This window comes from Microbacterium sp. MMO-20 (genome assembly GCF_037147735.1).
Taxonomy (GTDB): Bacteria; Actinomycetota; Actinomycetes; order Actinomycetales; family Microbacteriaceae; genus Microbacterium.
In genome coordinates this window covers 617,807-674,354 of record NZ_JBBCUU010000001.1, presented here as the reverse complement: position 1 = coordinate 674,354, position 56,548 = coordinate 617,807, and the positions used below count along the sequence as shown (strand labels likewise).

The window sequence follows — 56,548 nt, the reverse complement described above, 5'->3', positions numbered from 1 at the left end:
CCGTCGAGGTCGGCGAACGCGCGCTTGACGGGTGCACCCGCCTCGTCTCGGCCGATGAGCTCGATGTCAAGGATCTCGATGATGCCCTGCTGCACCCGATTGAGGAGAGCGGCAAGACCCTCGCCGAGGTCTGCGTGCTCGTCGAAGACGAACACGAGGTAGTCGATGGGGCCCGCGAACTGTTCGGTTGCCATGGGTTAGGCCTTCTTCCCCGCGATCGCACGGATCACGTTCAACGCGCCGAGCACGATGAGAGCGATGGCGAGGAACCACCACAGGAACACGGCGCCCCAGAGCGGACTGCTCAAGAGCGTGAACCCGGCGATGACGGAGAGGATCGCGAACACGATCGTGAGGACCTTAGAACCAGACTGACCGAGAGTGAACAGCGCCGTGAAGCCCTCGATGACCCACATGACGCCGACCAGGATCGTCAAGAACAGCGCGAGAAACGCAGCAGACTGCTGCAGTGACGAGAAGGCATACACGCCAGCGATCACGTAGAGGACACCGAGGAGCACATGGCCGATCCGGCCGCCCGCACCGAGGCCCTTGGAGAAGAGGCCGAGGGCTGCGTAGACAACGCCTGCGATGATCGCGTAGAGGGCGATGACGCCGGTCAATGCGACCGCTGCCTTGGTGGGCCAGGCGAGCACGGCGATGCCGAAGCCGACGGCCGCAAGCCCGCCGATCAGCAGTGCGAGACGCGCTCCCTTCGCAGGTGCGGTGGCTGGTGTGGTGGTTGTGGTCATCGGGTTCCTCGGGCTCTTGCTTGTAAGCGTGTACGGCGGGTTCGTCTATTAGTGATCTTATCGGCGGCAAGTTGCGCACCGAGGGTGCAGTTACCTGCAATGACGTAAGTACGCGCCGATATGATGGGCAGCGGACCCGGAACAATGAACACGCAGGAGTGCAGACGTGATTTCCACAAAGAGCCGCATCAAGGTCTTGGCGGTTGCCGGGATCGCCCTGTTCGCGCTCACCTCGTGCTCGACGCCATCTGCGGAGGTGACGGGAACCTGGGGAGAGGATGGTGACGGGCAGCCGCACCTCGTGCTCGAAGAGGGCGGGATGCTCTCCGGCACGGACGGCTGTAACCGTCTCAGCGGTAGCTGGGAACAGGACGGTGACGTGATCGACTTTGGGGAGGTCGCGACGACGATGATGGCCTGCCCAGACGTCGACACCTGGCTGATGGATCTCGACACTGCGCGCATCGACGGTGACACGCTGCACGTGAGCGATGCCTCCGGCACGGAGATTGGATCGCTCGCCAAGGCATCCCAGTAGTGTCGGCGTCCGGCCTCACAGAGCCTCCGAAGGGTCGCGGAGGCGCGCGCTTCATGGAGCTCGTTTCTTCGGCGGGTGGGATCTACGGGCTGATCGTGGTGTCCGGTGTCATCGTCGTGACACGCAACCTCACTGGCAGCTCCTGGGAGGCGCTGCTCGCAGTCGTAGGCACCTTGCTGGTGTTCTTTGCTGCGCACGCCTATGCGGCCACGCTGGCAGAGATGAGCCACCACCGTCTCTCATTCCCGGCCGCCCTGCGCGCCGGGATAGGGGAGTCGCTCGGCATGCTGGTGATCGGTTTCATCCCGGTGCTCGTGTTGCTTCTCGGCGTGCTCGGTGTGCTGCGACCCGTTGACGCCGTCTGGCTGGCGCTCCTGATTGATGTGCTGCTCCTCGGATTCCTCGGGTGGGCAGTCACCGCAGCCCGCCTCCGTAGCCCATGGGCACGTCTCGGCGGTGCGATGATCACGGCCGCATTCGGAGGTCTCATCATCGCCCTCAAGGCTCTCATCCATTGACCGGCACCGGTGTGCACCTCAGTGCCCCCCCACACACCTGAAGAAGAGACGGACTAGGCGATGGACCTGAACGAGCCCGGAGACGATCGCACTCGCCGTGCCTTGCGCCGCGCGCGATGGTGGACGCTCGACCCGATCGGGTCCATCATCGGGCTCACGTTCGCCATCCTCTCAGTGACGCCGTCGCTGCTGCCACGCCCCACAAACTTGCAGGGGGGCGTGAGGAACGAACTGGTGACAATTTCGGTTTAGGCCGCGAGTGTGAGCGGCTCGGCTAGCTTGGCTTCGAACTCGATGGGCGTCAAGCCGCCGAGGGTGTCCTGTGCTCGCTGGCGGTGGTACTTCCGCTCGATCCAGACGACGATCGCGAGTCGCAGCTCCTGCCGTGTGTCCCAGCGCTGCTGGTTGAGCACGTTCGTCTGGAGCAGCGACCAGAAGCTCTCCATCGCGGCGTTGTCCCCGGCGGCGCCGACGCGGCCCATCGATCCGACCATGTCGTGACGGCGCAGTTCCCGGGCCATCGCCCGGCTGCGGAACTGGCTGCCCCTGTCGGCGTGCAGGATGCAGCCAGCGACCTCACCGCGGCGCGCGACGGCGTTTCGGACGGCGTCGACGGCGAGTTTCGCGGTCATCCGGTTCGAGATCGAGTACCCGACGATCCGGTTGGAGAACACGTCCTTGATCGCGCAGCAGTACAGCTTGCCTTCGCTCGCTTGGATTCCAGCAGTCGTCGCAACATCAGCGGCGAGGAGCGGAGATGCCGGCGAGGGAGTACACGGAGCAGCAGAGGTTGGCGTTTCTGGCGTTGATCGATCGGGGCGGGTCGGTGCGGGCGGCTGCGCTGGCCGCGGGGGTGAGTCCGGATCGCGGGTATCGATGGATGAAGCAGGCGGGGTTGTCGACGCCGCGGGGCACGCAGCGTAAGCACACCGCGGAGGATAAGGCGGAGTTCTTCCGACGGCTCGCTGTGAGCGGCAACGTCTCGGCGGTCGCACGCGAACTCGGCTTCAACCGGGTCACGTGCTACGCCTGGGCGCATAGGGCGGGGATCTTCACGGGCGCTTACGCGGACGCGAGGCGGCAGGAGTTCCTCAAGCTTCGAGGTGAGGGCGTATCGCGCCGTGAGGCCGCCCAACGGCTGGGTGTCGAGTCGCATCAGGCGCTGGACTGGGACAAGGGTATCCGCGTGTTCTCGAAGGGCCGGGTCTACCCCGACGGCAGAGTGGTGCTCTACCGGCCCGAGGAGGTCCTGGCGAACGTGAAGAACCCGAGAACCGCATGGGTGCAAGGCGAACGCGTGCCCATTGCTCGCGTCGAGCAGGTCATCGACGCCCGCTACCTCAGCCTCCTCGAGCGAGAACGGCTGAAGGACCTGATGATGACGGGTCTGTCGATCCGGAAGATCGCGGCGGTGATGGGCCGGGCGCCTTCGACGATCAGCCGTGAAGTGAGACGCAACACAGTCAGCCGGGTGGGCTATCTGCCTCACACGGCGCACCGCGTCTCCGTGAAGCGGCGTGAGCGCCCGCGGGCAGCGAAGCTCACCGTCGACGGGCCGCTGCGGGACTATGTTGCCGCCAAGCTCAAGAAGCGATGGTCGCCGGAGCAGATCCGTCATCGGCTTCAGCGAGACTTTCCCCATGACCCGGGGATGCGCGTGAGTTGCGAGACGATCTACCAGGCCATCTACGTCCACGCGCATGGAGAGCTGAGACACGAGATGGCAGGCTCACTGCGTCGCGGCCGCTCGCGCCGCAAACCGCACCGTGACCCACAGACGCGCACGAGCAGGTTCGTCGACGAGATGACACCGATCTCCCAGCGCCCCGCCGACGTCGAGGGCCGCACGATCCCGGGGCATTGGGAAGGTGACCTGATCGTCGGCGCCGGCAGCGGGTCAGCTGTCGCGACACTCGTTGAAAGGACCACGCGCTACGTGGTCCTTGGCCATCTCCCGATCGAGCGCACTGCCGATGCTGTTCGCGACAGCCTCGTCACCGCCCTGCAGGCAATGCCGGTCGCGCTGAAGAAGACCCTCACCTGGGATCAGGGCGCCGAGATGAGCGAGCACCGGGCCTTCTCCCTCGCGACGGACATGGCGGTCTACTTCTGCGAGCGTGCTTCACCCTGGCAGCGCGGCACGAACGAGAACACCAACGGGCTGCTCCGGCAATATCTCCCCAAAGGCACAAACCTCCGCACACACGACGCTGAGGCCCTCGCCGCGATTGCCGACGAACTGAACGACCGGCCGCGCAAAGCGCTCGGCTGGGACACACCGACGGAGCGGATGAGTGCTTTACTGAGCCCGGGATAATTCACACCGTTGCGACGACTGCTGGAATCCAAGTCGTCCAATGCTCCGTGATATCGGTGAGCCAGAGCCGGTTTGGGGCATCGGCGCGGAACACGCGCTCGATGTGATCGTCGAACACGGGCGGTCCGGCTTTCTTGCCCTTCCCGCGCCGGCGGCGTTGCGCGGACGAGAGGATCCCGGCCTGCGAGCACAGCTTCCACGCCGTCCGCCGACTCATCCGCCACCCCGCCCGGCGGGCTTCGTCGGCGAGGTATCGGTACCCGAACGTCGGATCGTCGTGGTGCGCGTCGTGGAGCGCGTTGATCCGATACGCGCGGAGCATGTCCGCGTCCCGGACCGGGTCGCCTCTCCACCGGTAGTAGGGCTGTCTTGCGAGCTTGAGGACCCGGCACGACACCGTCACGGGGATCCCCGCAGCGGCGAGCTCAGATACGAGCGGGTACGTCATTTTGGGGAGCCACCCAGGCGCAGATTCGCCTGCGACAGATACGCCGCCGCACGACGGAGGACCTCGTTCTCCTGCTCGAGCAACCGGATCCGCTTCTTCAACTCTCGCGCCTCGGCCGCGTCCGCGGCGGTCTGACCGGGCCGGTTGCCTTCTTCGACGTCGGCTTGGCGGAGCCAGTTCTGCAGGGTCGCTTCACTGATACCGAAATCAGTCGCGATCTGTTTGATGGTGACGCCGCTCTCACGGCGACGAGCGACCGCGACGACGTCCTCGCGGAACTCTTTGGGATAGGGACCGGGCATGATGACATCCTCCCCGCCAGCACCTCCCGGCACTAACGATCAGTTGTCACCGATCCGTTCCTCACGCCCAGATGAGGAAGGCGTCCCGCTTGGCGGGACGCCTTCTTTGCTTCCCCGAGAGTTGCTCTCCGCGCGCCGTCACTCCTCGAGCGCCGTTCCGACCCCGCTCAGAAACCTGATCACGGCACGCAGTTCATCGTCGTCGAAATCCTCCATGGCGTCGCGCATTCGGCGCATGCGTTGCCCGAAGTGCGCGAAGAACTCCTGTCGCGCGAGGTCGGTGAGCACGACGATCCGGGAGCGTCCGTCATGCGGATGCGGACGCCGCACGACGTGCCCCCGTTCGGAGAGACGGTCGAGCAGTTTGGTCGTGGACGCCGTCGAGATGGAGAGATGGCTCGCGATCTCATGCGGTGACACCCACTCACCGCGACGTTCTCTCACGACCAGCATGCGCAGAGCCGCGACGTCCGAGGCGTTCATGTCCATGTCGTCGCGGACCCCGCCGTACATGCGGTCCATGGAGTCGGTGAAGGCGCGCACCGCCTCCATCGCCTCAAGCACGAGCTCGTCCCTGGGCGTGCGTGGCATCCATCGCTCGCTCACCGTGTGGACACCTCCCTCTCTCCCCGGTAGTATCTCTGAAAATCGCTAGATAAACTAGCAATAGGAGAGATCGTGTCCCCCACCGACGCTGCAGGCGATCTGGTCGTCCTGCTCGACGACGACGGGAGCCCGATCGGGGCGGCTCCCAAGGCTACCGTCCACGGCACCGAGACCGCCTTGCACCTGGCCTTCTCTTGCCATGTGTTCGATGCAGACGGGCGGGTGCTCGTGACACGCCGCGCTCTCGTGAAGAGGACGTGGCCGGGCGTCTGGACGAACTCCTTCTGCGGGCACCCGCAGCCCGGCGAGAGCATCGAAGGCGCTATAGCCCGACATGCGGGCAACGAGCTCGGTCTGACGCTCCAGCGCGTCGAGGTGGTCCTTCCGCGTTTCCGGTACCGCGCGACGGATGCCGGCGGCACCGTCGAGAACGAGATCTGCCCGGTCTACACGGCGTTCGCGACCGACGAGCCGCGACCGAATCCGGCCGAGGTCGCCGAGTACGCGTGGGTCGACCCGACACGGCTCGGCGCGGCGCTGCAGGCGACACCCTGGGCGTTCAGCCCGTGGCTCGTCCTGCAGTCCGAACAGTTGAGCGCCTACACGCCCGTTCCCTCCGCAGTAGCCTCCGTGGGAGGCCCGTCGTGATCGAGATCGACGACGACGACCGCGCCCAAGTGGATGCCGCGATCCGCGACTCCTTGGAGCGCCTCGCCCGCCGCAGCGCAGCACTCGGAGACGGCGCTCGCGCCCTCGCCGACGCCGCCGCGGCCGCGGGCGTCGACGGTAAGCGACTGCGACCGGCGCTCGTCGTCGCCGCCTTCCGCGCCTTCGGCGGCGTCCCCGGTCCCGCACTCTGGCAGATCGCTGCCGCGTTCGAACTCCTCCACACGGGGTTCGTGGTCCACGACGATCTCATTGACCGCGACCTGGAGCGGCGCGGGTCGCCGAACGTGGCGGGACGCTTCCGCGCGCGTGCGCGGGCGCTCGGCGCTAGCGCAGACGACGCGGCGACCGTCGGTGACGCGGCCGCTGTCCTCGCAGGTGACCTCCTTCTCTTCGAGGCGACGCGCCTCATCGCCGTCGCGGAGATCCCCGTCGGCGTGCGGGCGCGACTTTTCTCGGTGCTCGACGACGCGATCCTCGTCTCCGCCGCCGGCGAGCTCGCCGACGTAGAGAACGCCGCGCGTATCGATGTCCCCGACACCGATGAGCTGCTCGGCGTGGCGCACGACAAGACCGCGGTCTACTCGTTCGAAGCACCGCTGGTGGCGGGCGCGATCCTCGCGGGCGCATCGCCCGATGCGCAGCGGGATCTCGCGTCATCCGCCGCCGACCTCGGCCTCGCCTTCCAGCTCGTCGACGATCTCATCGGCACCTTCGGATCACGTCGCCAGGCCGGCCGCGACCCGGGTGCCGACCTCCGTGAGGCGAAGCGGACACCCCTCATCGGCCTCGCCCGCCGCTCCGGCGCGTGGCCGGAGGTGAGCTCCGCCCTCGCCGTCGCGCACACGGGCCCGATCGCGGTCCGCCGCGCGCAGCGCGAGCTGGAGCGCAGCGGCGCGCGCGACGATCTCGTCGCCCTCATCCACGAGGGACTCCGCCGCGCCCGCGTCCGCGCCGCCTCACCCGAGGTCCCGGGCGACGCCGCCGCCCTTCTCGCCGACATCGCCACCGCGATCGAGCGGCGCATCCCATGACGACGCCGACGCCGTATGACCGGTGCGCGCAGGATGCCGCGGCAGCTGTCATCTCGTCGTACTCGACGTCCTTCGCGCTCGCGACGCGCCTCCTCGGCCCGCGCGTGCGCACACACGTCCGGAGCGTCTACGCGCTCGTGCGCGTCGCCGACGAGATCGTCGACGGGGCCGCCGCGGTCAAGGGCGTCTCAGCACAGGAGCAGCGGGATCTCCTCGACGCGTTCGAGGCCGAGACAAACGCCGCCGTCGAGCGGCGTTTCAGCACCGACCTCGTCATCCACGCATTCGCTCTCGCCGCGGTGGAGTGCGGCATCGGCGCCGATCTCACGCGCCCGTTCTTCGCCTCGATGCGCACCGATCTCGAGCGCTCGCGGCACGACGCGGCCTCACACGAAGAATACGTCTACGGGTCGGCGGAGGTCGTCGGCCTGATGTGCCTGCAGGTCTTCGTCAACGCGGGTCGCGCATTCCCGGTCGACCCGGACCCTGGGCTCGTCGAGGGTGCCCGTCGCCTCGGCGCGGCATTCCAGGATGTCAATTTCCTGCGCGACTTCGCCGACGACAGGGGACGCCTCGGCCGCGACTACCTCGGCCTCGACGGCGGCGGTGCGGGCGGTGACGAGACGCGCGCCGCGGTGCTCGACCGCATCGACGCCGACCTCGATGTTGCGGCGGCCGCGATCAGCGGGCTCCCCGCAGACTGCCGGCGCGCCGTCACGACGGCGCACGGCCTCTTCGCCGAGCTCGCCCACCGTCTGCGTGGGGACTCCGGCGACGCCCGCGTGTCGGTTCCGGCTCCGGTGAAGGCGACGATCGCCGCGAAGGCGTTCGCCGGCGTGCCTCCGCGGCGGAGCGGCGCGTGAGCGGCCGGCGGCGCGGTACCTCCGGCCGTGCGGGGCGCCGACCCGGCACCGCAGCGATCGTCGGCGGCGGGATCGCCGGGCTCGCGACGGCGGCACTCCTCGCCAGGGACGGCTGGTCTGTCACGCTGTTCGAAGCACGCGACGAGCTCGGCGGCCGTGCCGGCTCGTGGGAGTCCGGGGGCTTCCGCTTCGACACCGGACCCAGCTGGTACCTCATGCCCGAGGTGTTCGAGCACTTCTTCCGCCTGCTCGGCACGACCGCCGACGCCGAACTCGACCTCGTCACTCTCGACCCCGCGTACCGCGTGTATCCGCAGCCGGACGCCGAGGGCACGGACAGCGGGAGCACGCCCGTTGACGTGCGCAGCGGCCGCGCTCTTGCCCGGGCGCTGTTCGATGAGCGCGAACCCGGGGCCGGGGTGCGCCTGGACGAGTATCTCGACTCGGCGCGCAGCGCGTACGATCTCGCCGTCGACCGCTTCCTCTACGACACGTACGCCTCGTACGGCGGGCTCGCAGACCCGGCGGTGACGACGCAGCTGCCCCGGCTGGTGCCGCTGCTCACGCGCACCCTCGAGGACCACGTGGCGCGCTCGTTCTCCGACCCCGTCCTGCGCCAGATCCTGGGATACCCCGCGGTCTTCCTCGGCGCCTCCCCCGACACCGCTCCCGCGCTCTACCACCTCATGAGCCACCTCGACCTCGACGACGGCGTGCGCTACCCGCGCGGTGGTTTCACCGCCCTCATCGCCGCGATCGCGCGACTCGCCCGCGGGGAGGGCGCGACCGTGCGGACGGGCGCCCCGGTCGAACGCATCCTCGTCGCGGGGGGCCGCGCCCGTGGCGTCCGTCTCGCCGACGGCACCGAGCATCACGCCGATCTCGTCGTGTCGACCGCCGACCTGCACCACACCGAGCACGCTCTGCTGCCCGCGACCGAGCGCTCGTATTCGGAGCGCTGGTGGCAGCGCCGCAATCCGGGCCCGGGGGCCCTCCTCATCCTCCTCGGCGTCGAGGGCGAGCTCCCGCAGCTCGCTCACCACACCCTCCTGTTCGCGCGGGACTGGGACCGGAATTTCGCGGACGTCTTCGGGTCCCCGGGTCGCATTCCCGATCCGGCATCCATCTATATCTGCCGACCGTCCGCCACGGACGACACGGTTGCGCCCGGGGGGAGCGAGAACCTGTTCGTGCTCGTCCCGATGGCGGCTGCTCCCGAACTCGGCCACGGGGGCATCGACGGCGCCGGCGACGAGGCGATCGAACGCGCCGCCGACCGCGTCATCGCGCAGATCGCGCAGTGGTGCGGCATCGACGACCTCGCCGCGCGCGTGCGCGTGCGGCGCACCATCGCTCCGGCCGACTTCGAGCAAGATCTCGGGGCGTGGCGCGGGGGCGCGCTCGGGCTCGCCCACACGCTGGGGCAGAGTGCCGTGTTCCGTCCGCGCGGAGCCTCCGCGAAAGTCGACGACCTGCTCTACGCAGGCACCTCGGTGCTCCCCGGCATCGGACTGCCGATGTGTCTCATCTCCGCCGAGCTCGTCGTGAAGCGTCTGCGCGGCGAGCGCGGCGCGGCGCGGCTTCCCGAACCCGCGCGCGTCGGGAAGCAATGATGCCGGGGCTCTACCTGCTGTGCCTGATCGTCTCGATCGGCGGCATCGCCGTGCTCGACGCGCGGTTTCGCCTGGCTTTCTGGGCCGCTCCCGTCACGACCGCGCTCACGACGGTGTGCGGTACGGCGTTCTTTCTGGCGTGGGATGCCGCGGGAATCGCCGCCGGGGTCTTCGTGCGCGGCGAGAGCTCGCTGCTCCTCGGCGTCGACCTCGCGCCGCACCTCCCCGTCGAGGAGCCCGTCTTCCTCGCATTCCTCAGCTATCTCGCGCTCGTCGCGCACGCGGCGTTCCTGCGCCTGCGCGCGCGCCGACGCACATCCAGCGCTCCGAGGAGCGCCTCGTGACGTACGCCCTGATCGTGCTGCCGTTTCTCGTGGTCGCGGGCATCGTGACGGCGGCGAGCGCGATGCGCCCGGGATTCGCGCGCCGCATGCGCGCGTCGGCATTGACCGCGATCGTGCTCGTCGCGCTCACCGCGATCTTCGACAACGTCATGATCGCCGCCGACCTCTTCACCTATCCGGAGCACCTCATCAGTGGCATCCGCATCGGCCTCGCGCCCCTCGAGGACTTCGCCTACCCGGTCGCGGCGGCATTCCTCGTGCCCGCGGTGCGGACGCTCCTCGCCCCGCGTCCCGTGCCGCCGGTGCGATCCGCCGCCGAGGAGGGCGTCGCGTGATCCGTCAGCTCCTCCTCGCGTCGCGCCCGGTCAGCTGGATCAACACCGCCTATCCCTTCGCCGCGGCGTACCTGCTGACGACAGGACGCCTCGACGCGACCCTCATCGTCGGCACGCTCTTCTTCCTGGTGCCCTACAACCTCGCGATGTACGGCATCAACGATGTCTTCGACTACGAGTCCGATCTGCGCAATCCGCGCAAGGGAGGCGCGCACGGCGCCGTGCTCGACCGCCGCTTCCACCGGGTGACCCTGTGGGCGGCCGCCCTGTCGTGCCTGCCGTTCGTCGTCTTCCTCGTGGTGGTCGGCTCACCCGCATCATGGGTCGTGCTGACGCTGAGCCTCTTCTTCGTCGTCTTCTACTCGGCGCCGCCGCTGCGCCTGAAGGAGCGTCCCGTCGCCGACTCGGTGACCAGCAGCATCCACTTCTTCTCCCCCGCCGTCTACGGCCTCGTGCTCGCCGGCGCGACCTGGACGCCGTCCCTCGTCCTGCTCCTCGTCGCCTTCGGACTGTGGGGTGTCGCCTCGCACGCCTTCGGCGCCGTCCAGGATGTCGTCGCCGATCGCGAGGCAGACATCGCGTCGATCGCGACCGCCTTCGGCGCGCGCCGCACGGTGTGGTTCGCCCTCATCGCGTACGCCCTCGCGGGCGCAGCGATGCTCGCTGTGAGCTGGCCCGGACCGCTCGCGGCGCTCCTCGCGCTCCCCTACCTCGCGACCGTGTGGCCGTTCCGAGCCGTGACGGATGCCACGGCATCCACCGCCACCCGCGGCTGGGACCGCTTCTTGTGGCTCAACCAGTTCACGGGATTCGCGGTCACGCTGCTGCTGATCTGGTACGCCCTGATCCGCTGAGCTCGGGCCGGCTCACCGCGACCGAGGTCAGTTCCCGCCGCTGAGCGCCAGCAGCTTCTGCACGGCGGCGGTCAGCTGGGCGTCGGCGGCGGCGAACGCCGTGAGGTCGCCGGCCTTGAGCGCGGCATCCCGCGCGGTCATCGCCGCCTGCGCCTCCTTCAACGCCGCCTGGAACTGGACGTCCGTGCCCGTGCCGCCCGTCTCGCCCGATCCGTCGCCCGACTCCGAGGGGTTCGGCGTCGGCGTGACGTTGTTGTCGCCCGTCGAGGCGCCCGAGTCACCGCCGAACAGCGCGTCGAGGGCATCCTGCAGGGTGTCCTCGAACGCGACCTTGTCGCCGAACGCGACGAGGATCTTGCGGAGCGCGGGCAGCTGGGTCCCGCTGGATGCCTGGACGAACACGGGCTGCACGTACAGCAGACCGCCGCCGACAGGGAGGGTCAGCAGGTTGCCGTTGAGAACCTCCGACTGGCCCTGCTTGAGCAGGTTGATCTGCGAGGAGATCTGCTGATCGGAATTGAACGTGTTCTGCACCTGACCGGGCCCCGGAACGCTCACGTCCGCGGAGATCTCGAGCATCCGCAACTTGCCGTAGTCCGCCGCTTTCTGCCCCGCCGTGCTGCCGGCGTCGGAATCCACCGCGAGATAGCCCATCAGCACGTTGCGTGCGCCGTCGCCCTCGGCGGCGGGGATGAACGACGTGAACATCGAGAAGGTCGGCGCCTCCTGGCCCGGCATCTTCATCGACAGGTAGTACGGCGGCTGCAGCACGTCGGCCTGCGAGACCGGGTCGTTCGGCGTCTTCCACGCGTTGTCGCGCGCGTAGAAGGAAGCCGCGTCGTCGACGTGATACGTCCCGAGCATCGCGCGCTGGACCTTGAAGAGGTCCGTCGGGTAGCGCACGTGGCTCATGAGGTCGGCGGACATCTCCGACACCGGCTTGAGCGTCGAGGGGTAGACCTTCTGCCAGGCCTGCAGCAGGGGGTCGGTGTCGTCCCACGCGTAGAGCGTCACCTCGCCCGAGTACGCGTCCACCGTCGCCTTGACCGAGTTGCGGATGTAGTTGACATCGTCGAGCGCGACGCGCGGCGTCGTGTTCGTCGTGTCGCTGATCGCATCGCGCAGGCTCACGATCGACGAATACGGGTAGTTCGCGCTCAGGGTATAGCCGTCGACGATCCACACGATCTTGCCGTCGACGATCGACGGATAGGGGTCGTTGTCGAGTTCGAGGTACGGTGCCACCTTCTGCACGCGCGTCAGCGGATCGCGGTCGTAGAGGATCTGCGAGTCGGCGTTGATCGCGTCGGAAAGCAGGATGTCGGTCGACTGGAACTTGAGCGCGTAGATGAGGCGGTTGAAGAGATTGCCGATCTTCGGTCCGCCATTGCCCGTGAACGTCGTCTTAGTCTGTGCCGCGCCGTCCTCACCGCGCGGGTAGTCGAGCTCGATGTCGGTGCCGCCCTCGGGCCCGCCGACGATCGAGTAGGTCGGGGACGACTCGCCGAAGTACACCCGAGGCTCGTAGCCGGTCTCGTCGGTGAGGGAACCCGCCGTCGGGATGCCGCGCTCCATGAACACCGGGTTGCCGTCCGCCGCCCGGTCGTTGCCCTTCGCGGCGACCATGCCGTAGCCGTGCGTGTACACGAGCGTCGTGTTGTACCACGTGGCCGCGGCTCCGAGCTGGTCGAGGTTGAGCTCACGGACCGACACGACAGCGTCCTGCGTCTGACCGTCGATCTGGTAGCGATCGACGTCGAGCGGGTCGGAGAACTTGTAATAAGGGCGGTACTGCTCGAGCTGGCGGACGGTCGGCGGAATGATCGCCGGGTCCATGATGCGAATGGATGCCGTCGTGTCGGCGTCCTCGCGCAGCTGCCCCGGCTCGGCATCCGTCGCCGCTTTGAAGTCGCTCTTCTCGAGGCCGTCGATGCCGTACGCAGCCTTCGTCGCGTCGATATTGCGCTGGTAGTACGGACTCTCCAGCGTCTCCTGGTTGGGCACGACCTGGAACTGGTTCACGAGGAACGGGTAGGCGACGGTGACGACGAGCGAGGACACGATGAGCAGCGCCGTGCCGATGAGCGGGAAGCGCCATCGACCGATGACGGCCGTGACGAAGAACAGGACCGCGACGATCGCGGCCGCGATCGAGAGGATCGTGAGTCCGGGGATCACGGCGTGCACGTCCACGTAGCTCGCACCCGTGATGCGATCGCTCGAGGAGGTGAGCGTCTTGAAGCGGTCGAGCCAGAGGCTCGCACCCTGGACGAGGAGGTAGAGACCGGCGATGATCGCGAGCTGGATACGTGCGGCCTTCGAGATCCGGAGCTCCCGCTGACCGACCCGCACCGACCCGTAGAGGTAGCTGACGAGCGCCGTGACACCGAGGCAGACGAGGAGGACCGCGGAGACGAAGCCCAGCGCGGCCGAGAAGAACGGGACCGAGAACAGGTAGAACCCGATGTCCATCTGGAACTCGGGGTCGGTCGTGCCGGTGTCGCCGCCGTTCGCCCAAAGCCACACCGTCTCCCACTGCGCAGACGCGGCGAAACCGGCGAAGAAGCCGAAGAAGACCGGAATCCCCCACATCGCGAGGCGGCGGAGCGGTTCTACGACTTCCTGGTAGTGGTCGAGCTGCGACGACAGGCGTGCGTAGACGGGGCGGAGCCGGTAGGCGAGTTGAATCGCCGCGAAGACGGGGAGGGCCATCGCGAGGAACCCCACGAGGAACATCACGACCCGCCCGGTCCACTGCGTGACGAGCACGCCGCTGAAGCCCAGTTGATCGAACCACAGCCAATCGGCGAACAGGCTCGCGAAGACGAAGAAGCCCACCACGACGACGGCGATGACCGCGAGGGTGATGCCGATCGCGCGGCGGACGGGACTGGGCGTGGCCTGGTTCGGCGCTGAGGTCGTGGTCACTCTCCCATCCTACGAGCCGCAGGTGGGAAGAGCCTCGACGTCGCCGTCGCCGCGGATCGCCTTCAGCGCGGTCAGCGCGTCGTCGAGGGTTCCGACCGAGAAGACACGCAGCCCGTCGGGCACGTGCCCGACGACCTCGTCGCAGTTGGCTTCGGGCGCGAGGAACCAGCGCGCGCCGGCATCCACCGCGCCGTACATCTTCTGTCGGATGCCGCCGATCGGCCCGACGGTGCCGGACGCGTCGATCGTGCCCGTGCCCGCGACCTGCTCCCCTCCGTTGAGGTTCCCGTCGCTCAGCGTGTCGATGATGCCGAGCGCGAACATCATTCCCGCGGAGGGCCCCCCGACGTTGTCGAGCTGGATCGTGACGTCGATCGGGAAGTCGTAGTCGTGCATCGTCGAGACGCCGATGAGCCACAGCGTCTTTCCGTCCGACGTCACCTGCTTCGGCGTCACGGTCTCGTTGAGGGTGCCTCCGGCCCGTTCGACGGTGAGCGTCACAGGCGCGCCGCTTCCCGCGTTGATGATCGATCTCAGTTCATCGGTCTCAGTGATGGCCTGACCGTTCGCCGCCAGGATGATGTCGTCCTTCTGCAGGATGCCCGTCGCTGGGGAGTCGTCCGTCAGGGAGTACACCCTCACCATCGGCTTGACGTCGTAGCCGAGATGCGTGAGCGCGGCGGCGGTCGCTTCCTTCTGCGAGTCGACCATCATGACCGCACTCTCCTGATTTCGCTGTTCGGTCGACTGCCCTTGCGGGAAGACGTCGTCGAGGGGCAGCACAGCACGGGAACGGTCGAACCAGGCGAGAGCGAGCTCGAACCACGATGGAGTACGCTCGCGCGACCCGACGACCTGCACGGTGAGGAGGTCGAGGGCCCCCGACGTCGGGTAGGTCTGCGCGCCGTTCACCGATATCAGCGGCACGTCCTCCCCGCTCGCGTTCTGCGTCGAGCCGAGCGTGTTGAAGACGGGACCCGGTTGCTGGATGACGAACGACGTCGGCAGGAGCGTCAGGGCGAGGAGCGCGAAGATCGCGACGGTCAGCGACCAGATGCCGATGGTGGTCGCGCGCGGACGCTGCCGGCGCGGAGCGGGGACGATCGTCACCCGGTCGTCGAAGAGTGCCACTCGAGCCCTTTCCGGCCGGTCGTTCGCGATCGGCGTACACGCGGCCCCTCGTCCGCAGGCGCGGATCGCGCCGCGGCGGAGGCCGTGCGACTAGCGTAGAACGGGACCCGACGAGCCTGCTGAAAGGCGCCTGACATGGCTGACGACGACACGCCCAACCGCTTCGAGGGCGGCTTCGACCCCGAGGACTTCCAGGAGCTGCTGCGGAACCTGCTCGGCGGAGGCGCGGGTTCCGGCGACATCGACCCGGCCCAGCTCGAGGGCCTCTCACGCATGGGGGTCGACCCCGCGATGCTGCGGCAGATGATGGCGCAGATGCAGGCGGCGTTCGCGCAGGGGTCGGACGACGGCGGCATCGACTGGGCGGCCGCGAAGACCCAGGCTCTGCACCTTTCGAACAAGGACGGACTCAGCATCTCGGCGGCAGATCGGACCGAGTTCGACCAGGCGTTCGCCCTCGCCACGCTGTGGCTGAGCGAGGCCACGACGATCTCCGAGCTCGCGACCGCGCCCGTCGCGATGACGCGCGGGCAGTGGGTCGAGGCGACGCTGCCCGTCTGGCAGGAGCTCGCGGAGCCCGTCGCGGACTCTATCGCCGGAGCGCTCACATCCGCGATCGACGAGCAGACCCCCGAGGAGATGCGTCAGCTGGTGGCGGGTGCCGGCGCGTTCATGCGCCGCATCGGCGGCTCGTTGTTCGCCGCCCAGCTCGGCGGTGTGATCGGGCGTCTCTCGCTCGAGGTCGTCTCCGGCGGCGACGTCGGCATCCCCGTCATGCCCGACGGGGTGGCCGCGATCCTTCCGCAGAACTTCGCGGACTTCGGACGCGATCTCGACGTGACCGACGACCAGCTCGCGCTGTATCTCGCGACACGCGAACTCGCGCACGCGCGCTTGTTCCGCCACGCCCGCTGGCTGCGACTGCACGTCATCTCGCAGGTCACCGAGTTCGCCCGCGGCATTCACGTGGACACATCGGCGCTCGAGGACCTCGCGGCACGCTTCGACCCGTCGCAGCCCGAAGAACTGCGCGGGCTCATCGAGTCGGGCGCGCTCCTGCCGCAGCGCACCGAGACGCAGGAGGCGGCGCTCGGGCGGCTCGAGAACCTCCTCGCGACCATCGAAGGCTGGGTCGAGGTCGTCACCGCCGACGCGACCGCACGCCTTCCGGAAGCCGCGAAGATCGCCGAAGCGGTGCGGCGCCGCCGCGCCGTCGGCGGCCCCGCGGAGCAGGCGATGGCCTCGCTCGTCGGGCTCGAGCTGCGCCCCCGGCGCCTGCGCGAGGCGGCGGCGATGTGGCGGGCGGTGACGGATGCCGTAGGCGCGGCCGAACGCGACAGCCTGTGGGACTACCCCGACCTGATGCCGACCCCGGAGGATATCGACGACCCCCAGGCGCTCGTCGCCCGCCTGCGCGCTCGTGCGGCCGGTGAGGCCCCGCCGCGCGACGCGTTCGACGACGCTCTCGACGAACTGCTCGCGCAGGAGGCGGGCGAGAGCCAGGGCGACGGCGACGGTGCGCCGGAGGATCCGCGCCCGGTCTGATTCACCCTCGCGGTCGCCTGTGGACAGTCGGAACGGCGATGCGGCGAGGCGAGCAGAATCGGCGCATGCTGCGACTCGCCCCCTCCCGCCCGCCGCTGTGGCGCACCGATTCCTCCGTGCAGCTCGGGTCTGACGGCGCCGTCCTGGTCGACGAGATCACACCGTGGCAGGAGGGGCTCCTCGATGCGCTCGCCGGCGGCATCCCCGATGCGATGCTGGGGCCGCTCGCGGCGACGCTCGGAGCGTCCGCAGAGGATGCCGTGGCATTCGTCGCGCACATCGCGGGCGCGTTGACGTCCGCACCCGCGCAGCCGATCCCCGTGGATGTGGAGATGCCGCCTGACATCGGCTTCGCCGAGACCGAAGCGCTCGCCAGCGCGTGGCGAGCGGCGGGCATCGAGACGGCGCGGACGACACGGTGGGCACAGGAGGACCCCGACCCGGGCCGTCCGCTCGTCCTCATCGCCGACCGGATCGTCGAGCCGCGGCGAACCGCCGCCCTCATGGCCGCCGACATCACGCATCTGCCGATCGAACTCGCCGGGGATCGCGTCGCCGTGGGACCTCTCGTGATCCCCGGCCGCACCGCCTGCCTCACCTGCCGACACGAGCATCGAGCCGACGACGACCCGCACTGGCCGCTCGTGGCCGCACAGCTCCTCGGGCGCGAGCGCACGCCCACCGACCCGGCTCTCGTGATCGAGGGCGCCATCCTCGCCGCGCGCCTGTTGCGCGCGGCCGGTGCTGTCGACCGGCCTGCGACGGTGTCGGTGACGATCAGCGGCGGGAGCGCACGCCGGACGTGGCACGTGCATCGGCCGCACGCACGCTGCTCGTGCCGATCTCCTGAAGGAATCGCGACCGCTCGCGAGGACGCGGCCGCTCCGGTGTCCCGCCGTTTCGAGCCCACGACAGCGACAGGGAGCGCCCAGCTCGCGTGACGCCGACATAGGCGAGGCGGCGTTCCTCGTCGATCTGCTCGAAACCCGAGGCGTAGGAGATCGGCAGGAGCCCCTCGCTCATGCCGACCAGATGCACGTGGTCCCACTCGAGGCCCTTAGCCGCGTGCAGCGTCGCGAGGGTCACGGTGCGGAGCGCGGGCTCGTGCTGGTCGCGGCCCCGCGCGATGAGCTCATCGGTGAAGGCGCGGAGGGTCGTCGCGGAACCTGCTTCCTCGGCAAGGCGAAGCACGGCGGCGCGCGCCTCCCACGCGTCGCGCAGGGCGCCGCCCGCGGGTGGCGGCTCGTCGCTGAGCCCGAGCCCGCGAAGGATGTCGCGGACAGTCGCGAGGAACGAAGTCTCGATCGGCGCGACCGTCGCGGCCCGCAGTGCCATGACCGCCTGGCGCACCTCGGGCAGGTCGAAGAAGCGCTTGCCGCCGAGGACGGTCGTGGGAATCCCGCGCGCCGCGAGGGCGGCCTGCAGCGGCGCAGACTGCACGTTCGCCCGATAAAGGATTGCGACGTCGTGCGGGGAGGCGCCCCCGGCGACCTGTGCCGCCACCGCTGCCGCCACTCCCTCGGCTTCCGCGGCGTCGTCGTCGTAGGCGGCGACGACCGGCAGCGGCCCGGCCGTCCGCGTCGAGGTGAGGGCGAGGGCTCCGGGGCGCCCGCGCATGAGCGCATTCGCCACACCGAGGATCGCCGGATCGGACCGGTAGTTGTGCTCCAGCCGGACGATCTGGGCGCCCTCGTGGTGCTGCGCGAAGTCGAGCAGATAGCGCGGGTCAGCGCCGGCGAACGAGTAGATCGTCTGGCTCGCGTCGCCGACGACGCAGATGTCGTGCCGATCACCGAGCCAGAGCTCGAGCAGGCGCTGCTGCACGGGCGAGACATCCTGGAACTCGTCGACGGTGAGGTGCCGGTACTGCTCGTGGACCGCCGCCGCGACGCGCGGCTCGGACTCGAGCATGCCAGCGCACGCGAGCAGCACGTCTTCGAAGTCCAGCTGGCGCCGCTCGTCCTTGACCTTTTCGTACGCACGCATGAGATCGGCGAGCTTTCCGGCATCCAGCGACCCGAGACCCTGCGGATGCCGCGCGGCATCCTGCTCGATCGTCCGCATCGCGACCTTGCGCCACTCGATGCGGCTTGCGACGTCGCGCAACGTCGCGGCATCCAGGTGCAGACCGAGCCCGTCGGCCGCCTGACCCAGCACACGCACCTTCTTGTCGATGATCGACGGCGCCGTGTCACCGGCCAGCTGCGGCCAGAAGAAGTTGAGCTGCGCGAGCGCCGTTGCATGGAACGTGCGCGCCGCGACACCCGCGACGCCGAGTGCTCGGAGTCTCCCGCGCATCTCGCCCGCTGCTTTCGCCGTGAAGGTGACGGCCATGACACGCCCCGGCGAATACGCGCCCGTATCCACGCCGTGGGCGATCCGGTGCGTGATGACGCGCGTCTTGCCGGTGCCGGCGCCGGCGAGAACGCACACGGGTCCGCGGAGAAGCGATGCCGCGACCCGCTGCTGTTCGTCGAGGCCTGCCAGCGCGTCACCGCTCACGCGGGCATCGCCACCCAGACCTCGATGAGACGCCGCGCGATCGATGCCGTTCCGGGCAGGGCGAAGCCCGCCGCGCCGGGATCAGCCAGGGCTGTGCGCAGCTCCGACCGCGTGAACCAGCGTGTGTCGACGATCTCGACGCCGTCCGGCCGCGGGGCGACGTCGCCCCTGACGACGGCGTGGAATCCGAGCATGAGCGACCGAGGGTAGGGCCACCCCTGCGAACCGCGATAGTGACTCGCGATGACCTCGACACCGGCTTCCTCACGGAGCTCCCGGACGATTGCGGCTTCGAGGGACTCCCCGGCCTCGACGAAGCCCGCGAAGGTCGAATACATGTTGCGCTCAGCCCAGAGTGCATTCTTGCCGAGGAGAAGGCGAGCGTCGCCCTCGTCGTGGATGGCGACGATGACGGCGGGGTCGGTGCGCGGGAAGTGCTCCCGCCCACAGGACGGACAGTGTCGCGCCCAGCCGGCGGCGCGCACCTCCGTGCGAGCGCCGCACGCAGAGCAGAACGGCGCGTCCACGATCCACCGGCCAAGAGCGACCGCCTCGACGAACAGCCCCGCGTCGACGGAATCGAGCCGGCCGCCGGCATCGCGCAGAGACGCCCAGCTCGCGTCAGCCACGGCGTCCGGCTGGACGTCGGACTCCGCGTCGAGCACCGCCAGCAGCACGGGAACGCCATCGGCGCTCCGCCCGAGGAACGCCTGCAGGCTGTCCGCGGGGACGGCCGAAGGCGCCAGACGCACGAGAGACGCCCCGGATGCCGCGACGAGAGCCCGGTCGCCGTGCACCGGGATGACACGCGTGGCCGTGTCTGCTGCGAGCGTCGGGACGAGGTCCGGCGTGTCGCGCTCCTCCGCGGCGCGGTCGATCCCGGCGCGTGCCAACGGGGGCGGCGGGGCGTCGCGACCGGGCATCCGGGACCTCTCTTCAGGGCGTGGCGCGCGGCCCGACGGGGCGCGGCAGACCTACCCTGGGGGCATGGCACGCTCACCCCTCACTTTAGCCGCGTCGGTGACCTCCGCCCTCCCCCGCGTCGTGGTGACGGGCGTCGGGATTCTGAGCGAAGGCGTGTCGGGACGCTACGACAGCGCAATCGCGGAACTCGAGGACGGACGCCGCGTGGTCGTGCGCGTCCCCGTCGACGACGACGCCGATCGGGACCTGCGCGCCGAGGCGCGCGCGCTCACGGCGCTGACCCCGGGCGTCCGTGCCGTGCTGCCCTTCGGAGCTCCGGACGTCCTGGGCCAGACCGCCGTCGACGGACGCCACACGCTCGTGCAGACGCTGCTCCCCGGCTACCGCGTCGACGCGGGTCACGTGCCCGCGGGCCGCGGCATCGCGACGGCGCTGGGTGAAGCGATCGCCCAGGTGCACGACCTCCCCGTCACAGTGGTCCGCGACGCCGGGCTTCCGATGCTCACCGCGACGCAGGTGCGCGACGACGTCGAGCGGCTTCTCGACCGCGCGGAGGCTACCGGCGAACTCCCGTTCGGGCTGCTGCGCCGCTGGAGCTCCGCGCTGGGCAGCGACGCGCTCTGGCGGTTCGAAACGACGATCGTCCTCGGCGGCGTCGACCCGGCATCATTCGTGTTCGAAGACGATGCCGACGGCGTCCCCGTCGTCACGGGTCTGCTCACCTGGGGCGGTGTCGGGGTCGGTGACCCCGCCGTCGACCTGCGTTGGACGTCATCCGCGCCGGAAGCGCAGAGCGATGTCATCGAAGCGTATGTGCGAGCCTCGCACCGCGCCCCCGATTCCCAGCTCGCCGAGCGCGCCCGACTGCATGCGGAGCTCGAGTTCGCCAAGTGGCTCCTGCACGCGCACGAGAGCGGATCGCGCGACCTCGTCGCCGACGCCATCGCCCTGCTCACGTCGCTCGACGAAAGCGTGCGCGATCAGCCCGCCGTCATCCACGGCTCCGTGAGCGCCGACGAGGCCATCGCCGCGAGCGCGCGCGTTCCCAGCACCCTGAGCGGACCCGTCGACACATCGATGCACACCGACACGTTCGACCCAGAGACGCTCGCGAGCTTCCTCGAGGATGAAGCGCGCGGCGCGGATCAACGCGGCGCCGATCAGCGCGAGGACGCGGGCGCGACGGTGCCGATCGAGCTCTCCGGATGGACGGGTCTCGCCGTGGAGGACACCGGACCCACGCTCAACCGAAGCGTCGAAGGCGATGCGCCCGGACTCCCGAGACGCACGGACCCCTCGCTCGGGGAGGGCGACGGCACCGACGACGACAACCCCGACGAGGCGGCCCGCAACGCCCTGCGGCGGTGGACCGGCACCGTCTGAGGCACGATGCACGCCGCGCGCGGCACCGTGCTCCGTCCCGGATGCCGCTCGCCGCTCAATCCCGAATGATCAGGCCGTCCGCGACGTAGAACAGCGCGACGTCGATGTCGGCCTCCGGGATGCCCGACCGCGCGTGGTAGGCGCGACGGTAGAGGCGCAGCTGCAGGAGCCGCTCGTCGCGCTCGGCGGCCGTCCGCGGCGCACGCCCCGTCTTCCAGTCGACGATCTCGACACGGTCTCCGCGGCGGTACACGGCGTCGAGCTTGCAGATCGCGATGTGCGGGCGTCCATCCGGAAGGAGGTCGTCGAGCACGACGTCGATCTCGACTTCGACCTCGATCGGCTGCAGGGGTGCCCACTCCGAGGCGAGGAAGCGCTCCTTCAGGTTGTCGAGGGCCACCGCGTCCGCGGGGGCGATCGCGAGGGACGCATCGCCATCGCCCCCGTCGTCGTCCAGCTCCCACAGCGCGGCGTCGGGGGCGGCGCCCGCGCCCGGCAGCCCCGAGCGCTGCTCGACCCACGCGTGGAACAGAGTGCCCAGGCGAGTCTGTCGATACGGCCGCTCGGGAAGCGGCACCGCGAGCGCCGCGACCGCGCCGTCGTAATCGGCGACGAAATCCTTGTAGCGGGATGCCGCGAGTCGCGTCGGCGCGCCATGGCCCGAGCCGGACGCTCGTCGATCGCGCTCCGCGCGCTCGACGAGGAGCAGCGTCACTTCGCGTGACGCAGGTGCGGGCGGCCCCGCGCGCGCCGCCCGCACCTGCGCGGCGGCACCGGTCACGGCCATCCGGCGGGCACCGAGCGGGTCGAGAGGCCACGACAGCAGCCGGCGCTCGTCGAGGTACGGGTTCTCCCCGGCATCCGCCGGCACGTCGAGGTCCACCCCGAGCGCGACGGCGATCTCCTCGAGGAACGGGCTCGGTCGACGCGGCGCCTTCGTTCCGGACCAGGCCGACCCCGTGATGAGCAGCCGGTCTCGTGCGCGGGTGACGGCGACGTACGCGAGCCGCCGCTCCTCGTCGAGCTGCCGATTCTTCAGCGCCGCAGAGAAGTCCTCGAGCGCGGCCCGCAGATCCTGCTGAGTGGGCGCGTCCTCCGCGCTCCAGGCGAGGCGTGGCAGCCAGTCACGGTCACCGCGGAAGGGGTAGGGAAGCACCCCGAAGCGCAGCCAGCCGAGGCCGTCACGCGGCTTCGCAGGCAGCTCCTCGTCGACCGCGCGCACGACGGCCACGGCATCCCATTCGAGGCCTTTGGACCCGTGGATCGTGAGGAGCTGGACGACGTCGTCTTCGGGAGGCTCCGTGCGCGGCGCGAACTCGTCCGCGCGCTCCGCCCGGTCGAGCCAGGCGAGGAGCGCCGGCAGAGACCCGCTCTCGTCCGTCGCGAGGAAGCCCTGCAGCTCGTCGACGAACGCGCGCAGCTGATCGCTCGCCACGCGCGCCGGCCCGCGGGCCTCGTTGGCCGCGAGCTCGATGTCGAGGCGGAGCTCTGTCTCGATGAGGCGCACGAGCTCGGGGATCGGCAGGCCTGCAGAGCGCCGCAGCGCCGCGAAGGTCGTCGCCGCGTCGCGCAGGCGTGCGCGCCCGACGCCGGTGAAGCCAGCGAGCCACCCGTGGTCGTCGCTCTGGCGCCCGACGAAGTCGAGCGCGTCGATGAGCGACGCGCTCTCATCGCCCGAACGGCGCAGTCGCGCCACCACCCCGGAATCCAAAGCCTGGAGCGACGCGTCGGAGCGCCCGAGCCGCCGTGCGAGCGCCGCGAGGGCGCGCAGGTCCTCGAGGCCCACAGCCCAGCGCGGTCCCTCCAGCAGTCGGATGAGCGCGGACCCCGACCGCGGGTCGCTGAGCACGCGGATCGTCGCGACGACATCGACGACCTCGGGAGTCGACAGGAGGCCGCCGAGGCCGAGGATGCGGTGCGGGATGCCGTGCCGCCCAAGCGCCTCGGCGAACCGCAGCATGTGCTTCTTGGCGCGGAAGAGGACCGCCCCGGTCGTCGGCGAACCCGCGGCGGCGCGTTCGGCGCGCACCCCACCGAACCATCGCGCGACCCTGTCCGCCTCGGCATCCACGTCGCCGTCGTAGGCCACCTCCACGAGCCCCTCCGGCGCCCCGGGGCGCGCGCCGAGCTCACCGACGGCGACGGGGGTGCGGGTCGCGAGGGGCGCCAGCACGGCATTCGCAGCGGTGAGCACCTGCTCACTGTTGCGCCAACTGGTCAGGAGCGAGAACCGCAGCGCGTCGGCGCCGAGGCTCGCCGGGGCGAAGGCGCGGGCGAAGGCGCCGAGGTTCCCCGCGCTCGCACCGCGCCATCCGTAGATCGATTGATGCGGATCGCCGACGGCCATCACGGGCGTGTCCGCGAAGATGGTCGCGAGCAGGTCGCTCTGCACGACGGATGTGTCCTGGTACTCGTCGAGGAGCACGACACGGTACCGGTCGCGCAGGTCCGCCGCGACGCTCGGGTGCGACATGACGACCTCGAGCGCCCCCGCCACCTGGTCGGAGAAGTCGATGAGGCCGCGGCGGCGCTTCTCGGCATCGTAGGCCCGCGCGAGGACCGCCAGCTGCGGCAGCCACGAAACGGGGGCGACCGCGTCGCGGACGGGCGCGAGGGGCCCACGGCCGCGCTGCGAGGGGCGATCGAGCACCTCGCGCAGGTCGGCGGCGAACGCTGCGACCTCGTCCAGGTCGGCGAGGTTGTCGACAGCGTCGCGCGCGAAGCGCAGCGCCGCATCGATGATCGTCGAGGGGCGGCGCTCGATCGCCTCGAGACCCGGATCGTCGCTGTCGTGCACGACGCGGCGCATGAGCAGCCACGCGGCCGACTCGCTGAGCACGACCGACTCCGGATCACGTCCGATCCGCACGGCGTTCTCGCGCACGAGCTGGTCCGCGAAACTGTTGTAGGTGGCGACCGTCGGCCGCTCGAGCAGCGCATCGCCGCGCGGGGTGTGACCGGGCGCGTCGCCCGTCTCGGCGACGCCCGCACGCGCCTCGCGCGTCAGTCGGTCGTCGGCGAGGCGATCGAGCGTCTCGCGGCGCAGGGCGGCGGCGCGGCGCGGATCTGCGCTCTCGCGTTCGATGCGGCCGAAGACGTCGAGCTCGCCGCGCCGGTGGAGGTCTTCGAGGTCGGGCAGGAGGCCGCGAGACTCGAACTCGGTCAGGCGCGCGAGCCGACGCTGGATCCTCTCGGCGAGTTCGCCCGCCGCCTTGCGGGTGAAGGTCAGGCCGAGGATCTCGTCGCGACGGACGAGCCCGTTGGCGACGAGCCAGACGACCCGGCCCGACATCGTCTCGGTCTTGCCGCTGCCTGCGCCGGCGACGACGAGCGTGGGCGCGAGCGGCGCCGCGATGACGGCGGACTGCTCGGGCGTCGGGGGAAACTGCCCGAGGGCCGCGGCGATCGCCTCCGGTGAGAGCGATGGGGACGGCGTCGACGTGCGGGGCGAGGTCACGAGCGTCACGAGCCGCTCACCGCCCCGACCGTGTGAATGCGGCAGAGACCGTGTGTGTGGTCGTCGCGGCAGTGCGCCTCGTAGGGCGCGAGGAAGCTCCGACCGCCCATGACGTGCACGGCGTTCTCGATCGTGCCGACGAAGGCGGCGCGCGACTCGTCGTCGAAGGGCGCCTGCACCGGCGTGGCGTACGGCGCCGTGCGGGTCTGCTTCAGCACGAGGAGCTTCGCTCCGCCGGAGGGACGACCGGATGCCGCGGGAATCGCGCCCTGCTCGAACGCGAGCTGGTAGGCGCTCAGCTGGGGGTTCGTCACCGCCGCAGCGGCGCCGGTCGCCCGCGTGCGACCGGTTTTCAGGTCGACGATCACGACGGTGCCTTCCGCCGTGAGCTCGACGCGGTCGATCGTCCCGCTGACGACCGCAGGATGAGCCGCCCCGGGCACCGGAAGGCTCAGCTCGAAATGCGGTTCGGCGCCGAGGAGGGTCGTTCCGGCGGCGTGAGTGTCGCGGAGGTACCGCGCGAGCCGGCGGATGAGGTCGCGCGCCCGGGTGCGCTCGGTGCGTTCGATCCAGGCGGCGTCGAATTCCAGCTCACCCCAGCGCGCCTCGACCGCGGCCCAGAGTGCGTCCTCGTCCGCCCCGTCGGCGTGCTCGAGGGCGGCGTGGATGAGCGTGCCCAGGCCCGCCCCGACGCTGCCGCTGTCACCGCCGAGATCGCCGATGACCCAATTGAGCTGACACTCGCCGATCGCCTCGAGCTTCGAGGGCGACACGCGCGCGGCCTCGGCATCCAGGTCGTACAGCGGGCCGGAGCTCGAGTACGCGGCGAGGCCGTACCACTCGTCCGGATCGGCGCCGGGTACGCCGGCCGCCGCGAGCAGGGCGAGTTGGCCGGCAGCGTTCTCTCGCGCCTGATTCGGCGAGTGCGGGTCGGTGAGGGCACGGCGATGCAGCGCGACGAGACCCCGCAGCGAAAGCGGGTGCTCCGCGGCGCGCGGTGCCGCCTCCGCCTCGGGCAGGAACTCGAACAGGGGGCTCGGACCGGTGTCGTCGTCGTTCACGGCTGTCACGACGAGACGCTCCCGCGCGCGCGTGACGGCGCGGACGAACAGTCGCAGCTCGTCGTGCAGCACGCCGCGACGAAGATCCAGGGCGTCGGCGGACTCGCCGCGATCGAGCGTTGCGAGCCGCCACGTGTCGAAGAGGCCTCCGCGCGTGCGCAGATTCGGCCACACGCCGTCTTGCACTCCCGCGACGACGACGGTGTCGAACTCGGCGCCGATCGCCCCGGCGGGAGTCAGCACCCGCACGACGCCCTGCGCGGCCGTCGTCGTCAGTCGGTCCTCCGCCACGTCGGACTGCAGCACGCCCCGCACGAAGGCGAGCGCTGATGTGCCGTCGGCGCGTTCGCCGTGCCGCTTCGCCGATTGGAAGAGGGCGACGACCGCGTCGAGGTCACGACGCGCGCGATCGGCGACGGGACCGCTCCCCTGCGCGGCATCGCGCCACGTGCGCTCCCATCCCGACCGCTCCCACGCCGTCCACAGCAGCTCGTGCGCCGTCGCGCCGTCTGCGAGCTGGGCGCGCAGCTCGGCGAGCGTCCGCGCGATCCGCGCCGCCCGACGCGCCTCGCGCGTGTCGAGGAGGTCGAACTCGATGGGGTGCGCCAGGGCGGACGCCACGAGATCGCGCGCGCTGGGTGCCGGTTCTGCCGAGCCGTGCGAAGCCTCGTCTCGTGCAGTCTCGTCCCGCAGGGCTTCGTCTCGCAAAGCCGCGTGCCTCAGGGCCGTCCGCAGCCGACGCAGCTCGACGGGGTCGAGACCGCCGCTGCGGAGAGCGTCGAACACGTCGTCGTGCGACCAGCTCTCGCGCGCGGCGAGGTCGACGAGCTGCAGCAGATCGCGAACGGCGCGCGTCTCGCCGAGCGTGCGCCCCTGTCCGCTGGAGGTCGGCACGTCGCGCGCCGCGAGCTCGGCTTCGAGGTTCGACACCTGGCGACCGTCGTGCGCGATGACGGCGCAGTCGTCCCAGGCGATGCCGTCGAGGATGTGGCGTTCGCGCAGCAGCCGCGCGATCGTGTCCACCTCCTCCCCCGCCGAGCGCACCGCGAAGGCCCGGACCGAGGCATCCGGCTCCGCCGGTCCGGGCGCCCGACGATGCGCCGCGATGCCGCCGGCACCGATGCGCGAGGTCACCTCCGCCGCGAGAGCACGCTGCGCCGCGGTGCCGCGGTGGACATCGTCGAGCACGTAGACGGGCACTCCCGACGCCAACCGCGCGAAGTTCTCGGGGCGGGCACCGCGAAACGCCCCTGATCCGATGTCGGGATCACCGAAGGCGAGGACGGCGACGCCCGTCGCGCGGCACGCCTCGAGCAATTCCACTCCGCCGAGCGTGAGCTCCTGCGCATCGTCGACGAGCAGTGCGCGCACGCGCGCAGTCGTCCCGCGGGCGACATCGCCCTCGGGGAGCTGCCGCGCGAGGAGCGCCGCCTCGCGGACAAGCCCCGCGGCGTCGCGGTGGGCACCGCGCATACGGGACCGGACGGCGAGGTAGTCCTCCGCGAACGACGCCAAGGCGACCCATACCTCGCGATCCTGCGCGCGGGCGTGCTCGCGCAAGCGCTCGGGGGGGATGCCGAGGGTCGTGCACTCGGCAAGGAACGCGCGCAGCTCCGCGCGGAATCCGCGCGTGGTGCGGACGTCGGCGCCCAACCACGCGGGCCAGCGAGGGCGTCCGTCGGCTTCGTCCTCGGCATCCCCGTCGAGGAGATCCGCGACGATGCCGTCCTCATCGGGGCCGGTGAGCAGCTGCGGCGGCTCAGCGCCCGAGTGCACGGCGTGCGCGCGGACGATCTGGTAGGCGAACGCGGCCAGCGAGCGGGCGAGCGGTCCCGGGGTCGCGATGCGGACGGCGAGCGCAAGTCGGTCGCGCAGCTCGGTCGCGCTCTGCCGCGTCGGGGTGAGCACGAGCACTTCTTCGGGTGGGACCCCCGCCTCGATGAGCGCCACCACGCGTTCGACGATGACGGTCGTCTTGCCCGATCCGGGCGGCCCGACGACGACGCCCGATGCGCCCGAGGGCAGCGACACGACGGCGTGCTGGGCGGGATCGAGGCGCATGCGTCCACGCTATCCGGGAGCGCCGACACGTCCGTCCCCCATGCCACCACCGCACGGCCACCACCGCACGGCTACCACAGGGTGGAGGGTGCGGCGTTCGCGGAGAGCGAGCGCGGAAGCCCCGTACGCTCTCGGTGTCGTAGAGTCGACGTGCGCCCGGCGTTCGGGCCGGGAAGGCAGTCACCGTGGAGATCCGCATCGGCATCGCGAACACCGCTCGCGAGCTCAGCTTCGAGTCCGCTCAGTCGGCGGATGCCGTCGCCCAGGCCGTCTCGACGGCGCTCGAGTCCGGCCAGAGCGCCGTGAGCTTCGCCGATGTCAAGGGCAACACCTACATCGTCCCGACGGCGGGCATCGCCTTCGTCGAGGTGGGCACCGAAGAGTCCCGCCGCGTCGGCTTCGTCGCCTGAGCCGCTTCCGTGGACATCCTTCTCGCCTTCATCTTCGGCGGGGCGGCGGGGGCCGTCCTCCATTTCCTGATGCCGGGGCGCGTCTCCCGCGGTGCGGCGCTGGCCACGATCCTGGGCGCCGTCGTGGGCGGCTTCGTGTGGCTCGCGTTCACCTGGGCAGGCGTCACGACCGCGAGTCCGTGGATCTGGATCGTCTCGATCGCGGCCCCGCTCGTGGTGGTGCCGCTCGTCCTCCTCGCGCTCACCCGCGCGCGTGCCACGCATGATGCGCGCGAGCGTCTGCGTCTGAAGATCTCCTGATCAGGCGTCGAGCCCGATCGCGGACATCCGCCGTGAGTGCGCCGCGAGCAGGTCGGTGAACACCGGTTCGACCTTCTTCTCCTCCGCGGCATCCAGCGTCTGCGGGCGCAGCGCGCCCCGGACGATGAGGAGCGTATCGCCGACGAGGCGCCTGCCCCACAGCGACAACAGGTCGCGCCACTGCTCGTCGGCGTCGATCGCGTCGGTGAGCAGCCGGACGAGCGCCTGACGGTCGTCGTCGCCCAGCAAGATCTTCGCTACGCGGTCGCCCGTTGATCCGTAACCGCCCGAGAGAGCGAGGTAGAAGTCGTCGAGCATGCCCGCGGTGATGTGCACCGACAGCATCGTCTCGAGGTGGCGGGCGCCGTGCGTCGCGCGGCGGAACGCGTCCAGCGGCTCCCGGAACGGCAGCATCAGGTCGAGCGGATCGTCGCCCCGCTCGCGGATGACCGCCACGATCTGCTGGTGCTTGAACAGCGCCGCGCCCGCCGCGCGCGAAATCGACTCCTTGTGCGAAAGCTCGGGAGTCGGCGCGATGAGTTCGGACAGCGTCTCGAAGTAGCCGAGCTGCAGGTACGCCGCCTGGCCGAGGAACGTGTCGATCGCCGGCGCGAGCTCCTCGAAGTCGACGCGATTGACGTCGCCGAAGTCGCCCCGCGAACGCACTTTCAGTGTGCGGGGGGCTGTGCGCTTGCGCTGCCAGGGCCAGGTCACCACGCTCACAGCCTACGACGCCGGACCGCGGCGACGAGCGATCCGGCCCGCCTCCGGTAGGCTTGCCCTGTCCCGGCGACGGATCGGGGCCACCGCGCCTGTGGCTGAGTGAAGGGCGTGGACTCTTTCACCCGGCGGCCTCTCACCGCCAGACAGGCACGTATCGTGACGACTTTCGCACAGATGGGCGTCGACGCCGACATCGTCGAGGCACTGGCATCCAAGGGCATCGTGGATGCCTTCCCGATCCAGGAGCAGACCATCCCGCTCGGCCTTCCCGGCCAGGACATCATCGGTCAGGCCAAGACCGGAACGGGCAAGACCTTCGGCTTCGGCATCCCGGTCGTCCAGCGCCTCGGCCTCGACCCCGCTCCCGGCGTCAAAGCCCTCATCGTCGTGCCGACGCGCGAGCTCGCCGTCCAGGTCTACGAGGACATGGACATGCTCACCTCCAACCGCTCGACGAGCGTCGTCGCGATCTACGGCGGCAAGGCGTACGAGGGCCAGATCGATCAGCTCAAGGCCGGTGCGCAGATCGTCGTCGGCACCCCGGGCCGACTGATCGACCTGAGCAATCAGCGCCTGCTCGACCTGTCGCACGCGACCGAGGTCGTCCTCGACGAGGCCGACAAGATGCTCGACCTCGGGTTCCTGCCCGACATCGAGAAGATCTTCGCGAAGGTCGCACCCGTCCGCCACACGATGCTCTACTCGGCGACGATGCCCGGTCCGATCGTCGCGCTTGCGCGCCGGTTCATGTCGAACCCCATTCACATCCGCGCCACCGACCCCGACGAGGGTCTCACGCAGGCGAACATCAAGCACCTCGTCTACCGCGCCCACTCGCTCGACAAGGACGAGGTCATCGCGCGCATCCTGCAGGCCGAGGGCCGCGGCAAGACGGTCGTCTTCACGCGCACCAAGCGCGCCGCGCAGAAGCTCGTCGACGAGTTGAACGACCGCGGCTTCAACGCGGGCGCCGTGCACGGCGACATGAGCCAGGAGGCGCGCGAGCGCTCCATGGCCGCGTTCAAGGCGGGCAAGAAGGACGTGCTCATCGCGACGGATGTCGCGGCGCGCGGCATCGACGTCGACGACGTGACCCACGTGATCAACCACACGATCCCCGATGACGAGAAGACCTACCTGCACCGCGCGGGACGCACGGGACGCGCCGGCAAGACCGGCATCGCTGTCACGTTCGTCGACTGGGACGACCTGCACAAGTGGGCGCTCATCAACCGCGCCCTCGACTTCGGTCAGCCCGAACCCGTCGAGACCTACTCGTCGAGCCCGCACCTGTACGAGGACCTCGACATCCCCGCCGGAACGAAGGGCCGTATCGCGAAGGCGCCGAAGACCGAGACCGTCCGCACGCCACGCTCCGCGCGGCCCGAGCGCGCCGCAGACGCCGCCGCCGAGGGCACCGCTGAGGGCGGCACGCGCCGTCGCCGCCGTCGCCGCTCGGGCAGCACGCCGGTCGGGTCGACGTTCAGCGACGGTCAGGCACCCACCGAGGGTGGGGCCCCGGATGCCGCGGTCGGCGACACTCCGCCCGCCGACCGCGAGGGCGCCGGGACCCACGACGGCTCAGGGCGCGAGCACCACGACGGCAAGCCCGCCCCCGCACGTCGCCGCCGCCGTCGCCGTGGCGGTTCGGGCGGCTCCGCAGCCGCGGCGCCGACGGCCTGAGCGCTTTCACGCCCGCGTCCGCGGTCACGCACGAAGCGGCAGGCGCGGGTCGCGGCGTCGATGCGCGCTCGATCGGCCCGGGCTGCTGCACTCACCCACGCTAGGCGTCGCACGCGTCGCGGCGTCATCTGGCGTGCCGCGCGCTGGGCGACCCCTACGCTGTAACCGACGGCACCCGCCGTCTCCACTCTTTCGAAAGGCACGTCATGCGCTTCATCAAGGCCGCCGCGGTCGAGTACCACGGCTTCTGGGGCTCGTTCTGGGACCTCATCTGGTGGTTCCTCACCATCTTCATCTTCGTCGCCTATCTGATGGCCCTGTTCTCGATCATCAGCGACATCTTCCGCGACCGGAACCTCGCCGGCGGCTGGAAGGCGCTCTGGATCTTCTTCCTGATCTTCTTCCCCATCGTCACGGCGCTCGTGTACCTGATCGCGCGTGGTCGCGGCATGGGTGAGCGCCAGGCCGCCGCCGTGCAGCAGTACAAGACGGCGCAGGACGACTACATCAAGGAGGTCGCCGGCACGAGCCCCGCTGACCAGATCGCACAGGCGAAGTCGCTGTTGGATGCCGGGACCATCACGCAGGCGGAGTTCGACGCCCTCAAGGCCAAGGCTCTCGCCTGACCCGTCCCGCGGGCCGACGCGCCCCCGTCGTCGCCGATCAGGCGAAGACGGGGGCGCTGCCCGTTCCGCGGGCGATGATGCGCGCCACCATCTCGTCCGTCGTGCTGTGCTCGCCGGGCTGATTCGGCTTTCCGAGGCCGTGATAGTCGCTCGATCCGGTCACGATGAGATCGCGTCGGCGCACGAGCTCACGCAGCTCGCCGAGCGCGGGCTCGCGGTTCTCCCGGTGCCCCAGCTCGAAGCCCGCGAGGCCCGCCGCGAGCATCCCCTCCACGATGCGGTCCGGGAGCAGCCCCGCGCGCCCCGCCGGGTGGGCGATGATCGGCACACCGCCGGCATCCGTCACGGCCGCCACCGCCGTCACGGGGTCGGGTGCGTAGAGGGCGACGTAATACTCGCTGCCGGGGCTGAGGATGCCGGCGAACGCCTCCCCCCGGTCACGCACGTGTCCTTTTGCGACGAGAGCGTCGGCGAGGTGCGGGCGTCCGACAGTCGCCCCGGTCGCGGTCTGGTCGAGCACGTCGTCCCACGTGAGGTCGTAATCGCGCCCGATGCGCTCAGCCATCTCTCGGGCTCGCGTGAGCCGTGAGGAACGGATGCGGTCGGTCAGCGCGCGCAGTGTCGCGGCATCCGGATCGAACAGGTAGGCGAGCACGTGGACGCTCCGCCATTCGTGGCGGGCGGACAACTCCATGCCCGGGAGGAATGTCATACCGAGCGATCCCGCACTCTCCGCGGCCTCCGCCCATCCCGAGGTCGTGTCGTGGTCGGTGAGCGCGATCGTGCCGAGGCCAGCCGCGTACGCGGATGCCACGACGTCCGCCGGCCGCTCAGTGCCGTCGGAGTGGTCCGAGTGCAGGTGCAGATCACTCGGACCGGAGAATCGCCTCGCCATCCCTCGAGCGTATCGGCCCGCCCTCCACTCTCAGGGTTCGTCCGCCTCACCCCCGTAGAGTCGAACGCGTGCTGCGCCTGCTCGGACTCCTCTTCACCGTGCTCGCGGCGATCGCGGCTGCGATCGTCACGTGGCCGCAGTTCTTCCGCCTCGAGCGCACGTTCCCGATCGCGCAGATCGTCTCTCTGCGTCCGCTCGTGATCCTCGTGTGCGCCGCCGTCCTCGTGCTCGCCCTGCTCCTGTGCCTCGCACGCCCGATGCGCGCCCTCGCGGCATCCCTCGCGATCATCGCGGTGCTTGCAGGGGGTGCGAACGTGGCGATCCTGATGATGCGCGGCGTGGGGCCCGGCTCACTCCCCGAGCCGACCGACCAGTCCGTCCGGGTCATGACCTGGAACACGGCGGGGGACGGCACCGACGCCGACCTCATCGCCCAGACGGCGGTCGCCATGCGCGCCGACATCGTGGCGCTCCCCGAGACGACGATCGAGACGGGCGAGGCCGTCGCGATCGCGATGCGCGACCTCGGTTCGCCCATGTGGGCGCACCACGAGAACTTCGGCGATCGCGAAGACTTCCCCGATTGGGCCTCGAATTCCACGACCCTCCTCATCTCGCCCGACCTCGGCGACTACTCGGTCGTGTCGTCGACGACGGACGGCGAGAGCAACACGTCGCAAGTGCCGACGGTCGTCGCGATGCCCGTCGACGGCACCGGGCCGGTCGTCGTGGCCGTGCATGCCGTCGCGCCCCGGCAGAGCGCCATGGGCGACTGGCAGAGCGACCTCGAGTGGCTCGCCGACCAGTGCGGCAGCGCGAACGTCATCATGGCGGGCGACTTCAACGCGACCGTCGACCACATGGCACGCCTCGGCACCGGCGGCGACCTCGGCAACTGCCGTGACGCGGCGGTCGCAACAGGGACGGGCGCCGTGGGCACATGGTCGACCGAGTGGCCGGCGGTCTTCGGCACGCCGATCGACCACGTCCTCTCGACGGATGCCTGGACCCCGACCGGATCCGTCGTCCTCACCTCGCTCGACGACAGCGGCAGCGACCATCGCCCGCTCGTCGTGCAGCTGGAACCCGCCGCGCACTGACAGCGTTATGCACCGCCACGCGCGCGAGACGGACGCACGAGACGCGCACGCGAGCGGAGTGCGAGACTGGACGCATGAGCACGAACGAGAGCGACACGATCGCACCGGAGACGTCGACGGAGGCCGGGACCACGGCCGCCCCTGGCCCCGCATCAGCGGCGCAGAACCAGAACCGCAAGCAGCCGTTCCCGCAGGGCTTCCTCGACGAGATCTCGAACGGATGGGCCGAGCGCCCCGACCAGATGCCGCCCGAGCGAGCACAGGCGCGGTTCGCGGCGCGGCGCCGCGATGCCGTCTCGGCCGCCTTCCCGGGTCGGCGCCTCGTGCTTCCCGCCGGCTCCTACAAGCAGCGATCGAACGACACCGACTACCCGTTCCGTCCGCACTCGGCGTTCGCGCACCTCACGGGGTGGGCTTCCGATGCCGTCCCCGACTCGGTGCTCGTGTTCGAACCGACCGATGAGGCGGGCCACGACGTCACCCTTCATTTGCGCGAGCGCGCCGACCGGACGACGACCGAGTTCTACGCCGACGCCACGATCGGCGAGTTCTGGATCGGGCCGCGGCCATCGCTCGAGGGTGTCGCCGGCGAGCTCGGCATCCGCACGGCGCACATCGACGCCTTCGAGGCACGGGACGGCGACCTGGTCCTCGACGAGGACGACGACCTCACCCGTTTCGTCTCCGAGCTCCGCCTCGTCAAGGACGAGTACGAGGTCGCGCAGATGCGACTCGCGGTCGAAGTCACGGCGCGCGGCTTCGACGACATCGTCGCGGACCTCCCCCGCATCATCGACACGCCGCGCGGCGAGCGCGCGGTGGAAGGCATCTTCCACCACCGGGCCCGCGTCGAGGGCAACGGCGAGGGCTACGACACGATCGCCGCCTCCGGCCCGCACGCGTGCTACCTGCACTGGGCGCGCAACGACGGTGCCGTCGTCCCCGGCGACCTCATCCTCATCGACGCGGGCGTCGAGGTCGACAGCCTCTACACCGCCGACATCACCCGCACACTGCCGGTGTCGGGCACCTTCACCGAGGTGCAGCGGAGGGTGTACGAGACGGTGCGCGAAGCGGCCGACGCGGCGTTCGCGGTCGCGAAGCCGGGCGTGAAGTTCCGCGCCGTGCACGAGGCGGCGATGGCGGTCATCGCCCGGCGCACCGCCGAGTGGGGACTTCTACCCGTGACCGCCGACGAAGCTCTGGATGCCGATCGCGGCGGCCAGCACCGGCGCTATATGGTGCACGGCACCTCGCACCACCTCGGGATCGACGTGCACGACTGCGCGCAGGCCCGCCGTGAGATGTATTACGACGGTCTGCTCGAAGAGGGCATGGTGTTCACGATCGAGCCCGGTCTGTACTTCCAGATCGACGACCTCACCGTGCCCGAGGAGTACCGCGGCATCGGCGTGCGCATCGAAGACGACGTCCTCGTGACGGCGAACGGCGTGGAGAACCTGTCCGCCGGCATCCCCCGCACCGCCGATGAGGTCGAAGCCTGGATCGCGCGCACTGCCCGCTGAGGAGTGGGGAGCGGACTCAGACGCGCGTGCGCAACCACTCCGCGACGGTCGGAGCCAGCGCGGCGCCGACCTCGTCGGGCGGGCGCCTCTGACCCTTCACCTCGAACGAGTGACCGCCGCCGGGAATCCATACGATCTCGGCGTCGGTGCTCGTGGCCACCGATGCTTCGAAATCCGCGATCGGCTGGATGAACGGATCGACGTCGCCCTCGACGAACAGCTGAGGCGGCCGGATGAGGGCGAGGTGCGCACCGCGCGGTTTGTCCGACTTGCCCGGGGCATGGAACGGGTAGCCGAGGTAGACGAGCGCCGCGGGCTCGATCGCGCCCTCGGCGGCGGCCATCGATGCCATCCGGCCGCCGTACGACTTGCCCGCGGCGACGAACGGCACGCCGGTCGCGATCCGCGAGATCTCGGCCGCGACGGCCGCCCAGGTGGCGACCGCGTGTGGCGCCGGCCCCGGCATCCGTCGGCCGGCTTCGCGGTAGGGGAAGGCGAAACGCAGAGTCGCGAAGCCCTCGCTGCGCAGCCCCGCGGCGAAGCCGACGAGGAACGGATGGTCGAGTCCGGCGCCGGCACCGTGCGCAAGTGCAACCACCGCCCTCGGCGCCGCGGCCGGCTCCTCCCACGCCGTCGTGACGCGCACCGCTCCCGACGGAAGGGCGACGTCGAGCGCCGTCATGGGCGGGGTGCGTCTGCGCCCGGCTGCGGCGGAGTGTGGGAAGCGTCCGGACCGGGTGCGGGCGGCGCAACAGGTGTAGGCGCCGGGTCGACACGCTCACCGTACTGCGGTGGCGTCGACAGGTCGATCGGGGCGGGAGCGGGCGCGGTGGGAGCGGACCCACGGCCGATCACCTCACGCGCCCGGTGGATGCTCGAGGGAAGCACTGTGACCTCATAGCGGTCGGCGACGACCTGCGTGACCGAGGTGTAGTCACGGCGACGCCGCAGCAGAGCGTACGAGACGAGGCTCAAGAGCATGCCCACCGCGATGCCGACGAACATCACGCCGATGAACAGCTGGATGGCGGCGCTCGGTGTGCCGAGGACGAAGATCGCAGAGAACAGCAGGCCGAGGAGGATGCCGTTGATCGCACCCGACCGCGCCGCCGCCGCGTAGCCGAGCTTGCCGGTCACGGTCTCGATCGAGCGCAGACCGTGACCGACGACCTGGATGTCACGCGCCGGGATGTCCGCCTGGATCAGCTGCGACACCGCCTGCTGGGCGCCCTGATAGGTCGCGAAGTCGGCGATCTTCTCGCCGTGCTGCTGCGGGCTGCCGCCGATCATGCTCATCCGTCCATCTTGACACGGAGCCTGCAGACTACGCTGGACGGGTGAGTACGCAGAGGGTTTTCGTGGCACGCCTGGTCGGCTGCACCGTGTTCGACCCCGCGGGCGACCGGCTCGGCAAAGTCCGTGACGTCGTCGTCATTTACCGCAAAGACGACCCGCCGCGGGTCGTGGGGCTCGTCGTCGAGATCCCGGGTCGCCGGCACGTGTTCCTCTCCATCGGACGGGTCACCTCGATCCAGACGGGCCAGGTCATCACGACCGGGCTCATCAACGTGCGCCGCTTCCAGCAGCGCGGCGGCGAAGTGCGGGTCATGACGGAACTCCTCGGCCGTAAGGTCTACTTCGCCGATGGATCCGGCGAGGCCGTCATCGAGGACGTCGCGATCGAGCGTGATCGGCTGGGCCTGTGGGACATCGGTCAGCTCTTCCTCCGCAAGCCCAAGACCTCGGCATCCCCCTTCGCGAAGGGACCCACGACGTTCGCCGACTGGCAGGACGTGCGTGAGCAGCAGGCCCCCGGCGAAGCCCAGTCGGCCGAGCAGCTCGTCGCGACCTACTCGGAGCTCAAGCCCGCCGACCTGGCCAACACGCTCCTCGACCTCCCCGACGAACGTCTGCTCGAAGTCGCCGAGGAACTCAGCGACGATCGCCTCGCGGATGCCCTCGAGGAGATGCCCGAGGACGACCAGGTGCATATCCTGGAGGCGCTCGGCGACGAGCGGGCCGCCGACATCCTCGACCAGATGGAACCCGACGACGCCGCCGACGTGCTCGCCCAGCTCCCCGAGGACCAGCGCGAGGAGCTTCTCGAGCTCATGGAGCCCGAAGAGGCCGAGGACGTCCGCGCGCTGCTGAAGTACGGCCCCGACACGGCGGGTGGACTCATGACGCCCGAGCCCATCGTGCTCTCGGCGGATGCCACGGTGGCCGAAGCCCTCGCGCTGATCCGTCGGCACGAGCTCCACCCGGCTCTCGCCGCGGCAGTGTTCATCACCCTGCCCCCGTACGAGACGCCGACGGGGCGTCTGCTCGGCACCGTGCACTTCCAGCGGATGCTCCGGTACCCGCCGCACGAGCGGCTCGGCGCAATCATCGACGACACCGCCGACGCGGTGCCGGCGACCGCGTCCGCCGCCGAGGTGGCACGCATGCTCGCGAGCTACAACCTCGTCTCGCTCCCGGTCGTCGACCAGGCGCACCGCCTCGTCGGTGCCGTCAGCGTCGACGATGTGCTCGACTACCTCCTGCCGGAGGACTGGCGTTCGCACGACGGTGACGATGCGGCGCGGCCGGCGACCGAAGGAGTCCGCCGGTGATGGCTCGCACGCCTCGCGCCGCGAAGGCGAACCTCGAGGACCCGCGCGGCCGCTCCGGCGTCCTCGCCCGCACGCCCCGCGCGCCGCAGCCCTCGCGCGACCGGTTCGGGCGCTTCACGGAGTGGATCGCCCGCGCCATGGGAACTCCGGCATTCCTCCTCATTCTGAGCCTCTTCTGCATCGCCTGGATCAGCTGGAACACGCTCGCCCCGGAACTGTGGCGTTTCGACTCTCAGACGTACGGGTTCACGGTGCTCACCCTCGTGCTCTCTCTGCAGGCGTCGTACGCCGCTCCCCTCATCCTCCTCGCGCAGAACCGCCAGGACGATCGCGACCGCGTGCAGATCGAGCAGGACCGTCAGCGCGCCGAACGCAACCTCGCCGACACCGAGTACCTCGCCCGCGAGGTCGTCGCGCTGCGGATGGCGCTTACCGACGTCTCCGAGCAGGTCGTCACGCGTGACGTGCTGCGGCAGGAGCTGAAGGCCCTCCTCGAGGATCTCCATGCACGTGATGCCGCGGTTTCGCCGGCTCCGAGCGGTCCGGCCGCGAGCGTCTGAGCTCCCCGTGTCTCTCGCTTCGACACCCGAAGACACCGTCCGCGCTGCCGTCGGCGCGGTGACCGATCCCGAGCTGCGCCGCCCGCTTGCCGAGCTCGACATGGTCCGCGGCGTCGAAGTGACAGGCAGCAGTGCGCGGGTCGAGATCGCGCTGACGATCGTGGGGTGCCCCGCCGCCGACCGCATCGAGCGCGACGTGCGCAACGCCGCGGCATCCGTATCAGGCATCGACGAGGTCGATGTCGTCGTCGGCGTGATGACGCCCGCCGAGCGGGCCGCGCTCACCGAGCGGCTGCGCGGAAGCCGCGCACGAGCAATGCCGTTCGGCCCCGACGCGCTCACACGGGTCATCGCCGTCACGAGCGGCAAGGGCGGCGTCGGCAAGTCGACGCTCACGGCGAACCTCGCCGTGGCTCTCGCCGAACGCGGCCTCGCGGTGGGACTCATCGACGCCGACGTGCACGGGTTCTCGATCCCGGCCCTGCTCGGCCTCGTCGAAGCGGACGGCCTTCCCCCGCAGCCGACGCGCATCGACGACCTCATGCTGCCGCCCGTCGCGTACGGCGTGAAGACCATCTCGATCGGGATGTTCCTGCCGAAGGGCCAGCCGGCCGCGGCGGTCGCCTGGCGCGGACCGATGCTGCACCGCACTGTTCAGCAGTTCCTCACCGACGTCTTCTTCGGCGACCTCGACATCCTGCTCCTCGACATGCCGCCCGGCACGGGCGACGTCGCGATCTCGGTCGGCCAGTTACTGCCCCACGCCGATGTGCTCGTCGTGACCACGCCGCAGACGGCGGCGTCCGACGTCGCCGTCCGCTCGGGTCTCGTCGCCGGTCAGACCGGGCAGCGGGTCGTCGGCGTCGTCGAGAACATGGCCGCCATGACCCTCCCGGACGGGACCGTGCTCGATCTCTTCGGCGCGGGCGGCGGAGCCGCCGTTGCCGCGGCTCTGTCGACGGATGCCGCACCCGTGCCGCTCCTCGGGTCGGTGCCGCTCAGCGTCGCGCTGCGCACCGGCGGTGACACGGGCGTCCCCGTCGTCGTGGGTGACGCGCAGGACGCCGCGGCGCGCGCGATCTCCGCCGTCGCCGACGCTCTCCTCGCGACCGGCTCGCGTCGTCTCGCGGGTCGCCCGCTGCCGCTCACCCCGCGCTGAGCGCGACGTCTCCCCGGTGCCTCAGGTCGCCTCGGTGTCGTACGGAACGATGGCATCGGGCTCGAACGCGGTCGCCGGAGGAGCCGACGCCGTTGCGACGGCGGCGGCGCCGATCGCTGCAGCCTTCACCGTCGGAACGGGAGCGTCGTCGAGCAGCGCGTCGCGGATGATGCGCCGCGGGTCGTACTGACGCGGGTCGAGCTTGCTCCACTGCACGTCGTCGAAGTCTTCGCCCATCTCTTCCTTGACCCGCGTGCGCGCGCCCGAGAGCCATTCGCGCGTGCGTTTCGTGAGCCGCGCGAGGCCCTCCGCGTAGCGCGGCAGGCGCTCGGGTCCGAGGAGGAGTGCTGCCACGAGGAGGAGAAGGAGGAACTTCTCCATGTCGTAGCCGAAGAACATGGCTCAAGGTTACCCGTGCGCCTCACCGGCAGCGCTCCATCCGCCCCGTACGCTGGCCCAAGAAGGAGCAATTTCATGGCCGAAGCAGAGGCGATCCGCCGCTACGCCCTCGAGGCGACCGTCGAGCCCGAGTCGATCGAGCGCGCGCGGGCGCGCGCCGTCGAGATCGGCGCCGACCCGATCAGCGCGGCCGTGGGCGCTCAGATCGCGGTGGTCACTGCGGCGACGGCGGCCCTGAACATCGTCGAGATCGGCACCGGCGCGGGTGTGTCGGGCCTGTGGCTGCTGCACGGCTCGCCGCGCGCGACCCTGACGACCATCGACAACGAACCGGAGCACCTGGCCGCCGCACGCACGGCGTTCACCGAGGCCAAGGTCCCGCCCGCCCGCGCGCGATTCATCACCGGGCGCGCGGCCGACGTCCTGCCGCGCATGAACGAAGCGTCCTATGACATCGTGCTCGTCGACGCGGATGCCGACGGCGTCATCGAGTACGTCGAGCACGGGCTGCGCCTCGTTCGCGCTGGCGGAACGGTGCTCGTCCCCCGCGTGCTCGCCGGCGGCGCGGTCGCCGACCCGGTGCGCCGCGACGCGGTCACGAGCGCGTACCGCTCCCTCATCCAGGAGACGCAGTCCTCCCCCGCGGTTCTCGGGGCGCTGTCCATCGTCGGCGAAGGTCTGCTGCAGCTGACGACGGTGCCGGGCGACGGGCACTGACGGCGAACGGCCGGCTCCCTTCTCAGGGACCGGCCGTTCGAACGGATAGTGGAGGTCAGGCGGCGCCGACGACACCGCCGAGAACACCGTGGAGTTCCTTCGCCTCGTCGTCGTTGACGGAGACGACCAGACGGCCACCACCCTCGAGCGGAACACGCACGATGATGAGGCGCCCCTCCTTCACGGCCTCCATAGGTCCGTCTCCGGTACGCGGCTTCATGGCTGCCATGGCTGGCTCCCTCTTCTCATCGGACAACACGACAAGTTTATCGGGTCCCTGCGACGCTCGGTGTCATCCCGGGAAACCGTCGTGCCATCCGATCAGGGGATCTGCGTGAAAGTGGTGCCCTGGACGAGCATCTGATCGATCCACCACCACTGCCCGAGAACCCCGACCGCAAGCACCGCGAGACGCCAGCTCGTGCGTCGCGGCACCGCGAGCGCGCCGGCCAGCGGCGCGAGCGGAAAGAGGAGTCGGAAGATGCTCGACTGCGGAAAGAACACGAGCAGCAGGTAGATGAGATAGCTCGCCGACCACAGTCGGATCTCGACGCCCAGCCGCCGCATGTGCGGCTCGAACAGCAGGACCGCAGCGGCGGCGGCGATCACGAGGGCGAGCGCGACGTACCCCCAGACCTCGGGCAGCCCCCAGACGCGGAACCAGATGGCGGATGCCTGGACGAAACCCGAGAACGGCACGAAGCCGCCCTCTTCGTTGGTCCAGCCTCGACGCCACGACAGCTCCGTCTCCATGTACGCGGACGGGTCACCCGTGGCGACCCCCGCAATCATCTGCCACGCAAAGCCGAGGGCAGCGGCGAGGAGGCCCGCGCACACGATGTGCACGATCTCGACCGCGGGCAGCGGGTCGGTGCGCCGCCGTACCCACCGCACGACGCCGTACCCGGCGAGCATCAGGGCGAACGCGAGCACGCCGGGACGCGTGAAGGCGAGGAGCGGCAGCAGCAGGTACAGCCAGGCGAACCGACGCCGCACGACGACGAGGAGAGCCAGGAACAGCCAGAGGAGGAACAGGCTCTCGGCGTAGCCCATCTGGAAGAGCGCTGCCAGCGGACCCGCGGCGACGAAAGCCGTCGCCCACAGTGCTGCCGCATCGTCGATGCGCGCGCGCAGCAGGTGGAACAGCACAAGACAGGCGAAGTACCCCGCGACGACGGACACCGTGATCGCCGCGAGCGGGTACTGACCGCCGAGGACGACCGACAAGGCCCGCGACAGCGCGGGATACAGCGGCATGAACGCCCACGCGTTCTGCGTGACGTCACCCGCGGCATCCAGCGGGAGGTCCGCCGGATAGCCCGCCGTCCCGACGACCCAGTACCACTGGCCGTCCCAGCGCATCGCGAGAGACCCGATCGTCGCCTCGGTACCGGTGGCTCGCGTCGCGATGCCTGCGCCGACCGCGAGGAAGATCGTCGTGAGGATGCGGGCCGCGAGGTAGATCGCCGCGATCGCGATCGCCGGGCGAAGCGTCAGCCGCAGCCCACCGAGGCGGACGAGGACCCGACCCCGCGCCGGCTCGAGCCGAGCGTCGACGGGCGTCGTCATGGAGCCGTCAGCCACACCCGCAGACCCTGCTCGACGGCTTCGATCTGCCGGAACGACACGCGCTCCTCGTCATGGTGCGCCAGGCTCGGGTCGCCCGGACCGTAGTTCACCGCGGGCACACCCATCGCCGCGAAGCGCGCGACATCCGTCCAGCCGTACTTGGGCCGCGGTTCGGCGCCGACGGCCGCGAGGAATTCCTGCGCGAGCGGGGCATCGAGACCCGGACGGGCGCCCGCAGCGCCGTCGACGACCTCGACCTCGAAGCCGTCGAACACTTCGCGCACGTGCGCCTCCGCCTCGGCGAGCGTACGGCTCGGCGCGAAGCGGAAATTGACCTCGACCTCGCAGAGGTCGGGGATGACGTTGCCTGCCACACCGCCGGAGATGCGGACCGCGTTGAGTCCCTCGCGGTAGACGAGACCGTCGACGGCGATCTCGCGGGGGCGGTACTCCGCGAGGCGTCCGAGGATCGGCGCGGCACGGTGGATCGCGTTGTCCCCCATCCACGCGCGGGCGGCGTGCGCGCGTGCGCCGTGGGTGCGCACGACGGCGCGGAGCGTCCCGTTGCATCCCCCCTCGACCTGCCCGTTGGACGGTTCGCCGAGAATCGCGAAGTCGCCTGCGAAGAGGTCCGGCCGCGTGCGGGCGAGGATCGTGAGGCCGTTGCGCGCGGAGTCGACTTCTTCGTTGTCGTACCACATCCAGGTGATGTCGACCCGCGGATCTGAGAGCTCGGCGGCGAGCTTCAGCTGCACCGCGGTGCCGCCCTTCATATCGACGGTCCCGCGCCCCCAGAGGAACGGCTCGCCGTCCACGTCGACGTCACGCGTCGGCAGATTGCGGTTGATCGGCACGGTGTCGATGTGCCCCGCGATCACCACGCGCTGCGCGCGGCCGAGGTGCGTGCGCGCGACGATCGTGTTGCCCTCTCGGTGCACGTCCAGATGGTCGAGCGGATCGATCTCGGCGAAGATCGCGTTGGCGAGGGATACCTCATCACCCGACACGCTCGGCATGTCGCAGATCGCACGCGTGAGGTCGACGGAGGAAGAGCGGAGGTCGAGGCGCGCCATGGCGTCGAGTCTAGCCAGCGCGCGGGCGCGCTTCCCGGCGCCGGTACCCTGGAGGCATGACCGAACAGCGTTGGATCTGGGCCGCGGGCCTTGCCACCACGGCCGCAGACGGCACCGTCCTGGACACCTGGTTTCCCGCCCTCGAGACCGGCCGCGCCCCTGAGGTGCCCGACACCTCCGCGCTCGATGCGCAGGCGGGTAGCGACGAGCGCCGCGAGGTCACGATCGACGTGGTCGTCGTGGAGATCGACCTCGATGCCCCACCGCAGGCCACCAGCGACGCCTACCTGCGCCTGCACGCGCTCTCCCACCTGCTGGTCGCGCCCAACGAGGTCAACCTCACCGGCATCTTCGCACACCTCCCGAACGTCGCGTGGACCAATGCCGGGCCCGTCCACCCCGAGACCTTCGCGCGCTTGCGTCCCCGGCTGCAGCGCGCCGGCATCCAGTTGCAGGGGCTCGACAAGTTCCCCCGTCTCACCGACTACGTCGTGCCCGCCGGGGTCCGTATCGCCGACGCCTCGCGTGTGCGGCTCGGCGCGCACCTCGCCCCCGGGACGACGGTCATGCACGAGGGATTCGTCAACTTCAATGCCGGCACCCTCGGCGCGTCGATGGTCGAGGGCCGGATTTCGCAGGGCGTGACTGTCGGCGACGGGTCCGACATCGGCGGCGGCGCCTCCATCATGGGCACACTCTCCGGCGGCGGCACGCACCGAGTCTCGATCGGCGCCCGGACGCTCCTCGGCGCGAACGCCGGAATCGGGATCTCGCTCGGCGACGACTGCATCGTCGAGGCCGGCCTGTACGTCACCGCCGGCTCGAAGATCGTCCTCCCGAACGAGGCGCCGCTCCACGACGGCACACGCCCCGTGGTCAAAGGCGCCCAGCTCTCCGGCCAGAACGGCATCCTCTATCGCCGCAACTCGCTGACCGGCGCGGTCGAGGCCGTCCGTCGCGAGGGGGTCGGCGTGACCCTCAACGAGGCGCTGCACGCGTGAGCGCGGATGCCGTCGCCGCCTTCTGGGCGGATCGGCGGGAGGAGGATGCCGCGCTGCCGCCGCAGACTCCCGCCGCATGGGCGTTCGGAGCGACGCCCGAGCACGCCGACGAGCTGCTCGCCCTCGTGCTCGCCGGTACCAAGACGGGCACGGCGTCGACCGTCTGGGAGTACGAGGACAGCGGCGAGCCGATGCCCGTGGTGGGCGAGCTGAGCATCATCCTCGACGGCTCGGCGGCGCCGCGTGCGGTCATACGCACGACGGCGCTCGCGATCGTGCCGTTCGACCAGGTCGACGCCGAGCACGCGTACTCGGAGGGTGAGGGCGATCGCACCCTGGAGTACTGGCGCTCGGCGCACGAGCGCTACTGGCGACGTCACTCGACCTCGCCGCGCGGGTTCGCCCCCGACAGGCCGGTCCTGTGCGAGCGGTTCGAACTGATCTGGCCGTGCCCCGCCTGAGGCGCGGCCCCGGTACGCTCTGGGCATGAGCGAGCGCATGCCCAAGAAGGCGTACGAGAAGGAGCTGAAGGCCCTGCAGGCCCGGCTCGTCGATATGCAGGCTTGGGTGCAGTCGAGCGGCGCCCGAGTCATCGTCATCTTCGAGGGGCGGGATGCCGCGGGCAAGGGCTCGACGATCAGCCGAGTCTCCCAGTACCTCAACCCTCGCGTCGCGCGGGTCGTCGCACTCCCGACGCCCACCGAGCGCGAGAAGACCCAGTGGTACTTCCAACGCTACGTCGCGCATCTCCCTGCCGCCGGGGAGATCGTCCTGATGGACCGCTCCTGGTACAACCGCGCGGGTGTCGAGCACGTCATGGGCTATTGCACCAACATGGAGTACCACCGGTTCCTCCACCAAGCACCGATCTTCGAGCGGATGCTGGTCGAAGACGGCATCCTGCTCTTGAAGTACTGGTTCAGCGTGTCCGATGTCGAGCAGGAGGCCCGCTTCCGCTCACGCAACGACGACCCGATGCGGCGGTGGAAGCTCTCCCCCAACGATGTCCTGTCGATCACCAAGTGGGAGGACTATTCGCGCGCGAAAGACACGATGTTCGTGCACACCGACATCCCCGAGGCTCGCTGGTTCGAGGTCGACAACGAAGACAAGCGGCGGGGCCGGATCAACATGATCCACCACCTGCTCTCGCAGATCCCCTACGAGCAGGTCGAACGCGCCCCGATCGAGATCCCGCCGCGACCGGCATCCGGGGGCTACGAGCGCCCCCCGCGCGAACTGCAGAACTACGTACCCGACTACGCGTCAGAGGTCATCGCCCGGGGCTGAGCGCTTCGGGGGTTCGATCGTCCCGGCGCCACGGGCCCTCCGGTCGCTCCGCGCGCCAGTGCACGCGCGGCCCCTCCGTCTCATGGACGAGCCCCGTCAGCCAGTACGTCTCGTCGGGACCCCAACCGGCGATCACGCTCGAGTACTCAGCATCGACGGCGATCTCGCGGGTCGCGGCCGTGAGGTATCCCCAGCCGCTCAGGTGCACGGCATCCCACGCCTCGCTCACGCGCGCCCAATCCGGCAGCACCCACCGACCGTCGCGCCCGGTCGCTCGGTACCAGTCGTGGCGTCGACTGCCGGTCACCTCGAGCGGGTATGCGCGGCACAGGTGCGCCCAGTCCGCCGCATCGTGCACCTCGTACGTGCGCCCCGACCCTGCCACGGGCAGCGCAACAGCGTGCGTCCAGCCGAATCCGTCCTCGACATACGGGATGCCGGCAGGCGGGCCGGACGGCAGCGCGCCGGTCGTATGCGGCGCCCCCCACGGGTGCGACCACCAGCTCCCGCTGAACATCGCCGTCGCGTCGGCGGGGCGCTCGACGCGGGCGCGCGCCTCCTCGTCGGCGGTCGCCGCGCGCCACCGCGACGCCGCCGTCGGCGCGGGATCGAACGGAGCACCGTCGCCGGACGGGTCGAACTCGATCGCCCACTGCTGCGGAGTGCGATCGCGGCGCCACCACGCGATATCCGCTCGAGCGGGGAGTGCGCCGGCGACCGCGCTCAGCGCCGCGGCGACGAGCGGGTCGGCGGCGACGATGTCGTCGCCCTCCGGCGCCTGCCAGTATCGGGCGGAGTCGACGGCGCGCAGCATCGCGGCATCCAGGGCCGCCGGGATCGGGGTAGGCGCTCCGACCGCCCGGATCGCGCCGGCAAGGGCCGCCGTCGTCACGGGTGCGGGCGTGGGCTCCGACGGCCCGTCTCCCCCCGAGAAGACGAGACGTGTGACGGAGGCCCCGGCATCCACGTCGGCCTGAGAGGCGAGCTCCCAGAGCCCGCGTTTCACTTCGTCGGGCAGCGCGTCTCGGACGAGTTCCAGCACGAGCCGTCGACCGCGTGGGCCGTCGCACAGGTTCTCGGTCATCCGTTCAGCCTGGCACAGGCCGTCGGGTGACGCCTCGGTCAGACCCCCGGGTAGTTCCGCTCACCCGAGCCGATGTACAGCTGCTGGGGCCGGCCGATCTTCGTCTGCGGGTCGTTCTGCATCTCGGTCCAGTGCGCGAGCCAGCCGGGCAGACGCCCGATCGCGAACAGCGGCGTGAACATGCGCGTCGGGAAGCCCATCGCCTTGTAGATCACACCCGTGTAGAAGTCGACATTGGGGTAGAGCCGGCGCTCCTTGAAGTAGTCGTCGCTGAGAGCAACCTCTTCGAGCTCCTTGGCGAGGTCCAGCAGCGGGTCGTGCACGCCGAGCTCGGCGAGTACCTCGTCGGCGGACTCCTTCACGAGCTTCGCGCGCGGGTCGAAATTCTTGTAGACGCGGTGCCCGAAGCCCATGAGCTTCACGCCGTCTTCCTTGTTCTTCACCCGCTCGACGAAGCGCTGCACGCTCTCCCCCGAGTCGCGGATGCGCGCGAGCATGTCGAGCACCGCCTCGTTCGCGCCGCCGTGCAGAGGGCCGTACAGCGCGTTGATGCCGGCCGAGATCGACGAGAACTGGTTCGCGCCGGTCGAGCCCACGAGACGGACCGTCGAGGTCGAGGCGTTCTGCTCATGGTCCTCGTGCAGGATGAGCAGGCGCTCGAGCGCGCGTGAGGTGACGGGATTCACCTGGTACACCTCGGCGAGGTTGCCGAAGTTCAGCTTCAGGAAGTTGTCGACGAAGCTCAGCGAGTTGTCCGGGTAGAGGAAGGCGTGGCCGATCGACTTCTTGTGCGCGTACGCCGCGATGACGGGCAGCTTCGCCAGGAGGCGGATCGTGTTGAGCTCGACGTGCTCGGGGTTGTTCGGGTCGGACTGACCTTCGTAGTACGTCGAGAGCGCCGCGGTCGCCGCCGACAGCACCGACATCGGGTGCGCGGTGTGCGGCAGCGAGGAGAAGAAGCGCTTCAGGTCTTCGTGCAGAAGCGTGTGGTGACGGATCTTGTCGTCCCACTCGGCGAGCTGGTCGGCCGTCGGCAGATCGCCGTAAAGCAGCAGCCAGGCGACCTCGAGATACGTGCTGTTCTGCGCGAGCTGCTCGATCGGGTAACCGCGATAGCGGAGGATCCCCTGGTCGCCGTCGATGTAGGTGATGGCGGACTTGGTGGCCGCGGTGTTGACGAAGCCGTAGTCGAGCGCGGTGTGCCCGGTCTGCTTCGTGAACGTCGAGAAGTCGACGCTCGGGACCCCTTCGGTGCCGGAGAGGATCGGCAGCTGCGCCGTGCGCTCGCCGACGGTGACGGTCGCGGTCTGGGGGGTGCCCGTGTCGCTCACGAAGCCTCCTTGCAGTCGTCTGGGGGTCGTCTACAGCCTACTGGCCGCGCGGGCCTACTCCGATCTCTGCCAAAGGATCTGGCATTCCGCTGGAGAATACCTACGAAGTCTCCGTGCTCGCGCGCAGCCGCGCCGCCGCGGCAGCGATGCGCTCGTCGGTCGCCGTGAGCGAGAAGCGCACGTGCTGCGGGAAGTGCTCGCCGTAGAAGTGTCCCGGCCCGGCCAGGATGCCGAGCTCTGCGAGACGGGCCATCGTCGCCCACGCGTCCCGCCCCTCCGACGCCCAGAGGTACAGGCCGCCTTCGGAGTGGTCGATGCGGAAGCCGGCAGCCTCGAGCGCGGGCTTCAGCACGTCGCGCCGCGCGCGGTAACGCGAGCGCTGCTCGGCCACGTGTTCGTCGTCGCCGAGCGCAGCGGTCATGGCCGCCTGGACGGGAGCGGGCAGCATGAGCCCGAGGTGCTTACGCGCCGTCGTCAGGCGCGCGATGAGGTCGCGGTCGCCCGCGAGGAAGGCGGCGCGGTAGCCGGCGAGGTTCGATTGCTTGCTGAGCGAGTACACCGAGAGGATGCCGCGGCGGTCACCGTCGGTCACGCGCGGGTCGAGAACGCTCGGGACGCTCTCGTGCGCCCACGCGCCGTCCCAGCCGAGTTCGGCGTAGCACTCGTCGGAGGCAAGAACCGCGCCGAGCTCACGCGCCCGCTCCACGGCTGCGCGCAGTTCCGAGGCATCCAGCACGCGGCCGTCGGGATTGCCGGGCGAGTTGATCCAGACGAGCTTCGTCCCCTCGGGCCATTCGGCGGGATCGTCCGATGCCACGGGCACCGCACCCACGAGCTTCGCACCGACGGCGTACGTCGGGTAGGCCGCGCGCGGATGCACGACGACATCCCCCGCCCCCACATCGAGCAGGAGCGGCAGGAGCGCGACGAGCTCCTTCGATCCGACAGTCGGCAGGACGTCTGCGCCACGGAGACCGGGCACCCCGCGTCGGCGGTCGTACCAGGCGGCGATCGCCTCGCGCAGGGCCGGTGTCCCCACCGTCTGCGGGTACCCGTGGGCATCCGTTGCGTTTCGAAGGGCGTCTGCCACGACGGACGGCGTCGGGTCGACGGGTGACCCGATCGACAGATCGACGAGACCACCGGGGTGCTCAGCGGCCTGGCGCGCGTAAGGGGCGACGGCGTCCCAGGGGTAGTCGTCGAGGTCGCGGACGGCCACCGCGGCTCAGTGCCCCTGCGGCGGAAGCGCGGCGATGACGGGGTGATCCTTCGCGATCACGCCGACCTTCGCGGCGCCGCCCGGTGAACCGATGTCGTCGAAGAACTCGACGTTGGCGGTGTAGTAGTCCTGCCACTCGTCCGGCAGATCGTCTTCGTAATAGATCGCCTCGACAGGGCAGACCGGCTCGCACGCTCCGCAGTCGACGCACTCGTCGGGGTGGATATAGAGGGAGCGCTCGCCTTCGTAGATGCAGTCGACGGGGCATTCGTCGATGCAAGCACGGTCCTTCACATCCACGCACGGCAGGGCGATCACGTATGTCACCCCTCGAGTCTAGTTCGTGCTGCCCTCGTCGGTCGTCCCGCCCGACACGGAGGCGTGCGCAGAAGAAGGCACGGGGGAAGGCACGGGGCGCGCGAAGCTCGGCCAGCCGACGATGAGCGCGGCCAGGAGCGGCACGGCGATCGTCCAGATGATGCCGGACGACAGCTGCCCGTCAGCGGGTGCCGGCACCACGATGGAACCGCCGGGCCCCTTGCCCGAGAAGACGAGCGTCGTGAGCATGACGCCCATGCCGCAGGCGAGGGCGTTCCACCGGTCTCCGGTGAGCAGCCGCACCGCAAGAAGGAGCGCTCCCACCCCGATGACCGCGATCACGAGTCCGAGCGGCACGGGGCCCCAGACGGCGGCTTGGCCGATCGTCCCTGCGACGCCGTAGACCGCTCCGATCACGAGGGCGATCACCCACGTGCCCACGCGCGTCCACGAGAAGCCCACGCGTCCAGTCTACGGCTCAGGCGGCGAGTCCCCACAGTCGCAGCAGCGCCGCGACGACCGCCGCCGCGACCACGACGACGAGGAAGGGCGCCCGTACGACGAGCAGGCCCGCAGCGACGATGAGGGCCGGCACCCGGGCATCCACGACGATCTGCTGCCCGACACCCAGCGTCTGCACCGCGACGAGAGCTCCCAGGAGCGCCACCGTCAGCAGATCGACGATGCGCGATGGCGCGGGCGCGTCGAACCACCGCGCGGGAATGAGATAGCCGAGCGCCTTCAGTGCCATGCACAGAAGCGATGCCGCGAGCACGGCCGTCCACAGCGTCACGGCAGGCCGCCTCGCTCGGGAACGTCGCCCGCTTCCGGCGCCGGGAGCTCGCGTCGACCCAGCCAGTTCGTCCCACCGACGACGACGGCGACGAGGGCCGCGATGAGCACGGGGATCCCCGCCATGAGCACCGGCGTGAGCGCGGTCGCGACGACGGCGGCGGCGACGCCGACGGCGATCGCCTGGCGGCGCCGGAGCCGCGGCCACAAGAGCGCGAGGAACGCGGCCGCCGCTGCGGCATCCAGCCCGTATTGCTTCGGGTCGCCCAGCACGTCGCCCAGGAGCGCGCCGAGGAGAGTGGTGAGGTTCCAGCCGAGATAGATGCCGACGCCGGTCACCCAGAAGCCGACGCGTCGCGCGCGCGGCTCGGTGTGCGCGAGGGCCACGGCGGTCGATTCGTCGATCGTGAAGTGCGGACCGAGCGCGCGAGTGACCCGGCTCGTGCCGACGACCGGGGCCATCCGCAACCCGTAAGCGACATTCCGGACGCCCAGCAGGCCCGCCGAGGCGATGGCGGCGGGTGCCGCCGCCACTCCCCCGGCGCCGATCACGCCGATGAAGGCGAACTGCGAACCGCCGGTGAACATCACGAGGCTGAGAACGCACGTCTGCCAGACGTCGAGTCCCGATGCGACCGCCAGAGCTCCGAAAGAGATGCCGTAGGCGCTCGTCGCGATTGCCACGCCCATGCCCTCGCGCCAGGCTCGGCGGGCAGCATCGTCGGTTCTCACCTTCCGAGCCTAGGCGTCCGCGGGTACGCTGCCGAAATGGAGCGAATCTTCGGCATGGCCGTCGCCTCGGTGTACCCGCTCTACGTCGCGAAAGTCGAGCGCAAAGGGCGGACGAAGGCCGACGTGGATGAAGTGACGCGGTGGCTGACCGGCTTCACACAGGACGAGATCGACGCGCACGTCGCATCCGGCACCTCGTTCCGCGACTTCTTCGCGGATGCGACCCTCAACCCGAAGGCTGCGCTCATCACGGGTGTGATCTGCGGGGTCAAGGTGCAGGAGATCACGGATCCGCTCATGCAGCAGATCCGCTATCTCGACAAACTCGTCGACGAGGTCGCACGCGGCAAGGCGATGGAGAAGATCCTCCGAGCCTGACCGCGCCGCTCGCTCGACGCGTCAGGCGTTCGCGTCCTGGCGCTTCGCGCGCGCGGCAGCTCGTCCCCGCTCGGTCGCGTCCAGCACGACCTTGCGGATGCGCACCTTCTCGGGCGTGACCTCGACGCATTCGTCGTCGCGGGCGAACTCGAGCGACTCCTCCAAGGTCAGCACGCGCGGCGGAGTCATGGACTCGAAGGAATCCGACGTCGACGAACGCATGTTCGTGAGCTTCTTCTCCTTCGTGATGTTGACGTCCATGTCGTCGGCGCGCGAGTTCTCGCCGATGACCATGCCCTCGTAGACCTCTTCCGTGGGCTGCACGAAGAACGACATGCGCTCCTGCAGGGCGATCATCGCGAACGGCGTGACGACGCCGGAGCGGTCGGCGACGATCGAGCCGTTCTGGCGGGTCGTGATGGCGCCCGCCCAATCGTCATAACCGTGCGAGATCGCGTTGGCGATACCGGTGCCTCGCGTGATCGTCAGGAACTCGCTGCGGAAGCCGATGAGGCCGCGGGACGGAACGACGAACTCCATACGCACCCAGCCGGTCCCGTGGTTGGTCATCGTGTCCATGCGACCCTTGCGTGCCGCCATGAGCTGCGTGATCGCGCCGAGGTGCTCCTCGGGGGCGTCGATCGTGAGGTGCTCGAACGGCTCCTTGACCTTGCCGTCCTCACCCTTGCGCGTGACGACCTGCGGCTTGCCGACCGTGAGCTCGAAGCCCTCGCGGCGCATGTTCTCGACGAGGATCGCCAGCGCGAGCTCTCCACGCCCCTGAACCTCCCACGCGTCGGGGCGGCCGATGTCGACGACCTTGAGCGACACGTTTCCGATGAGCTCGCGATCGAGCCGGTCCTTCACCATGCGGGCGGTGAGCTTGTGCCCCTTGACCTTGCCCATGAGGGGCGAGGTGTTCGTGCCGATCGTCATCGAGATAGCCGGGTCGTCGACCGTGATGGCCGGCAGCGGGCGCACATCCTCGGGATCGGCGATCGTCTCGCCGATCGTGATGTCCTCGATGCCCGCGATGGCGACGATGTCGCCGGGGCCCGCCGATTCGGCGGGGAACCGCTCGAGCGCCTTCGTCTTCAGCAGCTCCGTGATGCGCGCGTTGGAGTGCGAGCCGTCGTGGCGCACCCACGCGACCGTCTGCCCCTTCTTGAGCGTCCCGTTGAAGACGCGCAGGAGCGCGAGACGGCCGAGGAAGGGCGACGAGTCGAGGTTCGTGACCCACGCCTGCAGCGGGGCTTCGTCGTCGTACTCGGGCGCCGGCACATGCTCGAGGATCGCCTCGAACAGGGGCTCGAGGTCGTCGTTGTCGGGGAGGCTCCCGTTCTCGGGACGCGTGCGGGATGCCGCGCCGGCGCGCCCCGAGGCGTAGACGACCGGCACGTCGAGCAGCGCGTCGACGTCGAGGTCGGGCACGTCGTCGACGAGGTCACCGGCGAGGCCCAGCAGGAGGTCGTGGGCCTCCTCCTCGACCTCGGCGATGCGCGCGTCGGGCCGGTCGGTCTTGTTGACCAGCAGGATGACGGGCAGCTTCGCCTCGAGCGCCTTACGGAGCACGAAGCGCGTCTGCGGGAGTGGACCCTCCGAGGCATCGACCAGGAGCACGACCCCGTCGACCATCGAGAGGCCCCGCTCGACCTCGCCGCCGAAATCGGCGTGGCCCGGCGTGTCGATGACGTTGATCGTGACGGGCTCGTCGGTGTGGACGCCGTTGTAGGTGATCGCCGTGTTCTTGGCGAGGATCGTGATGCCCTTTTCGCGCTCGAGGTCGTTGGAGTCCATCGCGCGCTCTTCGACGTGCGCGTGCTCGCCGAACGAGCCGGTCTGGCGGAGCATGGCGTCGACGAGCGTCGTCTTGCCGTGGTCGACGTGCGCCACGATCGCGACGTTGCGGAGGTCCGGACGGAGGGCGTGCGCCATGGAATGCCTAACGAAAGAATGGGATGCGCCCCGAGCGGAGCGCATCCCATTCTACAAGGCGGGACCGTCAGTGGCGGTCAGGCCTCACTTGGCCCATCCGACGATGGTCCAGTCGACCGGCGAGTACCCGAACATCGCGGCACCGTAGTTGACGAGACCCTGCTTGACCGCCCAGACGTTGGGCAGCGGAGCGATCGGGAACATCGGCACGTACGACCAGATGGTGTCGTTGATCTCCTTGGCGATGTCGATGCGCTTCGCCGGGTCGAGCTCGGTGTTGGCCTGCGTCCACAGGTCACCGAGCTTGTCGTCGGTGGTGCCCGTGAAGTTCTGACCCGAGTCGAGCGGGTAGAACAGCGCCTCCGACGACGAGATCGGGAACGGCGTGCCCTGCCACGAGAAGGTGACCATCTCGAAGTTGCCCGGGATCACGTAGTCGCTGAAGTACTGCGCGGCCGGTACCGTGGTGAGCTCGACGGGGATGCCGAAGTCACCGAGATCGGCCTGCACCTGCTCGGCACGCTGGATGTTCGTGGCGGTGTCGGCGGGAACCGTGACGGTGAGCTTGAGGGCTTCGCCGTCCTTCGTCCAGCTGTCGCCGTCCTTCGTGTAGCCGGCGTCCTTCAGGAAGCCCTCGGCGGCGGCGGGGTCGTGCGCGAGCGCCTTGTCCTCGTAGCCGTCCTGGCCGTTCATGAAGATGTAGTCGCCCTGCGTGACCGCGGGCACGTCGACCGGGGTGTTCGCCGCGGCCGAGATCTGCTCGCGGTTGACGATCGAGGCGACCGCCTTGCGGACGTTGACGTCCGACAGCGGACCTTCCTTCGCGTTCATCGTGACGTGCGTCCAGGTGAGACCGTTGGTCGCCTGGATCTCCGCGTCTTCACGCGACTTGGCGGTCGCGTACAGGTCGGCGTTCGACGAGATGTAGAGCGCGTCGATCTCCTTGTTGGCGAACGACGAACCCTGCTGCGCCTGGCTCACGACCTTGAAGAGGATGGTGTCGAGCTTGGGCTTGGCACCCCACCACACCGGGTTCGGCGTCAGGGTGATGACCTGACCCGTCTGGTCGATGTTCGAGATGACGTACGGGCCCGACGACGGCATCGCCTTGTCGACGAAGCCGGTGTTGAAGGCGACCGGGTCATTCGCGATGGCCGCGGGGAGCACGCCGCCGAACAGCGACTGCCAGTCGGCGAAGACCGAGCTGAAGGTGATCTTGACGTCGAACTCGTCGGAGCCCTGCTCGACGGATCCGATCTGGTCCCACCCGGTCGTCGAGACGACCTGGTAGTCAGCGTTCGATCCGTTGAGCGCCTTCCACGTGGCCACGTAGTCGGCGACGGTGATCGGCGTCCCGTCCTCCCAGACGGCCTTCGGGTTCAGCTTGATCTCGACGACCTGCGGGTCCTCGCTCACGAGTTCCACCGACGACGCGTAGTCGGGGTTGACCTCGCTGGTGCCGTCGGTCGTGATCCGCAGCGGCCCGCCGGAGGTCGGCGAGAGGAGCGTGTTGGTGTCGACGTCGTTGCCGTCGATCTGCGAGTTGTTGTAGTTCGCGGGCAGCGCGCCGACCGCGAGGTTCAGCGTGCCTCCATCCTGGACGTCGCCGGCCGCAGCCGCATCCCAGTCCACCACCGGCAGGGCCGCCGCTGCGCTGTCGCTCGCCGTGGGGGCGGTGTTGCCCGCCGCGCATCCGGCGAAAACCAGCGCTGCGGCACTGAGCACCGCGATGGCGCCCAGCGCCTTCGCACTCCGTGTCCTCATGTGATCATTCCTCTCGTTACCTTCTGGGGACCCGGCCGGCGTGGTGCCGCCGCCCGGGGGTTCTTGGTCACGACGCCGGCTGCAGCGCCGCGTCATCCACGAGCGCGGAGCGATCCGCGTGGTGGCAGGCGACGCGGGTGCGACCGTGCGGTGTGAGTACGGGGTCGGAAGCCCGGCACAGCTCCTGGGCGCCCTCGTCGAGCAGGGCGTACAGCGGGCAGCGCGTCCGGAAGCGGCATCCCGTGATCTCCTGCGTGGGGCTCGGCAGATCGCCGTTGAGGAGGATGCGGGTACGCCCGCGCTCGATCCGCGGGTCGGGGATGGGCGCCGCGGAGATGAGCGCCTTCGTGTAGGGATGCCGGGGGTTCGAGAACACGTCGGCGATAGGACCCTGCTCGACGATCGCGCCGAGGTACATGACCGCGACGTCGTCGGCGATTTGCCGGACGACAGCGAGGTCGTGCGCGACGAAGAGGTAGGAGAGTCCGAGACGCTCGCGCAGGTCCTCGAGCAGGTTGATGACACCCGCCTGGATGGACACATCGAGCGCCGAGACGGGCTCGTCGAGGATCAGTACGGCGGGATTGGTCGACAGCGCCCGGGCGATGCCGATGCGCTGGCGCTGACCGCCGGAGAATTCGTGCGGGTAGCGATCAGCCATCGCGGGATCGAGCCCGACCAGCTCGAGCAGCTCGGTGACGCGCTGGTCACGTTCGGCCTTCGGCACTCCCTGCACCCAGAGCGGCTCGGTGATCACCTCGCCGACCGGAAGGCGGGGGTCGATCGCGCCCATCGGGTCCTGGAAGACGATCTGCACGTCGCGGCGAAGCTTCTTGATCTGCTTCTTCGACGCCGACGCGACATCGACGCCCTCGATCGTGATCGCGCCATGTTGAGGCGCCGCCATCTCCATGACCTCGAGGATCGTGGTCGTCTTACCGCAGCCGGACTCGCCGACGAGGCCGAGGGTGCGGCCCGGGCGGAGGGTGAACGACACGCCGTCGACGGCACGCACGGTGCCGACACGACGGGGGAAGACCGACCCCCGCATGAGCGGAAAGTGACGCTTGAGGCCGTCGACGTCGAGGACGGGCCCGCCATCGGTCTCGGCGCGCTCATCGGCAGGCATGGCCTCGGGCCGCGGGAAGACCTCGGAACGGAGGAGCTCAC

At 70.0% G+C, this 56,548-nt stretch carries 55 protein-coding genes and 1 pseudogene (2 of these 56 cut by a window edge); 26 read left to right on the top strand and 30 right to left on the bottom strand.

Features of this window, described 5'->3' with window-relative positions; genetic code table 11:
- Both WFI52_RS03345 and WFI52_RS03340 read right to left on the bottom strand, forming a co-directional pair.
- Positions 1-194, bottom strand: partial view of a hypothetical protein gene (locus WFI52_RS03345; protein WP_336624958.1) — the 5' end (the start) only. Its footprint begins 244 nt before the window's first position; only the first 194 of its 438 coding nucleotides appear in the window; its start codon is at positions 192-194; its stop codon lies beyond the left edge, outside the window.
- Positions 195-197: 3 nt separating this feature from the next.
- Positions 198-752 carry an HdeD family acid-resistance protein gene (locus WFI52_RS03340; RefSeq protein ID WP_336624959.1) on the bottom strand — a complete coding sequence of 185 codons (555 nt, stop codon included), beginning with the start codon at positions 750-752 and terminating at the stop codon, positions 198-200.
- Positions 753-918: 166 nt separating this feature from the next.
- Between WFI52_RS03340 and WFI52_RS03335 the strand changes: the two genes are divergently transcribed.
- A complete protein-coding gene (locus WFI52_RS03335) occupies positions 919-1,290 on the top strand; it encodes an META domain-containing protein (protein WP_336624960.1) in 372 nt (123 codons plus the stop codon).
- A 53-nt stretch (positions 1,291-1,343) separates the two neighbouring features.
- Positions 1,344-1,808: a hypothetical protein gene (locus WFI52_RS03330; protein WP_336624961.1), complete on the top strand. Its 465-nt coding sequence runs from the start codon at positions 1,344-1,346 to the stop codon at positions 1,806-1,808.
- 248 nt (positions 1,809-2,056) lie between these two features.
- Here the strand turns inward: WFI52_RS03330 and WFI52_RS14175 are convergent.
- Positions 2,057-2,524, bottom strand: a pseudogene (locus WFI52_RS14175) (transposase); the annotation flags it as partial.
- 164 nt (positions 2,525-2,688) lie between these two features.
- On the opposite strand from WFI52_RS14175, the gene WFI52_RS03320 reads away from it, so the two are divergent.
- Positions 2,689-4,125, top strand: coding sequence for an IS30 family transposase (locus WFI52_RS03320; RefSeq protein WP_442927672.1), 1,437 nt, complete (start codon positions 2,689-2,691; stop codon positions 4,123-4,125).
- Position 4,126: 1 nt separating this feature from the next.
- Here WFI52_RS03320 and WFI52_RS03315 read toward each other — a convergent pair whose 3' ends face one another.
- From WFI52_RS03315 to WFI52_RS03305, 3 genes are all read right to left on the bottom strand, one after another.
- Positions 4,127-4,573 (bottom strand): IS3 family transposase, encoded by a 447-nt coding sequence (locus tag WFI52_RS03315; protein WP_336625016.1) that lies wholly within the window; start codon positions 4,571-4,573, stop codon positions 4,127-4,129.
- Positions 4,570-4,875: a transposase gene (locus WFI52_RS03310; RefSeq protein ID WP_336625017.1), complete on the bottom strand. Its 306-nt coding sequence runs from the start codon at positions 4,873-4,875 to the stop codon at positions 4,570-4,572. Before WFI52_RS03310 ends, WFI52_RS03315 begins: the two co-directional genes overlap by 4 nt.
- A 138-nt stretch (positions 4,876-5,013) precedes the next feature.
- Entirely contained in the window at positions 5,014-5,466 is a 453-nt protein-coding gene (locus WFI52_RS03305) for a MarR family winged helix-turn-helix transcriptional regulator (protein ID WP_336625018.1), read from the bottom strand.
- A gap of 87 nt (positions 5,467-5,553) precedes the next feature.
- On the opposite strand from WFI52_RS03305, the gene idi reads away from it, so the two are divergent.
- Genes idi through WFI52_RS03270 form a run of 7 tightly spaced genes read left to right on the top strand, consistent with a single transcriptional unit; the run spans position 5,554 to position 11,190 of the window.
- Positions 5,554-6,129, top strand: a complete 576-nt coding sequence (gene idi / locus WFI52_RS03300) for an isopentenyl-diphosphate Delta-isomerase (RefSeq protein WP_336625019.1) — start codon at positions 5,554-5,556, stop codon at positions 6,127-6,129.
- Positions 6,126-7,181, top strand: a complete 1,056-nt coding sequence (locus tag WFI52_RS03295; protein WP_336625020.1) for a polyprenyl synthetase family protein — start codon at positions 6,126-6,128, stop codon at positions 7,179-7,181. Before idi ends, WFI52_RS03295 begins: the two co-directional genes overlap by 4 nt.
- Positions 7,178-8,044 (top strand): phytoene/squalene synthase family protein, encoded by an 867-nt coding sequence (locus tag WFI52_RS03290; RefSeq protein ID WP_336625021.1) that lies wholly within the window; start codon positions 7,178-7,180, stop codon positions 8,042-8,044. Before WFI52_RS03295 ends, WFI52_RS03290 begins: the two co-directional genes overlap by 4 nt.
- The gene (gene crtI / locus WFI52_RS03285) at positions 8,041-9,657 is read left to right on the top strand and encodes a phytoene desaturase family protein (protein WP_336625022.1); all 1,617 of its coding nucleotides are present in this window, start codon (positions 8,041-8,043) and stop codon (positions 9,655-9,657) included. The genes WFI52_RS03290 and crtI overlap by 4 nt, the downstream gene beginning before the upstream one ends.
- Positions 9,657-10,001 (top strand): lycopene cyclase domain-containing protein, encoded by a 345-nt coding sequence (locus tag WFI52_RS03280; protein WP_336625023.1) that lies wholly within the window; start codon positions 9,657-9,659, stop codon positions 9,999-10,001. The genes crtI and WFI52_RS03280 overlap by 1 nt, the downstream gene beginning before the upstream one ends.
- Positions 9,998-10,336 carry a lycopene cyclase domain-containing protein gene (locus WFI52_RS03275; protein WP_336625024.1) on the top strand — a complete coding sequence of 113 codons (339 nt, stop codon included), beginning with the start codon at positions 9,998-10,000 and terminating at the stop codon, positions 10,334-10,336. The genes WFI52_RS03280 and WFI52_RS03275 overlap by 4 nt, the downstream gene beginning before the upstream one ends.
- Positions 10,333-11,190, top strand: coding sequence for a prenyltransferase (locus WFI52_RS03270; protein WP_336625025.1), 858 nt, complete (start codon positions 10,333-10,335; stop codon positions 11,188-11,190). The genes WFI52_RS03275 and WFI52_RS03270 overlap by 4 nt, the downstream gene beginning before the upstream one ends.
- Positions 11,191-11,217: 27 nt before the next feature.
- Here WFI52_RS03270 and WFI52_RS03265 read toward each other — a convergent pair whose 3' ends face one another.
- Positions 11,218-14,118, bottom strand: a complete 2,901-nt coding sequence (locus WFI52_RS03265) for a UPF0182 family membrane protein (RefSeq protein ID WP_336625026.1) — start codon at positions 14,116-14,118, stop codon at positions 11,218-11,220.
- A 9-nt stretch (positions 14,119-14,127) separates the two neighbouring features.
- On the bottom strand, positions 14,128-15,249 hold the full coding sequence (locus WFI52_RS03260; protein WP_336625027.1) for a YlbL family protein: 1,122 nt from the start codon (positions 15,247-15,249) through the stop codon (positions 14,128-14,130).
- Positions 15,250-15,384: 135 nt separating this feature from the next.
- Here WFI52_RS03260 and WFI52_RS03255 point away from each other — a divergent pair, with 135 nt between their 5' ends.
- Positions 15,385-16,794 carry a zinc-dependent metalloprotease gene (locus WFI52_RS03255; protein ID WP_336625028.1) on the top strand — a complete coding sequence of 470 codons (1,410 nt, stop codon included), beginning with the start codon at positions 15,385-15,387 and terminating at the stop codon, positions 16,792-16,794.
- 777 nt (positions 16,795-17,571) lie between these two features.
- Here the strand turns inward: WFI52_RS03255 and WFI52_RS03250 are convergent.
- A complete protein-coding gene (locus WFI52_RS03250; protein ID WP_336625029.1) occupies positions 17,572-19,296 on the bottom strand; it encodes an ATP-dependent helicase in 1,725 nt (574 codons plus the stop codon).
- Complete coding sequence (gene nudC, locus WFI52_RS03245; RefSeq protein ID WP_336625030.1) at positions 19,293-20,219, bottom strand: NAD(+) diphosphatase; 927 nt, start codon at positions 20,217-20,219, stop codon at positions 19,293-19,295. Before nudC ends, WFI52_RS03250 begins: the two co-directional genes overlap by 4 nt.
- 64 nt (positions 20,220-20,283) lie before the next feature.
- Here nudC and WFI52_RS03240 point away from each other — a divergent pair, with 64 nt between their 5' ends.
- Positions 20,284-21,603: a phosphotransferase gene (locus WFI52_RS03240; protein WP_336625031.1), complete on the top strand. Its 1,320-nt coding sequence runs from the start codon at positions 20,284-20,286 to the stop codon at positions 21,601-21,603.
- A 55-nt stretch (positions 21,604-21,658) separates the two neighbouring features.
- Here the strand turns inward: WFI52_RS03240 and WFI52_RS03235 are convergent, their stop codons facing one another.
- On the bottom strand, positions 21,659-25,069 hold the full coding sequence (locus WFI52_RS03235) for an ATP-dependent helicase (protein WP_336625032.1): 3,411 nt from the start codon (positions 25,067-25,069) through the stop codon (positions 21,659-21,661).
- Positions 25,066-28,182 carry an ATP-dependent helicase gene (locus WFI52_RS03230; RefSeq protein WP_336625033.1) on the bottom strand — a complete coding sequence of 1,039 codons (3,117 nt, stop codon included), beginning with the start codon at positions 28,180-28,182 and terminating at the stop codon, positions 25,066-25,068. The genes WFI52_RS03235 and WFI52_RS03230 overlap by 4 nt, the downstream gene beginning before the upstream one ends.
- A gap of 185 nt (positions 28,183-28,367) precedes the next feature.
- On the opposite strand from WFI52_RS03230, the gene WFI52_RS03225 reads away from it, so the two are divergent.
- Both WFI52_RS03225 and WFI52_RS03220 read left to right on the top strand, forming a co-directional pair.
- Entirely contained in the window at positions 28,368-28,592 is a 225-nt protein-coding gene (locus WFI52_RS03225; protein ID WP_336625034.1) for a DUF3107 domain-containing protein, read from the top strand.
- 9 nt (positions 28,593-28,601) lie between these two features.
- On the top strand, positions 28,602-28,892 hold the full coding sequence (locus tag WFI52_RS03220) for a GlsB/YeaQ/YmgE family stress response membrane protein (RefSeq protein WP_336625035.1): 291 nt from the start codon (positions 28,602-28,604) through the stop codon (positions 28,890-28,892).
- Here WFI52_RS03220 and WFI52_RS03215 read toward each other — a convergent pair whose 3' ends face one another.
- Positions 28,893-29,609: a ferritin-like fold-containing protein gene (locus WFI52_RS03215; protein WP_336625036.1), complete on the bottom strand. Its 717-nt coding sequence runs from the start codon at positions 29,607-29,609 to the stop codon at positions 28,893-28,895.
- A 162-nt stretch (positions 29,610-29,771) separates the two neighbouring features.
- On the opposite strand from WFI52_RS03215, the gene WFI52_RS03210 reads away from it, so the two are divergent.
- Together WFI52_RS03210 and WFI52_RS03205 are read left to right on the top strand one after the other, a co-directional pair.
- Entirely contained in the window at positions 29,772-31,298 is a 1,527-nt protein-coding gene (locus tag WFI52_RS03210; RefSeq protein ID WP_336625037.1) for a DEAD/DEAH box helicase, read from the top strand.
- A gap of 206 nt (positions 31,299-31,504) precedes the next feature.
- Positions 31,505-31,924: an SHOCT domain-containing protein gene (locus tag WFI52_RS03205; protein ID WP_336625038.1), complete on the top strand. Its 420-nt coding sequence runs from the start codon at positions 31,505-31,507 to the stop codon at positions 31,922-31,924.
- Between the two features lie 37 nt (positions 31,925-31,961).
- On the opposite strand, the gene WFI52_RS03200 is transcribed toward WFI52_RS03205, so the two are convergent.
- Positions 31,962-32,819, bottom strand: coding sequence for a PHP domain-containing protein (locus WFI52_RS03200; protein ID WP_336625039.1), 858 nt, complete (start codon positions 32,817-32,819; stop codon positions 31,962-31,964).
- Between the two features lie 68 nt (positions 32,820-32,887).
- Between WFI52_RS03200 and WFI52_RS03195 the strand changes: the two genes are divergently transcribed.
- Together WFI52_RS03195 and WFI52_RS03190 are read left to right on the top strand one after the other, a co-directional pair.
- The gene (locus tag WFI52_RS03195) at positions 32,888-33,919 is read left to right on the top strand and encodes an endonuclease/exonuclease/phosphatase family protein (protein ID WP_336625040.1); all 1,032 of its coding nucleotides are present in this window, start codon (positions 32,888-32,890) and stop codon (positions 33,917-33,919) included.
- Between the two features lie 74 nt (positions 33,920-33,993).
- Positions 33,994-35,445 (top strand): aminopeptidase P family protein, encoded by a 1,452-nt coding sequence (locus WFI52_RS03190; RefSeq protein WP_336625041.1) that lies wholly within the window; start codon positions 33,994-33,996, stop codon positions 35,443-35,445.
- Positions 35,446-35,461: 16 nt separating this feature from the next.
- On the opposite strand, the gene WFI52_RS03185 is transcribed toward WFI52_RS03190, so the two are convergent.
- Together WFI52_RS03185 and WFI52_RS03180 are read right to left on the bottom strand one after the other, a co-directional pair.
- Positions 35,462-36,127, bottom strand: coding sequence for an alpha/beta hydrolase family protein (locus tag WFI52_RS03185; protein WP_336625042.1), 666 nt, complete (start codon positions 36,125-36,127; stop codon positions 35,462-35,464).
- Positions 36,124-36,741, bottom strand: coding sequence for a general stress protein (locus WFI52_RS03180; RefSeq protein WP_336625043.1), 618 nt, complete (start codon positions 36,739-36,741; stop codon positions 36,124-36,126). The genes WFI52_RS03185 and WFI52_RS03180 overlap by 4 nt, the downstream gene beginning before the upstream one ends.
- Before the next feature lie 41 nt (positions 36,742-36,782).
- Here WFI52_RS03180 and WFI52_RS03175 point away from each other — a divergent pair, with 41 nt between their 5' ends.
- Genes WFI52_RS03175 through WFI52_RS03165 form a run of 3 tightly spaced genes read left to right on the top strand, consistent with a single transcriptional unit; the run spans position 36,783 to position 39,776 of the window.
- Entirely contained in the window at positions 36,783-38,057 is a 1,275-nt protein-coding gene (locus WFI52_RS03175; RefSeq protein ID WP_336625044.1) for a magnesium transporter MgtE N-terminal domain-containing protein, read from the top strand.
- Positions 38,057-38,617 carry a DUF1003 domain-containing protein gene (locus WFI52_RS03170; RefSeq protein WP_336625045.1) on the top strand — a complete coding sequence of 187 codons (561 nt, stop codon included), beginning with the start codon at positions 38,057-38,059 and terminating at the stop codon, positions 38,615-38,617. The genes WFI52_RS03175 and WFI52_RS03170 overlap by 1 nt, the downstream gene beginning before the upstream one ends.
- A gap of 7 nt (positions 38,618-38,624) precedes the next feature.
- Positions 38,625-39,776, top strand: a complete 1,152-nt coding sequence (locus WFI52_RS03165; protein ID WP_336625046.1) for a P-loop NTPase — start codon at positions 38,625-38,627, stop codon at positions 39,774-39,776.
- A 21-nt stretch (positions 39,777-39,797) separates the two neighbouring features.
- Here WFI52_RS03165 and WFI52_RS03160 read toward each other — a convergent pair whose 3' ends face one another.
- Positions 39,798-40,175 (bottom strand): Sec-independent protein translocase TatB, encoded by a 378-nt coding sequence (locus tag WFI52_RS03160; RefSeq protein ID WP_336625047.1) that lies wholly within the window; start codon positions 40,173-40,175, stop codon positions 39,798-39,800.
- Between the two features lie 75 nt (positions 40,176-40,250).
- Here WFI52_RS03160 and WFI52_RS03155 point away from each other — a divergent pair, with 75 nt between their 5' ends.
- Positions 40,251-40,892, top strand: a complete 642-nt coding sequence (locus WFI52_RS03155) for an O-methyltransferase (protein ID WP_336625048.1) — start codon at positions 40,251-40,253, stop codon at positions 40,890-40,892.
- A gap of 55 nt (positions 40,893-40,947) precedes the next feature.
- Here WFI52_RS03155 and WFI52_RS03150 read toward each other — a convergent pair whose 3' ends face one another.
- From WFI52_RS03150 to dapE, 3 genes are all read right to left on the bottom strand, one after another.
- Positions 40,948-41,121: a DUF3117 domain-containing protein gene (locus WFI52_RS03150; RefSeq protein WP_215486573.1), complete on the bottom strand. Its 174-nt coding sequence runs from the start codon at positions 41,119-41,121 to the stop codon at positions 40,948-40,950.
- Positions 41,122-41,213: 92 nt separating this feature from the next.
- Entirely contained in the window at positions 41,214-42,476 is a 1,263-nt protein-coding gene (locus tag WFI52_RS03145; protein WP_336625049.1) for a hypothetical protein, read from the bottom strand.
- Positions 42,458-43,534, bottom strand: a complete 1,077-nt coding sequence (gene dapE / locus WFI52_RS03140) for a succinyl-diaminopimelate desuccinylase (RefSeq protein WP_336625050.1) — start codon at positions 43,532-43,534, stop codon at positions 42,458-42,460. The genes WFI52_RS03145 and dapE overlap by 19 nt, the downstream gene beginning before the upstream one ends.
- A gap of 56 nt (positions 43,535-43,590) precedes the next feature.
- Here dapE and dapD point away from each other — a divergent pair, with 56 nt between their 5' ends.
- Genes dapD through ppk2 form a run of 3 tightly spaced genes read left to right on the top strand, consistent with a single transcriptional unit; the run spans position 43,591 to position 45,825 of the window.
- The gene (gene dapD / locus WFI52_RS03135) at positions 43,591-44,535 is read left to right on the top strand and encodes a 2,3,4,5-tetrahydropyridine-2,6-dicarboxylate N-succinyltransferase (RefSeq protein ID WP_336625051.1); all 945 of its coding nucleotides are present in this window, start codon (positions 43,591-43,593) and stop codon (positions 44,533-44,535) included.
- Positions 44,532-44,996 carry an ASCH domain-containing protein gene (locus tag WFI52_RS03130; protein WP_336625052.1) on the top strand — a complete coding sequence of 155 codons (465 nt, stop codon included), beginning with the start codon at positions 44,532-44,534 and terminating at the stop codon, positions 44,994-44,996. Before dapD ends, WFI52_RS03130 begins: the two co-directional genes overlap by 4 nt.
- A gap of 37 nt (positions 44,997-45,033) precedes the next feature.
- Positions 45,034-45,825: a polyphosphate kinase 2 gene (gene ppk2 / locus WFI52_RS03125; RefSeq protein WP_442927680.1), complete on the top strand. Its 792-nt coding sequence runs from the start codon at positions 45,034-45,036 to the stop codon at positions 45,823-45,825.
- Here ppk2 and WFI52_RS03120 read toward each other — a convergent pair.
- The 7 genes from WFI52_RS03120 to WFI52_RS03090 form a co-directional block, all read right to left on the bottom strand.
- On the bottom strand, positions 45,809-46,909 hold the full coding sequence (locus WFI52_RS03120) for a hypothetical protein (RefSeq protein WP_336625054.1): 1,101 nt from the start codon (positions 46,907-46,909) through the stop codon (positions 45,809-45,811). The two genes, ppk2 and WFI52_RS03120, sit on opposite strands and share 17 nt — an antisense overlap.
- A gap of 38 nt (positions 46,910-46,947) precedes the next feature.
- A complete protein-coding gene (locus tag WFI52_RS03115; RefSeq protein ID WP_336625055.1) occupies positions 46,948-48,240 on the bottom strand; it encodes a citrate synthase in 1,293 nt (430 codons plus the stop codon).
- Between the two features lie 100 nt (positions 48,241-48,340).
- Positions 48,341-49,459, bottom strand: coding sequence for a succinyldiaminopimelate transaminase (gene dapC, locus WFI52_RS03110; protein ID WP_336625056.1), 1,119 nt, complete (start codon positions 49,457-49,459; stop codon positions 48,341-48,343).
- A gap of 6 nt (positions 49,460-49,465) precedes the next feature.
- A complete protein-coding gene (gene fdxA, locus WFI52_RS03105; protein ID WP_336625057.1) occupies positions 49,466-49,786 on the bottom strand; it encodes a ferredoxin in 321 nt (106 codons plus the stop codon).
- A 9-nt stretch (positions 49,787-49,795) separates the two neighbouring features.
- Entirely contained in the window at positions 49,796-50,239 is a 444-nt protein-coding gene (locus WFI52_RS03100; protein ID WP_336625058.1) for a histidinol dehydrogenase, read from the bottom strand.
- Positions 50,240-50,255: 16 nt separating this feature from the next.
- On the bottom strand, positions 50,256-50,570 hold the full coding sequence (locus tag WFI52_RS03095) for an AzlD domain-containing protein (protein WP_336625059.1): 315 nt from the start codon (positions 50,568-50,570) through the stop codon (positions 50,256-50,258).
- Complete coding sequence (locus WFI52_RS03090; RefSeq protein WP_336625627.1) at positions 50,567-51,259, bottom strand: AzlC family ABC transporter permease; 693 nt, start codon at positions 51,257-51,259, stop codon at positions 50,567-50,569. The genes WFI52_RS03095 and WFI52_RS03090 overlap by 4 nt, the downstream gene beginning before the upstream one ends.
- 78 nt (positions 51,260-51,337) lie before the next feature.
- Between WFI52_RS03090 and WFI52_RS03085 the strand changes: the two genes are divergently transcribed.
- The gene (locus WFI52_RS03085; protein ID WP_336625060.1) at positions 51,338-51,679 is read left to right on the top strand and encodes a DUF2200 domain-containing protein; all 342 of its coding nucleotides are present in this window, start codon (positions 51,338-51,340) and stop codon (positions 51,677-51,679) included.
- 21 nt (positions 51,680-51,700) lie between these two features.
- On the opposite strand, the gene typA is transcribed toward WFI52_RS03085, so the two are convergent.
- The 3 genes from typA to WFI52_RS03070 all read right to left on the bottom strand — a co-directional run.
- Positions 51,701-53,614, bottom strand: coding sequence for a translational GTPase TypA (gene typA / locus WFI52_RS03080; RefSeq protein WP_336625061.1), 1,914 nt, complete (start codon positions 53,612-53,614; stop codon positions 51,701-51,703).
- Between the two features lie 84 nt (positions 53,615-53,698).
- Positions 53,699-55,378 (bottom strand): ABC transporter family substrate-binding protein, encoded by a 1,680-nt coding sequence (locus WFI52_RS03075; RefSeq protein ID WP_336625062.1) that lies wholly within the window; start codon positions 55,376-55,378, stop codon positions 53,699-53,701.
- Positions 55,379-55,445: 67 nt separating this feature from the next.
- Positions 55,446-56,548, bottom strand: partial view of an ABC transporter ATP-binding protein gene (locus WFI52_RS03070; RefSeq protein ID WP_336625063.1) — the 3' portion only. It continues 1,027 nt past the right edge of the window; the window shows 1,103 of its 2,130 coding nt (coding positions 1,028-2,130); its start codon lies off the right edge, out of view — the gene reads right to left on this strand; the stop codon is at positions 55,446-55,448.

Coding starts and splice junctions, on each gene's coding strand:
- WFI52_RS03240 (WP_336625031.1), top strand. CDS start 20,284: ATGGCACGCTCACCCCTCACTTTAGCCGCGTCGGTGACCTCCGCCCTC.
- WFI52_RS03075 (WP_336625062.1), bottom strand. CDS start 55,378: ATGAGGACACGGAGTGCGAAGGCGCTGGGCGCCATCGCGGTGCTCAGT.
- typA (WP_336625061.1), bottom strand. CDS start 53,614: ATGGCGCACGCCCTCCGTCCGGACCTCCGCAACGTCGCGATCGTGGCG.
- WFI52_RS03320 (WP_442927672.1), top strand. CDS start 2,689: ATGAAGCAGGCGGGGTTGTCGACGCCGCGGGGCACGCAGCGTAAGCAC.
- WFI52_RS03230 (WP_336625033.1), bottom strand. CDS start 28,182: ATGCGCCTCGATCCCGCCCAGCACGCCGTCGTGTCGCTGCCCTCGGGC.
- WFI52_RS03190 (WP_336625041.1), top strand. CDS start 33,994: ATGAGCACGAACGAGAGCGACACGATCGCACCGGAGACGTCGACGGAG.
- WFI52_RS03170 (WP_336625045.1), top strand. CDS start 38,057: ATGGCTCGCACGCCTCGCGCCGCGAAGGCGAACCTCGAGGACCCGCGC.
- nudC (WP_336625030.1), bottom strand. CDS start 20,219: ATGCCCGGTCGCGACGCCCCGCCGCCCCCGTTGGCACGCGCCGGGATC.
- WFI52_RS03280 (WP_336625023.1), top strand. CDS start 9,657: ATGCCGGGGCTCTACCTGCTGTGCCTGATCGTCTCGATCGGCGGCATC.
- dapD (WP_336625051.1), top strand. CDS start 43,591: ATGACCGAACAGCGTTGGATCTGGGCCGCGGGCCTTGCCACCACGGCC.
- WFI52_RS03340 (WP_336624959.1), bottom strand. CDS start 752: ATGACCACAACCACCACACCAGCCACCGCACCTGCGAAGGGAGCGCGT.
- WFI52_RS03155 (WP_336625048.1), top strand. CDS start 40,251: ATGGCCGAAGCAGAGGCGATCCGCCGCTACGCCCTCGAGGCGACCGTC.
- WFI52_RS03305 (WP_336625018.1), bottom strand. CDS start 5,466: ATGCCACGCACGCCCAGGGACGAGCTCGTGCTTGAGGCGATGGAGGCG.
- WFI52_RS03290 (WP_336625021.1), top strand. CDS start 7,178: ATGACGACGCCGACGCCGTATGACCGGTGCGCGCAGGATGCCGCGGCA.
- WFI52_RS03255 (WP_336625028.1), top strand. CDS start 15,385: ATGGCTGACGACGACACGCCCAACCGCTTCGAGGGCGGCTTCGACCCC.
- WFI52_RS03180 (WP_336625043.1), bottom strand. CDS start 36,741: ATGAGCATGATCGGCGGCAGCCCGCAGCAGCACGGCGAGAAGATCGCC.
- WFI52_RS03150 (WP_215486573.1), bottom strand. CDS start 41,121: ATGGCAGCCATGAAGCCGCGTACCGGAGACGGACCTATGGAGGCCGTG.
- WFI52_RS03085 (WP_336625060.1), top strand. CDS start 51,338: ATGGAGCGAATCTTCGGCATGGCCGTCGCCTCGGTGTACCCGCTCTAC.
- WFI52_RS03200 (WP_336625039.1), bottom strand. CDS start 32,819: ATGGCGAGGCGATTCTCCGGTCCGAGTGATCTGCACCTGCACTCGGAC.
- WFI52_RS03185 (WP_336625042.1), bottom strand. CDS start 36,127: ATGACGGCGCTCGACGTCGCCCTTCCGTCGGGAGCGGTGCGCGTCACG.
- WFI52_RS03120 (WP_336625054.1), bottom strand. CDS start 46,909: ATGACCGAGAACCTGTGCGACGGCCCACGCGGTCGACGGCTCGTGCTG.
- WFI52_RS03330 (WP_336624961.1), top strand. CDS start 1,344: ATGGAGCTCGTTTCTTCGGCGGGTGGGATCTACGGGCTGATCGTGGTG.
- ppk2 (WP_442927680.1), top strand. CDS start 45,034: ATGCCCAAGAAGGCGTACGAGAAGGAGCTGAAGGCCCTGCAGGCCCGG.
- WFI52_RS03310 (WP_336625017.1), bottom strand. CDS start 4,875: ATGCCCGGTCCCTATCCCAAAGAGTTCCGCGAGGACGTCGTCGCGGTC.
- WFI52_RS03160 (WP_336625047.1), bottom strand. CDS start 40,175: ATGTTCTTCGGCTACGACATGGAGAAGTTCCTCCTTCTCCTCCTCGTG.
- WFI52_RS03205 (WP_336625038.1), top strand. CDS start 31,505: ATGCGCTTCATCAAGGCCGCCGCGGTCGAGTACCACGGCTTCTGGGGC.
- dapE (WP_336625050.1), bottom strand. CDS start 43,534: ATGGCGCGCCTCGACCTCCGCTCTTCCTCCGTCGACCTCACGCGTGCG.
- WFI52_RS03315 (WP_336625016.1), bottom strand. CDS start 4,573: ATGACGTACCCGCTCGTATCTGAGCTCGCCGCTGCGGGGATCCCCGTG.
- WFI52_RS03090 (WP_336625627.1), bottom strand. CDS start 51,259: ATGGGCGTGGCAATCGCGACGAGCGCCTACGGCATCTCTTTCGGAGCT.